This is a genomic window from Paraburkholderia solitsugae (assembly GCF_013177695.1).
GTDB lineage: Bacteria > Pseudomonadota > Gammaproteobacteria > Burkholderiales > Burkholderiaceae > Paraburkholderia > Paraburkholderia solitsugae.
Genome location: NZ_WOEY01000067.1, coordinates 1 through 55,414, shown reverse-complemented (window position 1 = coordinate 55,414; position 55,414 = coordinate 1). Strand labels below are relative to the sequence as shown.

Here is a 55,414-nt window from a genome sequence, read left to right as displayed (position 1 = left end):
TTTAGATAGCGGCAGGCTCATGGGGCGGACCTCTGTAATGCGGTAACCAACCCGCGGATATCAGTGCGATCCACCGTCGAGACTTACTGCTACGCCGCCCTCAGGAAATTCTCGCGCCTATGGAACGAAAGCGACGAAAACCGATTCCGATTGACACGGAAAGTCATATCAGTCCTTCGACCATCTCCAACCGTTCGCGTGCACGCCAAGGAAGACCCTCAAACTTCGAATTCAGTCCTGACAGCGAACGTTCGGCTACCGATCTCAGGCGTCGCGCCATTGATCGAAGTGGACGTTCGTACTTCTCTGAGCATAACCTGCCACGAATGGCCCATTCCAAGCTCTGTCGTTAACAAAACCTGTCATCCGATATCGAACGTATCCCGTCGCCTTCGGGTGACAGGTTTTGGGCGGAAGGGGAGCGCGGCGTCGAAAGGCTGCTCCGGCCGATAAATTGTCAACCGACTCGAAGGTATGAATGGCCGTTGCACTGTGGAAACGGTCGTAGAGGCGATGCAACTCCGAACGGCGCAAGTGGGTCGTTTTGCGACGATCGCCTGTCACTAACGTGCTTTACTTTCCGTTTTCTGAAGCGCCCCCTATCACCGTCGGCGGTCGTCGAAAGGGGCCTGTCGGCCGCAGACCGCGATGCCGAGCGTCGCGATACCGCGTTCGGTGCCGTGCTGACCCGGTTGCTGACCGCAGCCGTGCTGGTCACGATGGCGGAGCGAAGAACGCCGGGCATGTGCCGCTGCATGACGTCGGACAGATCGCCGACGCGCTTTATGCGCTGCTGGGCGGGGCGGTCTTTGTATGGGCGCGCTCGGCGCCACGATGGTGGCGGCGCTCGTGTCGTCCCTCGCCCTCGCGTGGGGCTTCGGTGAAATCGCGGGCTAGCGCCGATCATTGGCGTGAGCATCGCGTGCGGCATCGGCATCGTCGGGGCGCTCGGCGTGTTGCTGTGAGGCCAATCAGACATGCCGGGCGATCATCGGCCGGCATGTCAACAGTCGGCCACGATAAAGCGGCGCAATTGACGCACGAACTCCGCGCGGGCGGCGGCAGGCAGTTGCCGTCCGACGGGAATACGTTGCCAGCCGTCGCAAAGGTAGACGGCGCCATCGCTGTCGTCGAGAGACACGGCCAAGCGGGCCGCATTCATCCGATGCATCGTGCGGCGTCCGCGCTCGTGTACTTCGACGAACACGAATGGGGGCGCGAACGTCAGCACCTCGCCGTCCGTCGCGTGCCTGGAGTAGGCGATAAAGGCGATGCCGACGGCCACGGTGCAAAGCATCGAGAAGGGCAGCGTGAGCCACGCGCCGAATGCGAATGCCGCTGCCACGCCGATCGCGAGGTCGAGCGCCATGAGGAACCCGGTCGCGGCGAGCGACTGCCGCGGCGTGAGGGAGCAGTTGCGCTTGATGCGCCACTCGCGGCTCGGCACATCTCCCTCGTCGTCGAAAGGGCCAGGCCCGTACGACCGCCTGAAGTATGCGTACATGATCGAAAGTCCCGCGTCGTGGAGCCAGTCGTGACGCGCAATGGGCGCGCCGCGCTGCCCGCTCTGCCTTCGTAAGTATCACACGTTCGAGACGCCGCCCCTCGTCGAATGACGGGATGTATCGGCATTCCCAGCTTGTCAGCGCGCGACGACCGACGCGGCGATCCGGTCGGCCAACGCCCCGACAATGCGGCTCAGCGCAGCGACTTGCGCCGCCGCGCCGCGGTTCTCCAGCGCCGCCTTGAGCGTCGCCTGTTGCGTCAAGGTAGCGCGGGCGGGCTGCCCCGATTGCAGCGTCCACGCCACTTGCAATGTCACCGTTCCGCTCGCATCGGTCTCGGCATCGAGCACCGTGACGACGAGCATCCGAGTGTCGGGCGGCGCCGGCGCGTCCGGGAAGATGAACACGCCTGGAGGCAGCCGGCTCGTCAGGTCCTGCGCAAACGTGCGCCGCATCAGTTGAGCCAGTGGCGCGCCCCACCGGTCGCTTTCGTCGGTCGAAAGCCGGTTCGGCAAAATCTGCGTGACGACTTCAGGCCGGTCGAGCGTTTGGACGGCTGGCATTCAAGCTGATCGAGGAACCCAAGAAAACCTGGCGCCGCATCGACGGCCCCGAAAAGATCAAGCTGTTGCTCGCAGGCATTGCCTTCAGAGACGGCGAGCCGATTCAGGACGATCAACCGGTTCAGCAGAAACTCGCACCGATACGGCGGGCTCCGTTCGGGCGCTGGCCGATCTTCCGGCTTGGCTTTTCTTTCGTCTCGTCTGGCCGACCATGACTATCTCGACGAGGTGCTCATGTTGTTGCGCGGCGAGCCTTTTCTGCTCTGGAGACCGGTCAATCAACACGGCACCGGACTACGATGGGCCGCCCGCGTCCGCCTTGACCCCGCGGGATGTGTTGCGCTCCAGTCTCATGTACATGTTCGCCGCCACGATACCGAAGACGATGTGAGCGAACAGGCTGGCCCCGTTGCGTGCTTCTGCGAACCACGGAAATAACCGTGTCATGCCGTAGAAATTAATCAGGTAAACGGCTGCAGCGAAAGCGCCACCCGCCAGTGAAGCCATCCCCATGCTCGAGTCAAGGTTGAATGACGTCATGATCAGACCGAGGATAAGCGCGAATACGATGGCAAGGGCAAAATGCACCACAAAGGCCGCGAGCACGATGCCAATTGAGAATGCTTGCGGCGATTGCAATGCGCCTCGTCCCAGCATGATCGCGGCGACCATGCGTGGGGGCTCCAGCAGACTTGCGCCCGTCATCAGTGCCATCAGGATAACCCCTAACGCCAGGAACACAACGCCCGCGATAACGCCTGCCAGCACGGCTGCCCGCCAGTCAGGCTGGCCGTGTGTGAAATGATGGGAATCCATGTGAAGTTCCACAATTTCTCTCCCGATTGATTCGGATAATTCATTCTAGTCCTCCAGCTCGCGAGACTGATAGCGCCGCATGGCTATCGCCACCCCGACGGATGATCCTCGTTCTGGCGACGACGTGGCGTGATGAACTGTACGTGCAAGAGACCCTTGCGGCACGTCAGTTGTTGGTCGCGGCAGACCTGTCAGCGGATCGATAATTAATCTTTTAGTTCGCAGTGGAGGATCAAATGCCTGCGAAACCACGGATCGATCGCTACGCCGCGATGGACACGGCCCAACGCAGGACGTTCCGGGACCGGCTGGGGCTTCCGTCCGGCGACGCTTTGACGAACAGTACAAGCCGCCTCCGTTAGAAGGCGACTGCTCGATCGAGCTCGACGTCGACGACATGCTTCTGGAAGTACAGGACACTGGAAGCTCGTTCCCCTGAGGCAATGCTCAGGACCAGCACCGCGCCGACGATGAGAAACCAGAGTGTTTCTTCGACGGTCATCTGCAGGCAACCGGCCGTGACGCGCGCGGCCGCAAGCAATACCGCTACGGCGCTGGTGCGAGACACGCGACGCCAACAAATACGAGCGCATGGCCGCGTTCGGCCGCGCATTGCCGAAGGTCCGCAGGCGCGTCGCACGCGACCTGAAGTTACCGGGCATGTCGTGCGACAAGCGCAATCGTGCAGTTGCTCGACACGAGGCTACGCGCTCGGGCTGCCGGGCATCGACCTGCTGCGCCTCGATATCGCCGCCGACGCGCACCTTCTGCGCACCATGCTAGCGACGATTCCGCTACTGCCTCTCTTCGGCGTCTACGTGTTGGATCTCCGCTGGGGCCCGTCTTTGCTGCTCGCGGCGATCCTCGCACCCACCGATCCGGTGCTGGCCCACGACGTCCAAGTGCACAATCACCGAAATCGCGCTGCTGGTGTCGCTGTTTGCGATCGGCCTGCGCTTGCGGCTGGGCGTGCTCGAGAAACTCTGGACCGTACCGCTGCGACTCGGCAAGTGGGCGTCGGGGCAGATCCACACGTCCTGGTACGCCGGTGGAATTGCTAATGCATCGATGCGGGCAATTTCGCTTGCGTCGTCGATGCGCTTGCCGCTCACGTCGAAGTAGGCGAAGCCGCCTTCTTCCCGCCTGCGCGTGTAGCCGGGCCTGGTGTCGTCCGAATGCCGCAGACCGGGCGGCATCGCGGCAGGGGCAGCTTGCCGGGCGATGTCGCCAGTGCGGCGCTGGGTCGGGTCGATCGTGGCAGCCATCGTTGCAGGTGGAAGTTTCAGGCGGGATGCGGCCGACGGCGTCGACGACGCCGACATTGAACCAGATCGAATCGACGACCCATTGGCCGCCGACGATGACGGCCTCGACGAGGACCCGACGGGTCACTAAAGACCCTGCCCGCGCGGCAAACGGCGCGTCGCTTTCCGCGCGCTTCTGTGTGGGCATATTTTTTGCGGACTAAGTAGGGAGACGAAGGAAACATGCGGTGTCAGGCGCCCGCTCCCCGCATCGACGTTGAAGGAGAAAACGCATGGCTAACAGGCTGAACGGCTATGAGGTGGCGGTGCTCGCCGTCGACGGCTTCGACGCAGACGTTTTGCCAGGCGGCGAGGTGAACGCCGACACGATCCGGTTGCTGCCGCAGGCCCAGGCTTTCGTCAAGGCCGACGATGCGCAATTGAAGGCCGCAGGCACGCACGCGCTGCCGACCATCAAACGTCACCTCGCGATGGCGCAGCAACTCGCTGGCGCAATGAAGGGTTCGCCATGAGTGCAATTCCGCTGCGGCCAGCCTATCAGGATTCCCTTATGCACATCACTTTTCCCGACGACCAGCCGGTCTTCGACGGCGCGAATCTGACAGTGCGCTTTACGGCGCGCGTCGACGGCGAGCCGGTTGAGTGCGGCAATTACCGCCGAGGCGCTGGAAGATCATTTCGGCGCCCATTCCGCCCTGGAATCCGCCTTAATGGCTGCTTTCGACAACGGCCGCAATCCTATCCGTTCGGTTTGCGCGGAAGCGATCGACCAGAACGGCGGCAAAGGAGTAGTGTTACATAGCGGACTGTTCAGAGTGGACGGCACGGAACCCGATCGCGGCACCACGGCATAGTCCCGGCGCGTGCCACCGCATGCACCTCTGTCTCGGCGCGGGTAAGGTGGGGCGGCATAGTCTGCAACCGCTAGTCAACGATGGAAGGAGGACACATGTCACTCATCGTCGCAGCACGCTTTACGACATTCCCCGCCGCTGAAGACGCGGCGCAACGGCTCTTCAATGCCGGTTTTGTCGAGGAGGACGTCACACTGTTTTTCGTCAATCCGATCGGCCAGCACGCACGTTTTCGGCCCGGCGGCGATATCAGCGCCGACGCAAACGCGAGGGAGGCGCCGAAGGGTGCCGAGATAGGCATCACGATTGGCGCAGCGGTTGGCGCCGTGGTCGGCGTCGGGATCTTCGCGGCGTTTTCGGCGCCGCTTATCATGTCGCTGATCGCGGCCGGGGTGAGTGCGTATGTCGGTTCATTGGTCGGCGCGATGATGCGCACGCGTGAAGCCAGCAACGAAGAAACCCGTGAATGCGGCGTGCTGGTGGCCGTACACGTGTCGCAGGACAGCCAGTTGGACGCCGCACGGGTGCTGCGCGATGCGGGAGGCGCGGCGATCGAACGCGCGACCGGCCGCTGGCAACAAGGGCGGTGGGCCGACTTCGATCCGCTCAGGCAGCCTGTGCCGCTCAACGAATTCAGTGAGAAGCACGCCTGATTTGAAGGTGTTTTTCGCTGAGATTTTCAGCGAGCCAGGAAACAAAAACGGCCCGGCATTTGTCGGGTCGTTTTGTATTCGGAGCGGTGCGTTCCAGGCGCGCCCCATGCGGATAGATCCATGAACCCCGCTGCTGCGTGAAAGTATGCGGCGGCGGATTCCATGATTGACGAAACCGCTGCATTGCCGATTCGCTGGTGCGCGTCTCGGTCGGCATTGAAGACGAAGCTGACCTGCTGACTGATTTCACCCAGGCGCTGGACGCAACGGCCGTCGCCTGAGAAACGGTCGGCGAAGGGGTCAGTGGAAGAAGAGTTCCCGCATGCCGAAGGTGTGATCCGCTTCGGCAGCCATCAGCACCATCAGCACCAGCAGGCACAGGGGCGGTATCAGGATGGCGTACACCAGCGCCAGCCGCTCCCACATCATGTGCATGAAAATCGACACGATCAGCCCGGCCTTGGCGATCATCAACACGACGATCAGCGTCCAACGCAGCAGGCCCTGCACGTGGAAGTAATCCACCATGTACGACATCGTGCTCAGTACGAACAGCAGGGCCCAGATCTTCAGGTAGATGCCGATCGGATGCTGCTGGCCGTGCGCGGCGTCGGGTCGATGGGCGGGATCGGTGTGGTCCATGGTCTGCCTCACCACAAATAGAACAGCGCAAAGATGAACACCCACACCAGGTCGACGAAGTGCCAGTACAAGCCGGCAATCTCGACGATCTGGAAGTTGCCGTGCTCGGTGAACCCCGGCTGCAGGATCTTGCGTGCGATCAGCAGCAGGTAGATCACGCCGCAGGTCACGTGAAAGCCGTGGAACCCGGTGATCATGAAGAAGCACGCGCCAAACTGCGCCGCGCCCATCGGGTTGCCCCAGGGGCGGATACCTTCATGGACGATCAGCTTGGTCCATTCGAAGGCCTGCATCGACACGAAGGTCGCGCCCAGCAGCGCGGTCGCCAGCAACAGTGCGGCGGCGCGTTTTGCGTTGCGCCGGTAGCCAAAGTTGACAGCCATCGCCATGGTGCCGCTGCTGGTGATCAGGGTGAACGTCATGATGGCGATCAGCAGCAAGGGCACATCCACGCCGCCCACAGTGAGCCCGAACACCTTGGAAGGGTCAGGCCACGGCACCGTGGTCGACATGCGCACCGTCATGTAGCCGATCAGGAAGCTGCTGAAGATGAAGGTGTCCGACAGCAGGAAGATCCACATCATCGCCTTGCCCCACGGCACCTTGAAGGCTTCGCGGTCGGCCGACCAGTCCGTGACGATGCCGCGCCAGCCGTCAGGCCCGGCGTCGGTGGGCGTGGTGGCAGTGGATTCGGTCGGGAGCGTGGGCGTGGTCATGGCGCGGCTCCATACAGCGGCCCGCAGCTGGCGGCGACGAACCCAGGGGTGATCCACCACATCGCCGCCAGCAGCACGAGCCAGACAGCCAGCAGGAAATGCCAGTAGATGGCGCACAGCGCGATGGCGCGCTGGGCTCGGAAGGGGTCCCCGCGCTGGAGACGCGCGATCGTCACCGCCCAGGCCACCAGCCCGCCCAGCACATGCAACCCGTGCAGGCCGGTGAGCAGGTAGAGGAAGCTATTGGAAGGATTGACGGTGACGGTCTGCCCGGCCGCCGACAGCATGCGCCAGGCGGTCAGTTGTCCGATCACGAACACGGCCGCCAGCACACCGCTGGACACCAGCCACGCCGCGCGGTGTAAGGTCAACTGCCGGGCACGCTGCATGGCAATGCTTGCCAGCACCAGCGCGCCGGTGTTCCACCACAGCAGCGCCGGATGCGGGATCGGCTGCCAGTCGGGCTCGCGCATGCGCATTGCATAGGCGAACAGCAGCAGTGAAAACAATGTCGTTGCCACCGCCATGAAGACGATCAGGCCGATGCGGCTCGCATTCGGCAAGACAGGTGGCGTGTCAGGAACGAAGGAGCGGGGCAGTGTGGTCATTCGCGTGCCTCGCCGGGTTGAAGCGTCGGGTGGGCCGGTTCAGGCGCCGTCGCAGGCGCAGGCGGCTGGTTTTGCGGGACGAAGTCTTCCTCGTGCCCCGGCGGGCTGTATTCGTACGCCCAGCGGTAGACGACGGGCGGTGCGGCGCCCCAGTTGCCGTGCACTGGGGGCGTTTGCGGCGTCTGCCATTCCAGCGTGGTGGCCCGCCAGGGGTTGCTGTCGGCACGCTTGCCGCGCACCAGGCTCCACGCCAGGTTGTACAAGAACAGCAACTGCGCCGCCGCAACGATCAGCGCAACGACGGTGATGAAGGTGTTGAGCTTCTGCGCCGAAGGTGGAATGAAGCTGTAGCCCTCATACGCGTAATACCGCCGCGGCATGCCCAGGATGCCGAGATAGTGCATCGGGAAGTAGATCGCATAGGTGCCGAGGAAGGTAACCCAGAAGTGCACGCGCCCGAGCGTGTCGTTGAGCATGCGGCCCGTCACCTTCGGATACCAGTGGTACATGCCGCCAAACACCACAAGGATCGGCGACACGGCCATCACCATATGGAAATGCGCCACCACGAAGTACGTGTTCGACAGCGGAATGTCCACGCTCACGTTGCCGAGGTAGAGCCCGGTCAGCCCACCCAGGACGAAGGTGCTGATGAAGCCGATGGCAAACAGCATGGGCACGGTCAGATGGATATCGCCGCGCCACAGCGTCAGCACCCAGTTGTAGACCTTGAGGGCGGTCGGGATGGCGATGATGAGCGTGGTGGTGGCAAAGAAGAAGCCGAAGTACGGATTCATGCCGGCGATGAACATGTGGTGCGCCCAGACCACGAAGCTCAACGCACCGATGATGATGATGGCCCACACCATCATCTTGTAGCCGAATATGCTCTTGCGCGCGTGCGTGCTGATGAGGTCCGACACGATGCCAAAGGCCGGCAGCGCGACGATGTAGACCTCCGGATGCCCGAAGAACCAGAACAGGTGCTGGAACAGCAGCGGGCTGCCGCCGGCATGCTTGAGCGTCTGCCCCATCGACACCACGGCCGGTATGAAGAAGCTGGTGCCGAGTGTCTTGTCGAGCAGCATCATCACTGCCGACACGAACAGCGCCGGAAACGCCAGCAGCGCCATGATGGTCGCCACGAAGATGCCCCACACCGTGAGCGGCATGCGCATGAGCGTCATGCCGCGCGTGCGCGCCTGCAGCGTGGTGGTGACGTAATTCAAGCCGCCCATCGTTGTCGCGACGATGAAGATCGCCAGCGACACCAGCATCAACACGATGCCCCATTCCACGCCCGGTGTGCCCGGCAGGATGGCCTGGGGTGGATACAGCGTCCAGCCCGCGCCGGTCGGCCCGCCTGGCACGAAGAAGCTCGCCATCAGCACCAGCACGGCCAGCAGGTAGACCCAGTAGCTCAGCATGTTGAGAAACGGGAACACCATGTCGCGGGCGCCCAGCATCAGCGGGATCAGGTAGTTGCCGAAGCCGCCCAGAAACAGCGCCGTCAGCAGGTAGATCACCATGATCATCCCGTGCATGGTGACGAACTGGTAGTAGTGGTTGGCGTCGATGAAACTGAACTTACCCGGAAAACCGAGCTGCAACCGCATCAGGTCCGACAACACAAGGCCGACCAGGCCGACGGCGATGGCCGTCAGCGAATACTGCACGGCGATGACCTTGTGGTCTTGGCTCCAGACATAGCGGGTCCAGAAGCTTTGCTGGGCGTGGTTGGTGTGCGCGTAGGGCATTGCGTCTGCTCCGCTAGGGTTTGGCTGCGCTGATGGCGGCCGGGCCGCCTTGCGATTCGATGTAGGCCACCAGCGCGGTCAGCTCCTGCTCGCTCAGGTCGAAGGTCGGCATGATGGGTGCGAAGCCCTTCACGACGCGGGCCTTCGGGTTGCGGATAAAGGCGCGCAGATAGGCTTCGTCCACCTTCGCGGTACTGCCGTCCGCCATCGTTTCGGTCTTGTCGTACAGGCCCTTCCAGGTGGGGCCCACGCGCGGACTGCCGTCCACGGTATGGCAGGCGAAGCAGCCCTTGGCCTCTGCGAGCGTCTTGCCCTGGTCAGCAAGCGCCTGGGCGCTGCCGCCTGCAGCGGCGGGTGCGGCCTGCACCCTGGCCTGCTGCCGCTGCGCGAACGTGCTCTGCTTCGCCAGCCAGCGCGAGAACGATGCTTCGTCTTCCACCACCACCACGCCGCGCATGTTGGAGTGCCCGATACCGCAAAGCTGCGCGCACAGGATGTCGTAACGCCCTGCCTTGGTCGGCGTGAACCAGAAGGTCGTCACCATGCCGGGCACCATGTTCATGCGCGCACGGAACGGCGGTACGTAGAAGTCGTGCAGCACGTCGAGCGACCGTGTCAAGACCTGGATCGGCCGGTTGAGCGGCAGGTGTACCTCGGGCGTCTCGATCAGGTAGTTGTCACGGCCGTTGGGGTCGCCGGGGTTCAGGCCGAAGGGGTTGCCGTTGCTGATGTAGCGCACGTCCGTCGTGCCCAGCTTGCCTCCGGGGCCGGCAAAGCGGAAGCGCCATTGCCATTGCTGGCCGAGCACTTCCATCTGCAGCACGTTGGGCGGCGGCCGTACGAAGTCTGCGTAGACGAAGAGCCCCGGTGCCAGCAACGCTGCCACGCCGACAGTGGTCAGGCCGATCAGCCACCATTCCAGCCGCTTGTTGTGCGGCTCGTAAGCAGCGCGATGACCCCTGCGGTGGCGGTAGCGCACCAGTGCGATCACGATGAACAGGTTGATCGCGATGAAGAGCGCGCCGGTAATGACGAGCGTGATCGTCAGCATGTCGTCCATGCGCACCCAGTTCGAGGCGATCGGCGTTATCCACCAGGGACTGGCAAAGTGAAACCCTACCGCCAATACGATGATCAGGCTCAGGGCAATCGCAAGCGCCATAGTCCACCTCGCTGCGCGTCACTCGCTGGAGCCGCTAACAAAAAAGCTCCTGGCGTCGTTGTGCCGCCTTGCCGTACTTCGTACTGCCTGCGCCGGCACTTCTGCCAGGACCGCTTCGCTGAGCATTGTAAGCGGCCCTAAAGCAAAGGTAGTCCTCTCCTCTGCATCGTGCAAGACAGCGCCAGGGGGAAACGCGCCCCATATACGGATCGCGCGAATGGAGGAGTCACTTGCCGCGATGCAATGCAAAACGGCCGCCTCCAGCATTGGTTGCCGAGGCAGCCATCTCCCAAGGGCGCCGGGTGTTTAGGGTCTGTTCACGTGTTCGACGTGCGTACGACGACTTGCTGCCGGCGCGGATCACATCGCGACATATCCATGTCCTCGCGAATCACAGTGTCGCACTCGAACAGTTACCCGAGGCATCCTTGCTGCAAAGCAGCGACGTCGTGCACTCGCTCGAACGCGGCGTGGCGCTCGGCGGTGCGACCGGCGCGCTTCTCGGCCTCGTGGCACTGGTATACCCTCCCGCGGAGCTCGCCATTGCGGGCGGCGCCGTCGTCGCATTGACGTTGGTAGGTGCGGGCTTCGGGGCCTGGACGGCCACGATGATCGGCGTCGACGAACCGAATGCACGACTCGAGCGCTTTCGTGGCGCCATACGTGACGGCCAACTCTTGATCATGGCCGACGTGCCTGGATCGCGCGAACATGAGATCGAGCAGATGGTCGCGCAGCATTTTCCGAAGGCCGATCTCGAAGGCGCGGAGCCCACGACACCGATCTTCCCCTGAGAAGCAGTCTAGACGAGGCCATCGGCGCCCCTACAGGGTCGACAAGGGAAGTTCGCGCTGAGGTTGGGTAAGCGACTATCGGGAGTCGCGAAACTTCCGGGTTCGTTTAAGACAGTCAACTGGTTGCGGGTTTCACTCGAGCGCAAGCGGGATGTGGAGAAGCGATGCAGCGTGGGCACGCGAGAGCGGTTCGATGGTTGTGAAAAGATCGATCGTTATGCTATTTTTAGCGATGGTTTGTCAGGATTGCAGATGACGTTGACGTGACGCTTCATGGCGCGGGGCGCCATCGCCATGGTGCTCGCACCGGCGCTGATCGTCAGCAGTAGTGCCGCAGGTTGATCATCGTGTAAGCGAGGGTCTTGAATGCATAGTGGACCGCGCTCAGACGCTCGAAGCGAAGCAGCAGTCGCCGGAACTTGTCCTCCCAGGCGAAGACCCGCTCGATGGTCCTGACGCGCTCCTCGAAAATGACTGGATCGAAGCGCAGTTTGCGGCCCCGCTTCGGCGCTTTACGTCCACGCGGATTTTCGGGAATGTTGGGAATCATGTCCCGGTTGAAAATCGCCTTGCGGTTGGCCCGGCAGTCGTAGACGCCATCCAGGCTGACCGTTGAGCCTTGCAGGTCCATGCCAATGGCGCGGGCCATGTGGTTCAGTCTGGGCAGCGCGTCACGCAGCAGCGGCGATTCGTTGCGGTTGCCCGGGGCAGAAACGAATGGCGCGATCACGTTGCAGTGGCGATCGCAGAAGGCGACCACCTTGTCGCCTTTCAGGTGCTTGTGTCCGCTGTACCCCAGGTTGTCGCCGCCCTTCTTCGCGGCAGTGGTCGTGCCGTCGCCGTGAATGACTGTGAGGTCGAGGAACTGGTCCTGATGAAGCTGGTGCACCGAGCCGGCAAAAATCCTGTCGATGCAGCCATCGGCCTGCCACCGCCGCAACGCCCGATAGATGCGCGTGTAGTGGATTTCAGGACGACCTTCGTCATTCCTTTCGATCGGCAGTGCCTTCCACTGGCAGCCCATGTACAGCAGTTGAAGAACGTAGTTGAAGATCTTGTGCAACCCCAGTGTCGGTGCCGGTCCGCGCCGGCCCCGGCTCAGATGCGGCAAGACAAACTGCTCGAACTGCTCAACGCTCAATTTCGTTGGAATCGCTTGCCCGCATTGACTTCCAGCCATCCGTAACATCCACAAATCCGGACTTTAACCGATCTGGCAGCGCAGATCACCAGATCCAGTCCTGATGCGGCTCGCAGACAAATTTAGCCACCTCAGGAAACCCGCAACCAGTTGGCAAAATCGGCGGAAATTTTTGCAGTAAATTCGCGCAAATCGGGAATGCGTGTAATTACCCCGCCGGCCTATCATGGAGCGTCGAAACGACGGCGGGCCGAATCGGTGCGTGGTCTCGCGGATGATCATCGCGTCGCCGTCCGGCGTGGTCACGCCCCGCTGCAATAAACGCCCCCGTGATCGTTGGCGCGATTGTGGCGATATTTTCGTCACCCGTAAATCCTTTTCAACGAGAACACCTGCAGTCAACAGGAGCAGACCTCTACCGTAGCTACGCTGCACGAGGCCTTCCTCCGTCGACGTTTCCGCTCAAGGTCTGACCGAGGTCATGCGCGAGCGCACCTGACCGATCTTGTCGAGTCCCGCTTCACGGCCTTCCTGTTCGGCGAGCGGTGCACGGTGCCGCCCTGGTTTAGCGCCGCTCGCCGGAACTCCGCGCGGCTGTGGGCTGCTCGCGATGCAATCGAAAACGCGGATCTCTCGAAAAATGCATGGCTGGGACTATACCGGCCGATTGTTCGGCATGTATGGCGCCGGGTCTGGCACCAATCTACCCGGCGCGTTCGGACGGCCATGTGGGCCGCTGTCACGACGCGCGCCGTGGACCTGGGGTGACGCCCCGGGGGCCCGCTGCCTGCCTGAACTCACCTTGACCGATCAAGGACGCGATGCCCAGGAGCTAACTCGACACCGTCTATGCCGACTGTGCAGCACCCATAGCTGAAGGCGGTGAAGCCGAGGCATTGGTGTTCCTGGCCAGTTTCGCGCTGCTTGCGATCATGCACACGGACGCGGCCGGTGCCGCATTGCAAATGATTGACGACGCGCGAGGGGGTGGCGGGCCCTCCCGCTTCAGATGATGTCAATTCACGTGCCCGCGAGCCGCTGGATGGCCCGGTGGGGCCTTTCCCTGACTGCCACGTGACATCGATCCAAGCCCCGCGCGTGCCCGGTTTTTTTGCGAATCGTCTGCACGATGCCAGTAGGTGAAAACGATGACGTCATTGGGCGACGTTATTCTTGCGCGCATGAAAATTATGCTAGAAAATCAATAAAAAATCCCACAAGTGGTTTTGTGGCATACAAATACAGCATGACGACATTCACGATCCCCATTGGAGGCAACAAATGAAGGAACTGACAGTTGGGAACGTCAGAGCCGGAACGGGCACCAGCTGGTATCGCAGCTGGTTCCTGCTAGTTCTGGTGCTCATCTATGCATCCAGCTTCGTTGACCGCATCATCATCGCGGTGGTCGGGCAGGCGGTGAAGGTTGAGATGAACCTGAGCGACCTGCAGCTCGGTCTGCTTGGCGGGCTCGCGTTTTCGATTTTCTATTCCCTGCTTGGGATTCCGATCGCGCGGCTCGCCGACCGCTTCAACCGTGTCGCGCTGATCGCGGTGTCGATTGCGGCGTGGTCGGTGATGACCGCGCTGTGTGGCACAGCCGGCGCGTACTGGCAGCTGCTTGTCTATCGTCTCGGCGTTGGCATTGGCGAGGCGGGCAGCACGCCGACCGCGCACTCGCTGATTGCTGACCAGTTCGGCCCGCGCCGCCGCGCGAGTGCGCTCGCGATCTACGCGCTCGGGCCTCCTCTCGGCGTGCTTGCCGGCGCGCTCGGCGGCGGCTGGATGGTACAGCACATGGGCTGGCGGCCCGTGTTCTACGTGGTCGGCCTGCCGGGGCTGGTCTTCGGCCTGCTCGCCTGGGTCACGCTGCGGGAGCCGGAGCGCGGCGCGGCCGAAGAAGGCGGCGCCCTTCAGGCCGCGCTGGTGCCCTCACTGCGTGAAGTGCTCACGGTTCTGATGAAAAGCCGGGCATTCGTGCAGATGCTGCTCGGCACCGCGATCGGCGCGTTCGCGCAGTTCGGCATCAACCTGTTCATCCCGGTCTACCTGACGCGCGTCTACGGCATGGGCTATGCCCAGGCCGGTCTTGTCTTTGGCCTCGTGATTGGTGTCGGGGGCATCGTCGGCAATATGCTCGGCGGCCTGTCAGCCGACTGGGCGAGCGTCAAAGACCGCCGCTGGTATGCGTGGATACCCGCGCTCGGCACGGCGATCGGCTTCCCGCTAATCGTGAGCGCATTCATGGTGAACCAGTGGCCGGTTGCCGTGGGGCTGCTCTTCGCCGCCACGATCGCGCTCAACACGTGGAACGGTCCCACCTTTGCGGTCGTGCACGGCATCGTCGAGCCGCGGATGCGCGCCACGGCCACGGCTTTCGTGTTTCTGCTCATGAATCTCGTCGGCCAGGGGCTCGGCCCGACGGCGGTCGGCTTCCTGAGCGATCGCTTCACCGACCACCTGTTCACGCTGGGCAGGTTCCATCTGGTTTGCGCGGCGCCCGGTGCGCATGGTCCGACAGTGGCCCCGCCGGGCCAGTTCACGGCTGCCTGCCATGACGCGTCGGCCTATGGCATCCGCTACGCAATGCTCGCCGTGAGCGTGGTGCTGATCTGGTCGTCGGTGCACTACTTCCTCGCGTCGCGTCACATGCATCGCGGCAATTGACGCAAACAGGTTTGAGCAAACGGGAACGAAGCGGGTGGGAATACCTGCAATACATCAAGGAGATGGTAGTGAAAAAGAAGCTGATTATCGGAGCGGTGGCCGCGGCATTAGCGGGCACGGCGCAGGCGCAAAGCAGTGTGACCCTGTACGGGATCATCGACGACGGCATCACGTACGTGAGCAACGCGGGCGGACATTCGCTCTGGAAGCTCGATGACGGCATCAACCAGGCATCGCGCTGGGGTTTGCGCGGGGCCGAGGACCTTGGCGGCGGACTGAGGGCGGTCTTCACGCTCGAAAACGGCTTCTCACTCAACACCGGCACGGCAAGCCACGGCGGCGCGCTGTTCGGGCGGCGCGCGTACGTCGGCCTGTCGAGCACGACCTTCGGTACACTGCTCGCCGGCTACGACTACGACTTCATCTACGACTACGTCTCGTACTACACGAATGTCGCGCAGTTTGCGCCTTCGTACGCGTTCCACGGCGCCTATGACATTGATCGTCTCGCGGGCGAGCCGGTCAGCAACATGGTGCGCTATGAAACGCCGAACTGGCACGGCTTCGGCGCGGGCGTGATGTACGGCTTCAGCAACGTCCCGAACGGTTTCGCAGGCACGCCCACGGGTAATCCCCGCGTAATCAGCGCTGGCGTCAAATATAGCCCGACAGGCACGTCCGACGCGCCGTACTCGATGGCAGCCGTGATCACCAAAACCGACGGCGGGAACGCGGCGCGCGGTGTCGGCACAATGGCCCAGGTCGCACTGAACGCGAAGTCGATCTATACGGTCGCGGTTGGCGGTCAGGCGAAGGTGACCGACGCGATCTCGCTGAATGGCGTGTACACCTACACGAATGCGTCGCAGAGCCCGCGCGGTGTGGTCACCGTGGGCGCCTACGAGCTCGGTGCAAGTTACAGGTTCTCGCCGTTCCTGACCTTGGGCGGAGGCTTCACCTACGTCGATCAACACAGGCTCGGCAAGTACGACCTCTACAGCCTGGGCCTCGATTACCATTTGTCCAAGCGTACCGATGTGTATCTGTTCGGGACCATGCAGCATGCATTCGCGGGCCAGAAGTATGCGGACAACTTTCTCGTCTCCACGCCGTACTCAGTGCCGGGCGCGGGCGGTTCGCTGTATGGCAACCTCGCCTCCACCAGCTCGAACCAGCTAGCCGTGCAGGCCGGTATTCGCCACCTCTTTTAAAAGATGTCCTCGGCGGCGCACAGCCGGAGGCCTCTGCAGTGACGCCGGCTTTCAGCGGCGTCGTGCGTCGGGGCGGCACCGGTATTCTCTATTGCGGTGGACCTGACTAGGCGTGTGGTATACCTGCGGGGTATCATATCGGGTAGCCACGCGATGCTGCCGTTCTCCGGCGCGCATCGCGGCCCTCGATAACCCACTGCATCCCATCCAATGAGTCAGCCCCCAAAACTGAGCCGCTCGACCGAAGTCAAGGCGATCCTGGAAGCGGAAATCGAGCGAGGCGAGCTCGTACCCGGCGCAGCGCTCGACGAGCGCGCGCTTGCCGCTCGCTTTAACGTGTCTCGTACTCCGATCCGCGAGGCACTGCAGCAGCTCGCTGCCCAGCAGTACGTGCAGATCGTGCCGCGCCAAGGCGTGTTCGTCACCAAGATGACGGTGCCTCAATTGCGCGACATGCTTGAACTGCTGAGCGAGCTTGAGGTCGTTTCGGCGCGGCTCGCTGCGCGTCGTATGAACGATGCTCAGCGCGCCGAACTGCAACGCACCATCGACGAAGGCGTCGAGGCGCTGAATCAGGGCGACGCGCGCCGTTTCGCGCGCATCAACGTAGATTTTCATGAAGTGGTTTGCGCGGCCTGTCATAACGACTATCTTGCTGACCAGATCCGCTCGATTCGCCGTCTGATTTCGCGTTACCGGCCCAAACCGTTCCTTGCGCCGAGTCGGCGCGAGAAGGTGATCGCCGATCACACGGCGCTCGCGCAGGCGCTGCTTTCGGGCGACGAGAGAGCCGCCGGCGATATCATGGCACAGCATTCGCCAGGTGGCGAGGCAGGTTTCTCCGAGTTTCTTGCGACTTTGCCGGCCGAGTTTTTCAACGATACGCCGGTCGTGCTGTCGCGCGACGCGTCCGCTGCCGAGCTGGCGGATAACACGCAGGGCACCGATTAACCGGACGGATTGCGGGCAATCAATCGGGAATGGGCCGCGGCATTGCCGTGGCCCATCTGCGTTTTGGGCCTGCAATGTCGGTTGCAGGCGCCTGGTCGAGCCTAGAGATCAGCGAAACGGCCGTTCGTGGCGGCGAGCTTTTCTAGCAGCGGTGCCGGCTTCCACCAGTATCCGTACTCCTCGTAAAAGCGCTGCACGTCGCGGTAGACGTTTGCGACACCGATCTGGTCCGCGTAGTACATCGGGCCGCCGCGATGCGCCGGGAAGCCATAGCCTGTCACGTAGACGACGTCAATGTCGCTCGCGCGCAGGGCAATTTCCTCTTCGAGCAGCTTCGCGCCTTCGTTGATCATGCCATACACGCAACGCTTGATAATTTCTTCGGCCGCAATGGGGCGACGGCTGAGGCCCAGGCGCCCCGATTCCTCGACAATGAACTGCTCCAGTTCGGGGTCGCGCTGCGGATCGCGGCTGCCTGGCTCGTAGCGGTACCAGCCCTTGCCGCTCTTCTGCCCGAGACGTCCCATCTCGACGAGCTTCATGATGAGGTCGTTCCAGCGGCGGTCGGTGGGACGCGTCGCCATCTGCGCCTTGCGCGTCTGGTAGCCGACGTCGTTGCCCGCCATGTCGTGCACCGCGAAGATGCCCATCGCGTAGCCAAAGTCCCTGAGCGCCGAGTCCACCTCATGCGGCAGCGCGCCGTCTTCCACGAGGAAGTGCGCCTCGCGGTTGTAGCTACGGAATAGCGCGTTGCCGATGAAGCCCGGATAGATACGTGCGAGGACGGACACCTTCCCCATGCGGCGGCCCAGATCCATCAGCGTGACGATGACATCGTCAGCGGTCTGCGCTGAGCGTACCACTTCGAGCAGGCGCATCACGTGCGCTGGGCTGAAGAAGTGCGCGCCGACTACGTCGGCGGGGCGCTTCGTGACCGCTGCGATCTCGTCGATGTCGAGGCCCGAGGTGTTGGTGGCGAGGACAGCGCCCGGCTTCGCATACTGGTCGAGTTCACGGAAAATTCCCTGCTTGAGCGCGAGGTCCTCGAACACCGCCTCGATCACGATATCGGCGTTCTTCACGTCGGCAATCGAGAGCGAGCCCGTGATGCGCGCGAGCCGCTCGTCACGCACGGCGGGGCCGAGCCTGCCGCGCCTGACGCTGTTTTCATAGTTGTCGCGGATGCGGGCGAGACCCCGCGTCAGGCCGCCTTCATCCGCATCGATCAGGGTGACGGGGATGCCGGCAGCGGCGAGCGCCATTGCGATGCCGCCGCCCATCGTGCCGGCGCCGATCACGGCCGACTGCCCGATCGGGCGCGGCTGGGCGTCGCCGACGGGAACCTGGGCGGCGGTTTTTTCCGCTGCCTTCACGTGTGCGAGCGCCTGCTCGCGCGCGGCCGCTTCCTGCGGATTCAGTTCGGTTGCTGCATTCATGGTTCGTTGCACCTCAAGCTGGGGTCTTAGGCTGGTCGGGACGCTCGAGTGGCTTCGCCGTGCCATCCACGAATTCCTGCAGGCGCTTCGCGGTCTCAGGCGAGCGCGCCATGTTCGAGCTCATGTACTCGAGAAAGAGACCATCCTCGTGCGAGAGATCGTTCACGCGCGGCAGCAGGTTGGTGATGCGCCAGTTCGTATCGGGCGCGTTCTGCGCGATTTTCGCCGCGAGCTCTTTCGCCTTGGCGAGCGCCTCGCCAGCCGGAGTCAGATAGGTAATCACGTGCTCACGCAAACCTTCCTCGGCTGAGAGCAGGCGGCCCGTCAGCATGAGATCGGCCATCACGCTGTAGCCGATCACGCGCTGGATTCGTACGGTGCCGCCACCGCCCACGAAAATACCGCGCTGGCCTTCGGGCAGGCCGAAAAACGCCGTCGCGTCGCCGACGCGTACGTGCGCGGCGGTCGCGAGTTCCAGTCCGCCGCCGACCACCGCGCCGTGCAGTGCCGCGACAAACGGGATCGGACCGCGTGCGATGATATCGAACACTTCATGCCAGGAGTGGCGGCGACGCTTGCGCGGCGGCGCGCTCTGGGCGGTGGCGCGCGAAAGCGCCTCGCGCAGGTCGAGACCCGCGCTGAAATTGCCTCCGTGCCCGAATAGCACACCGACATCGGCTTCGTCGCCAGCGCGCATGACAGCGTCGCGCAGTTGCACGATCACGTCCTCGTTGATTGCGTTGCGCTTGTCGGCCCGGTTCAGCCCGATCAGCGCGACCGCGCCGTCGAGTTCGTAAGTAACGAGGGTTTGGCTCATTGTGGGTTCCGTTTGTTGAATGTGTAGGTCGCCGCGGCAGCGCGTTACAGGTCGAGCACGAGGCGGCCGCTCGTGCAGCGCGACACACAGACCTGCATGACCTTGCCGCTGGTCTTGTCCGCATCGGACAGGTAAGTGTCGCGGTGATTGATCTCGCCATCGCAGACGCGGGTCGAGCACAATCCGCAGTAGCCGGCGCGGCAGTCATACATGACGTCGACGCCGTTTTCGATAAGGGTGTCGAGCAACGACCGGTCGGCTGGTACGGTGAGCCGTGTGCCCGACTGTTTGAGTTCGACCTCGAAGGCGACGTCGCCTTCCTGAGATGCGGTCTCGGTGAACAGCTCGTGGTGCAGGTCGCACTCGTGCCAGCCGCGCTTGCGCGCGACGGCGAGCACCGCGTTGACCATGCCCGCCGGGCCGCACACATAGATCGGCTGGTTCACCTGCGCGTTTTCAAGCAGCGCGTCGACCGACAGGCGCGCGTTTGGGTCGTCGTCGCTCCACAGCACAAGGCGTTTGCCTGCAAGCGCCCGCAGTTCGTCGACGAACGGCAGTGAGTCACGCGTGCGTCCGCTGAAATGCAATTCGAAGTCGCGTTGCTGCGCGGCAAGCTCGGCGGCCATCGAGGCGATCGGCGTAATGCCGATGCCGCCTGCAATGAGCAGCACGGGCGCTGGTGCGGCGAGCGGGAAGTGGTTGGCCGGGGCGCGCACGTTGAGTGTCTGCCCGACTTCGAGTGCGTGCATGTGACGCGAGCCGCCGCGGCCCTCGTCCTCCCGCCGGATGCCGAGCCGGTACGCCGGTACGCCGGCGCGCGGATCGACAGACGGGTCCAGGTTGATCAGCGAATAGGAGCGCCATTGCGGCGCGCCAACTCCCGAAAACGGAATTTCGACCTGGATGTGTGCGCCCGGCTCGTAACCGGGCAGCAGCACAGCGTCCGCCGCGTCTAGCGTGAACGACCTGATCAGCGGGGTGAGCGTGTCGACCGCGGCGACGCGCAGTGTAAGCAGCGAGGGGGCAAGCATCGAAGTCATTCCGTATTACGTGGTTTCGGTGAGAACTCGCCAATCGGCGCCGGTCGGCAACACACCGCCGACTGAAATGGCGCGCGAGTAATCGAGCTCAGGATTGTCAGCGAGCGTCGGTGTCTTGCCTGCCATGAACTCGCGCGCCGATTTGAGCAGCAGCGTGCGAACGCGCAGCACCGCGCCGTCGGCTGAGCAGAGCTGCTCGTTGGTGCGGTCCGCGATCGGTCCCTGACCGAGGAACATCGCGAAGTCTTCGGTGCCGAGATGCTGGTGGAAGCCGGTCGCGTGACCACGCTTCATGAGATCGCGGTTCTGACCGAAACCGTCGTTGCGCGTGCCCGGCGGCAACGGCGGGAAATTCCACACGTCTGGCGTGGCCGACATGACGGTCATGCCGAGCTTGCGGGTCGGATTGAAGTGCACGAACCACGCACGGTGGGTGACGTCGTCGACGGGCGTCGAAAAGAACACCGTGCTCGGGCCAGTTGCGTCTGGCGCGCAGATGATGCCGTACCACGGCATCACGAAGTTGTTCACGCGCGCATAGACCTTCTCGTCGGGCAGGTCGCGCAGCGCGGCGTAGCGGTAGCCATAGGGACGCTCCTCGAATTCGAGACGCGGGGCGAGCGCTCTATTCATGTGCAAACGCTCATTGCCGCCGCCCGCCGTGATCTGCGTGGTCGATTCGTGCAGCACGCCGACGTGCGAAGAATCCATCGAGGCTTCCACACCTTGAACCCAATTGGTCGGCACTTCGGCGCTCGTGACCGAGCGCTGGTCGGCGGCCAGATTCGTGAACGGCAGGTCGGGGAACCGGGGTGGCGTGTCGCCCTTGCCGAGCCAGACCCAGACGATGCCGCCGCGTTCCTCGACGCGGTACTGGCCGGTCTTCACCCGCTTGCAGAACTGAGCCTGATCGCCGACCTGGTTTGGGGCTTCGACGACTTTGCCCTGGACGTCCGTCTTCCAGCCATGGAAGATGCAGCGCAGGCCGTTGTCCTCATTACGCGCCATCATCATGGACGTCCTGCGGTGCGGGCAGAGCTCGTCGATCAGGCCGGCCCGTCCGTCGGTGGTGCGAAACGCCACGTAGTTCGTGCCAAGCAGGCGCACCAGCACCGGGGCGCCGTCAGCCACGAGCGTGGCCGAGGGCACGGCGGGCATCCAGTAGTGCTGGCGGATCATTTCACCCATCGGCGCGCCGTTTTCAACGCGTGTGAGCAGTTCATTTTCTTCGGCGGTCATGGCCATGATCAGGCTTCCTTGTAGTTTCGGAAGGCGCGCGGGTAGACGCGCGCGCAATTGCACTCGAACACGTTCTTGCGCTGCTCATCGGTAAGCCATTCGATGCTTTCGATCACCGGCTTCATGTCGTCGTAGTCGCGTCCGGAGATAGGGTCGCGCGCGCTTCCCGTGCCGGGTTTTTCCGTGCCGAACAACACGTTGTCGGTCCCCGCCACCTTGAGCAGCAGTTCGATCGATTCCTTCGAGTAATTGCAGGTGTCGAAATAGAGCTTCCTGAGCTGCTCGTCGAAGGTTTCCAGATGGTTGCGGCGCACCGCCCACGAGCGGAAACGTCCCATCTGGTAGGGAATGGCGCCGCCGCCGTGACCAACCACGATCTTCAGGGTCGGATACTTCTTGAACACATCCGAGTCGAGCAGGGAGATGACCGCGATGTTCTCTTCGTTGATGAACTTCAGTGTGTACGACTCGCGCGGGCTGCAGCTGCCGGCTGAGTGGATCAGTGCGGGCACGTCAAGCGCGGTCATCGCTTCATAGAGCGGATGCCAGAACGGATCGCCGAGCCCCAGCGGCGGCGGACCTTCCGATTCGGTCGGGTCCGGGTTCAGCAGACAGCCCACGAAACCCAGTTCGTTCACGCAGCGCTCGAGCTCCGCCACGACGCGTACCGCCGGCGACTCGTTCATGAACTGCGGCAGGCCCGCCACGCCGCGGAAGCGGTCCGGGAACATCGCGACGTAGCGCGCGATCAGGTCATTGCAGTGGCGCGACCAGAGTTCGGTCACGCGCGCGGGCTTGACCGAATGCATCTGAAGATAGGGGCGCGGCGAGATGAACTGCACGTCTGTGCCGACCGAGTCCATGCTACGCACAAGTTCTTCAGCGACCTTGCGCAACGAAGCGTCCGGCACGTTGGGTTTGGTCGACGGGTTGGCGCGTCCGCCGATCAGTTCCGCCATGTAGCGGAAGCTTTCGGGCGGCATGACGACGTGGGCGTGGGAATCGATAATCACGTTGGGGCCTTTGTGAATGAGGGGAAGGGTTGCTTTGAAGGGATCCGCCGGACGCTCAGGAGGCCACGGCGAGGGTTTCTAGCTGAAGCGCCATGCCGTGCTGCAGGTCGTGCACGACGATATGGCGTGCTGGCCGCTGTGCCGGGTCAGGCCAGCACGCGAGCCAGTGCGCGTTGATGTGCTCGCGGATCGAATCGTCTTTCACGTACACCGTGAGTTTCACGACGTCCGCGAGTGTTGCGCCGCCTGCGTCGAGAAAACGCCGGAGGTTGTCGAACGCGAGCCGGGCCTGATCGGCGGGGGCGGCGGCGAGGCGGCCGGTCGCCGGATCCTTGCCGGCGATCGCCGACGAGCAAAGCACGTTGGCGACGCGCGCGCCGACCGGGATTGGTGCGTTGTGCGCGAGACCGGGGACGTCGATGGAACGGGGCATGATTTCTCCGTAGGGCTGGTTGAGGACGGCTCGGTTCAGTCCGTGCCGAATTCGAAAAAGTGGCGTGGTACCGCCGCGAGGAACTCGGAGAAGCCAGTCGTGCCTGCCGGTACGTGACGCCGCATGACCTCGGCAGCTTTCGCTTCGTCACCGGCCTGGATCGCGCGGGCGATCTCGAAGTGCTCCTGCAGCGAGCGGCTGATCTGGGTGCGGTGGCGCAGGTCGGCCACTCGATAGCGAGCCGACTGGCGGCGCGCGGCGCGAATCTGCTCGGCGAGGCACTCATTGCGGCTGCCGTTATAGATCGTGTCGTGGAATAGCGCATTGGCGTGCGCGTACCCAACTGCGTCGCCCTCGACGGCCGGCTGCTGGCAGGCCAGCAGCGCGCGGTCGAGCGCTTCGTGTAGCGCGTCGCCCGCACGCCGCGCGCAAAAGCGCGCGCACAGCGCCTCCAGCTCGCCGATGTACTCGAGCATCGAGCGCACTTTGGCGATCGACAGCCGCGCCACCGTAATGCCTTGGCGCGGCGAGATCACAACCAGATCGCGCGCTGCGAGGTGCTGAAGCGCCTCGCGGACGGGGGTGCGCGAGACGTTAAAGCGCGCGGCGAGCGCGCGCTCGTCGATGGTTGCGCCCGGGGCTAGATCGCCCGCCTCGATCTCGGTCTGCAGTGTCGCGCGAATGTCATTTGCAAGGCTGGCCCGCAGGCGCGGCGTCACTTCCGGCATGCGGGGCATTCCGCCTTCGTGCTCAACGGACAGGTCGACGACAGTTTTCATGGCAGAGGCTTTCTGTTGAGGTGCATTAAATATACCAATAGTTTGCTGTGGTATTCAAGACTAGGTTATTTTTATGCCTCGCTGCCTAGCGGCGGGCGTGCCGAGGGTTTTGCAAAATATGATTTAAAATCAATATGTTGGCGGCATGTTATTCCTTTGTCTGATCTTCAGTAGGGGAAAATACCAAGACAACAAAACTGTCTGTGGTGTATTGAATGACGGCTTGTGGTATGCCAGAATGCACGCATCCGACATGATCCCGGTGCACAAGCTGGGGTCCCAATCAAGAAGAGGCATGACCTGATGAGTAAGTCACTCTCCGACGCCGCCGGCGTGCTGTCCGTCGAGCGCGTGCTCAAGCCGAGATCGATCGTGATCGTCGGCGCTTCCGCCGACCCGCGAGCGTTTGGCAATTTCGTGCTGCAAAACCTTGAACGGTTCGGTTATGCGGGCGAGATCCATCTCGTTTCGCGTAGTAGCCAGGAAATCAACGGCCGCCGGTGCGTCAATAGCGTCGACGCGCTGCCCGAGGGCATCGATCTCGCGGTGCTCGCGATACCGGAATCAGGCGTGCTCGATGCGGTACGTACGCTCGGTGCTCGCAAGACCGGCGCGACGGTGATCTTCGCTTCGGGCTATGCCGAAGCGGGCGAGGAAGGCCGTGCCAGGCAGGAGGTTTTGACCGAAGCGGCGAACGCGACGGGCATGGCGCTGATCGGCCCGAACTGCATGGGCTTCACCAACTTTGAGGCAGGCGTGCCGATCACCTTTGAGGCGATCGCGCCGTATCCATGCGCGGGCCGCAAGGGCGTCGGCGTGGTCGCGCAAAGCGGCGCGATGGCCGCGAACCTGCGTGATGCGTTCATGGGGCGCGGGCAGCCGATCACTGCGGCTGTGTCGACGGGCAATGAAGCCGTCCTCGGTATCGAGGACTACCTGGCCTGGTTCATTGGCGACGTGCAAACGAGCGCGATCGCGGTGTACGCCGAACAGATCCGCCGTCCGCAAACCTTTATCAAGCTGGCGCGTAAGGCGCGCGCGGCCGGCAAGCCGATCGTGATGCTCATGCCGGGCAAGAGCGCCCGGGCACGCGAAGCAGCACAGTCGCACACCGGCGCGCTGGCCGGTGATCACGCGACCACGAGTGTGCTGCTCTCGCGGGAAGGCGTGGTGATGGTGGACACGCTCGACGAGCTGTTCGACACCACGACGATCCTCGCGCGTTTCCCGGTACCGCCCGCAGCGGGTACGGCCGTGATGACCGCGTCAGGCGCCGTGAAGAATATCGTGCTGGACTTCGCTGAGGACATCGGCCTCACCTTGCCGGCCTTGACCGGGCCGACAATTGAAAAACTGACAGCGTTGCTGCCGGACTTTGCGGTGGCCGACAATCCGCTCGACTACACGACGATCGGTGTGCGTAACCCCGGCCTGATTGGAGAGCTTATCGACACGGTGCTTGCCGATCCGAACGTCGGCAGCCTCGTGCTCGCGATCATGGGCGGCCCGCCGATCGCGCAGCGAGACAAGGCGGATCACGTGGTGCCGGCGCTCGCGCGCGCCACCAAGCCGGCTGTGCTGGCGGTGTTGGGCGACAACAACGTGCTCGAGCCATTTTTTGTCGAAGCGATCGCCGCGAGCGGCGTGCCGTTCTTCCGCTCACCGGACCGAGCGCTGCGTGCCTGTGCGCGCGTGGCTACCTACGGCGAATCGCTACAGCGTGCGCAGCGCGCACAAACGGCAGATCCGGTCGCGATCCCGCTGCCGGGTCCCGTGCCGGCAAATGGCATCTTTGCGGAGTATCAGGGCAAACAATGGCTCGCGGCGGCCGGCTTGCCGGTGCCTGCAGGGCGTCTTGCGAAGTCGCTCGACGACGCGTTGAGGATTGCCGACGAAATCGGCTACCCGGTAGTACTCAAGGCTCAGGCGAGCGAGCTGCCGCACAAGAGCGACGTGGGAGGCGTGGTGGTTGGCCTTGCGGATGAAAACGCGTTGCGCGCGGGCTGGGACAAGCTGCATACGAGCGTGTCCTCGCATCGGCCCGAGCTGGTGCTCGACGGCGCGCTCGTTGAGGCGATGGGACCGCGCGGCCTCGAACTCGTGGTTGGCGCCAAGCGCGACGCGGAGTGGGGGCCGGTCGTGCTGATCGGTCTCGGCGGGATCTGGATCGAGGTGCTCAAGGATGTGCGCCTGATTCCGGCCGACATGACCGAGGCCGACATCGTGGTCGAACTACGCCGCCTCAAGGCCGCCGCGCTGCTCGACGGCGTGCGCGGTGCGGAAGGCGTGGACGTGGGTGCAATCGCGAATGCCGTGGCCGCGATCGGCGCACAGATGCGTGCGAACCCGCAGATCACGGAGATCGACGTCAACCCGCTCGTGGCGTATCCGAACCGCGTCCTGGCGCTCGACGCACTGGTCGTGTGCGGCGCACGCGACAGCGCGCACTAATCATAAGGATAATGAATCAATGAGACTGGAATTCTCCGCAGAGGACGACGCATTTCGCGCCGAGGTGCGCGAGTTCGTCAGACAGAACCTGTCGCCCGAACTCAAGCGCAGGGCCGAACTCGGCCTGCGTCTCGAGCGCGCCGACTATGTCGAATGGTTCACGCGGCTCTACGAGCGTGGCTGGATCACACCATCGTGGCCGAAGGAGGCCGGCGGCCCGGGATGGACCCCGCTGCAACGCTACATCTTCGACGAGGAAACGCTGGTTGGCGGCGCGCCGCGCATTATCGCAAGCGGCATTAACATGCTCGGTCCGGTGCTCAACGCATTCGGTACGCCCGAGCAGAAGGAACACTATCTGCCCGCGATCCGCCGCAGTGAGACGTGGTGGGCACAGGGTTTTTCGGAACCCGGCGCGGGTTCGGACCTCGCGAGTGTGCGCACGACGGCGGTGCTGACCAGGGACAATGACGGCGATCATTTTGTCGTCAACGGGCACAAAGTTTGGACCTCGTATGCGCACTGGTGCGAGATGATGTTCGCGCTCGTGCGCACCGATCCTGATGCGAAGCCGCAGGAAGGCATTTCGTTCCTCCTCATCGACATGAAGTCGCCGGGCGTCGAGTTGCGCCCGATCCGGATGCTCGAAGGCGGCACCGACCTCAACGAGGTCTATCTCGACAACGTGCGTGTGCCGGTCGAGAACCTCGTCGGCGAGCTCAACAAGGGCTGGTCCTACGGCAAGTATCTGCTCGGTCACGAGCGCACCGGCATCGCTGGGATCGGCTCGTGCAAGCAGCAACTCGCACGTGTCAAGACTCTCGGCAAGCAGCAGGGCCTCGCGGGTGATCCGCTGTTCGAGGCGCGCGTGAGCCGCTTTGAGATCGAATTGATGGCGCTCGAACTCACTGGCCTGCGCATGCTGAGCGCGAACCAGCAGAGCCGCGTGCCGGCAGTCGAGGCATCGATGCTCAAAGTGCGCGGCACTGAACTGCGCCAGTCGATCTACGCGTTGCTCACAGAGGTCGCAGGACCGCACGCCGTGCCATTCGACGAAGCGGCGCTCCTCGACCAGGCCGGCCATGAGCCGCCAGGCCCCGACGACCTCATTGCCGTAGCGGCCAATTACTTCGACGCACGCAAGCTGTCGATCTACGGTGGCACCAACGAAGTGCAGCGCAATCTGATTAGCCGCGCGTTCTTCAATGCCTGAACCTGGAAACGATAAAACATGGACTTTTCTCTCACTGAAGATCACGTCGCGCTCCAGGATGCGGTACGCCGCTTCTGCGACGGCGAATATCCCGCGCATCAGCGCGGCAATGCCGAGGACGCGGCGCTTGCCGCCCGCCGTCGCCGCGGTCTCGCCGAGCTCGGCGTGACCGGGCTCACCATCGATGCGGAGCACGGCGGCAGCGGCTATGGCGCAGTTGAAACGATGCTCGTCGCCCAGCAGCTGGGCCGCGCGCTCGGCGGCGCGGGTTGGCTTGCGAGCGGTCTGCCGGCCGCGGCGTTGATCGGCGCGGCCGGCAGCGTCGAGCAGTGCGTCCCTTGGCTCGAAGCGGCGGCCACCGGCGAGAAGGTGCTCGCGTTTGCGGTCGGCGAAGCCGATGCGCGCTATGACATCGCGCGGCTCGCGGTGCCTGCGAAGGAAACCGGTAACGGCTGGCGCATCGACGGCACCAAGACGCTGGTATTCGACGGTGCAATCGCGGACGCATTCGTGGTCGCTGTGCGCACCTCGGGCGAGCGCGGCGATACGCATGGCCTCTCCCTGTTCCTCATCGACGCGAAGACAGCAGGCATCGCGCTGCGGAGCTTTGCGACGATCGATGCACGCGAAGCAGCACACGTCACGTTCTCGAACGTGGTCGCGAACAAGGACGATCTGATCGGCGAAGCCGGCGAAGGCTACGGACTGATCGAAGCGGCGCTCGACCGCGCGAACGCTGCGTTGTGCGCGGAATCGGTCGGTGCACTGGAAGCACTGCTCGAGTTGACCGCCGAACATCTCAGGACACGCACGCAGTTCGGCGCGCCGCTCGCAAAGTTCCAGGCGCTGCAACACCGCGTCGCAGACATGCTGATCGCGCTCGAACAGGCGAAGTCGATGGCGTGCGCGGCCGCAGTGGCGGTCGACGAGAACGACCCGCAGCGCCGCGGCAGTTTCGTGTCGGCTGCAAAGGCCTTCATTGGCGACGCGTGCCGTACCGCCGGGGAATGGGCGATCCAGCTGCACGGCGCGATGGGCATGACCGAGGAATGCCGCGCGGGCCATTACGCGAAGCGCATGTTTACGATCAACATGACCTACGGCGACGCCAGCTGGAACCTGAATCGTTTCACGGCCCAGCGCCTCGGCAAGGAGGCCGCATGAGCCTGAATGGACAAGCGTACATCGTGGGTGCCTATGAGCACCCGACACGAAAGGCCGACGACCTTTCCGTGGCGCGTCTGCATGCCGACGTCGCAAAGGGCGCGCTTGAGGACGCAGGCCTGACGAAGGACGACATCGACGGCTACTTCTGCGCGGGCGACGCGCCGGGCCTCGGCACGACCACCATCGCCGAATACCTCGGCCTGAAGCTGCGCCACGTCGATTCGACCGAGTGCGGCGGATCCGCGCCGATCCTGCACGTCGCGCACGCGGCCGAGGCGATCGCAGCCGGCCGCTGCAATGTCGCCCTGATCACGCTGGCCGGCCGCCCGCGTGCGGCAGGTGCGGCGCTCTCGCTCAGGGCGCCGGACCCGGATGCACCGGACGTCCAGTTCGAGTTGCCGTTCGGCCCAGCCACGCAGAATCTGTACGGGATGGTCGCCAGGCGGCACATGTACGAATACGGAACCACGAGCGAGCAGCTCGCGTGGATCAAGGTCGCGGCGTCGCACCATGCACAGCACAACCCGAACGCGATGCTGCGCAACGTCGTGACCGTCGAGGACGTGGTCAATTCGCCATTGGTCGCCGATCCGCTGCATCGTCTCGATTGCTGCGTGATGAGCGACGGCGGTGGTGCGCTCATCGTCGCGCGTCCTGAAATTGCGCGGCAACTCAAGCGCCCGCCCGTCAAGGTGCGCGGCGCGGGCGAGGCCCCGAAGCATGCTGCGGGCGGCAAGATCGACCTGACCTGGTCGGCGGCGAAGTGGTCGGGCGCGGCAGCGTTCGCGGAAGCGGGCGTGACACCGGCCGACATCAGGTACGCGTCGCTCTACGACAGCTTCACCATCACCGTGCTCATGCAGCTGGAGGATCTCGGCTTCTGCAGGAAGGGCGAGGGCGGCAAGTTCGTGCAGGACGGCGGTCTGATCTCCGGCGTCGGCAAATTGCCGTTCAACACCGACGGCGGCGGGTTGTGCAATAACCATCCGGCGAACCGCGGTGGGGTCACGAAAGTGATCGAGGCGGTACGCCAGCTGCGTGGCGAGGCGCATCCCGCCGTGCAGGTGCAGAACTGCCACCTCGCGCTCGCGAGCGGCATCGGTGGTGCACTCGCGTCACGTCATACGGCCGCTACGCTCATTCTGGAACGGGTATAACGATGACGACTATTCAGAATCCGGCGGCCGACAAGGCCGCGAACAAGCCCCCGAAGCCCACCGGTCCGCGTCGCATTGCCGCACCACGCGCGCTGCCGGAGGCACTGCCGTTCTGGGACGCGGCCAGCGAAGGCCGCCTGCTCGTGAAACGCTGCACGGACTGCGGCGAAACACACTACTACCCACGTGACATCTGTCCGCACTGCCTGAGCGCGAACACCGAATGGATCGAATCGACTGGCAAGGGCACGATTTATTCGTTCAGCACAATGGGCAAGGACGAAGCGCGCTACACGCTCGCCTACGTGACGCTCGACGAGGGCGTGACGATGCTTACCGATCTCGTCGACTGCGATCCTGCCGCGCTTGAAATCGGCCATCGCGTTCAGGTGATCTTCAAACCGAGCGACGGCGGCTATCCGGTTCCGATGTTCACTCCGGCCTGAGGCATAGCACATGACTAACGAATCCAACGGCGCCGGGACGGCGGGCGCCCCGCGTAAAGGCGCCCTGTCGCGCTTCACGATCATCGACGCAACGCGTGTACGCGCGGGCCCGACCGCCATGCGTCTGTTCGCCGACATGGGCGCGCGCGTGATCAAGGTTGAGATTCCGCCGGGCGCGCCGGGCGGCGACGACATGATCGGCGGACGCGATCACAATCGCGCCGATTACGAAAATCTGCATCGCAACAAGGAAAGCCTCACGCTGAACATGAAGGACCCTGCCGGCCGCGAGATTCTTCACGAGCTGATCCGGCGTGCCGACGTGTTCATCGAGAATTACCGTCCCGATGTGAAGCACCGCCTCGGCATCGGTCCCGACGCGCTGCGCGCAATCAATCCGCGGCTCGTGTACGCGAGTATCTCGGGCTTCGGCCAGGACGGTCCGTATGCGAACTGGCCCGGCTTCGACTCCATCGCGCAGGGCATGGGCGGCCTCATGAGCGTGACGGGCAAGCCAGGCGAAGGTCCGATGCGCGTCGGCATTCCGATTGCGGACCTGTGCGCAGGCCACTTCTGCGCGATGGCGATTCTGACCGCATTGCTCGAGCGGGAAGCATCGGGCGAGGGGCAATGGGTACAGACATCGCTACTCGAAGCGCAGCTCGCCATGCTCGACTTCCAGGCGGCGCAATGGCTCGTGGACAGGAAAGTGCCGGAGCAGGTGGGCAATGAGCATCCGCTTACGGTGCCGACCGGCGTATTTGCGACTCAGGACGGCTACCTCAACCTCGCCGCGATCGGCCAGACGATGTGGACGCGTTTGTGCGACGCGCTCGGTCTCGAGGATCTTGCACGGGCACCGGGCTACGACTCGGACCCGGCCCGCGTCGCGAACCGTGACGCCGTGAACCAAGCGGTCAGCGAGGTGTTCAAGACGCGCACGACGAAGGAATGGACCGAAATCCTGCTTAAGGCCGGTGTGCCGTGCGGCCCAATCTATGGGATCGATGAAGTGTTCGACGACCCGCAGGTCAGGCATCTCGGCATTACCTGGCCCGTCGATCTGCCGGGTAAAACCGGAGCCGCGTTGCTCGGGCAGCCGTTCCGGCTGTCGCGCTACCCGCGCGAAGCGGCGCCACGCCTTGCGCCCGAACAGGGCGAGGACACCCAGGCAATTCTGCAGGAGCTCGGCTACTCAGACGAGCAGATCGAACAATGGCGCAAAGCGTTCGTAGTCTGAACGTCGCGCAACTCACGAGAGAACGGAAGGACAAGATATGGCACGTTTGGTAGCCGCATTCGGTTCATCGCACAGCATCATGCTGGTGTCGCAGCGCGAAGATTGGCAGCATGGCTTCCGCGCAGTTGACCCGAAGAACCCGCATTACTTCGACAGGGCGGGCGATCACGTCACTTATAACGATTTGCTCGAACGCGCGCCGGCTGACGCCGAGACGATGGTCACGCCTGAAAAGATGGGTGAGCGCTACGATCAGGCTGAAGCAGCGATGGACGAGTTGCGCGAGCGCATTCGTGCCGCCCGGCTCGATGTGCTGATCGTCGTCGGCGACGACCAGACCGAGTTGTTCCGGACAACGAATAACCCGGCGTTCGCGATCTACTACGGCGAGACGATCCGCAACGCAAAGCGTGTGACTGGCGAGAACGACAGCTGGTACGCACGGGCGCGGACCATGCGGCAGGAGCCCGATGCCGACGTCGACTATCCCGTCAGATCGGACATGGCACGCTGGATGATTCGCGAACTCTGTGAATGCGACTTCGACATGGCGGCAATGGACGGTCTCGAGCGCGGCCAGTACGAAGGCCACGCTTTCTCGTTCATTCATCGCCGCTATCTGCAGGGCCTCGACCTGCCGGTCATTCCGGTGATCGTGAATACCTTTGATCCGCCCAATCAGCCCACGCCGCGTCGCTGTATCCAGCTCGGCGCTGCGTTGCGGGAGCTGATCGAGGCGTACCCGGAAGACCTGCGCGTGGGTGTGCTCGCCTCGGGCGGCCTCTCGCACTTCGTGGTCGACGAGGAACTCGACAACGGCATCATCGACGCAATCCGCCGCAAGGACAGTGCCTGGCTCGCCGCGCTCGATCCGAAGCAGCTGCAGGCGGGCAGCTCGGAGATCCGCAACTGGATCATCGCAGTCGAAGCAGTCAAATCGCTCGACCTCGAATGGGTCTCGTACACGGCGGGCTATCGCAGCCCCGCACTGACCGGCACCGGACTGTGTTTCGCCGCATGGCGCACGCTGGCCTGACCTGGCTTCCTGCCGCAGTGAAATCTACGGAAGACAACCAACATGACTGACCTGAATGTACAGCGCCTGCGCCGCCTCGATTGCTGCGCCGTGTCGGACGCACTCGACAAACTCAAGCTGCCCGGCGTCGTGAGCGGACTGCCGCAGCGCGCGGGCGCGGGAAGGATCGCCGGCCGCGCAATCACCGTCAAGCTTGGCACCGGCGAAGCGCCGCCCGGACCGCCCGTCCACCTCGGCTGCACGGCAATCGAACAGGCCAATGACGAGAACGTGATCGTGGTCGAACAGCGCAGCGGCGTCGAAGCGGGCTGCTGGGGCGGTCTCCTCTCGCTCGCGGCGAAAGTGCGCGAGGTCGCGGGCGTGGTGGCCGACGGCCCGGTGCGCGATATCGACGAAGCCATCGCCTATGAACTGCCGGTGTTCAGCCGCGCAACCACGGCGCGCACGGCGCGCGGCCGCGTGGTCGAGAAGGGCACCAACGTGCCTGTGCAGATCGGCGAAGTGCCGGTGGAGGCAGGCGACTATGTCGTGGCCGACAACAGCGCCGTGATCTTCATCCGCGCCGGCGACATCGGCATCGTGCTCGACACTGCCGAGACGATTGTCGCGAAGGAAGCCGCGATGGCCAAGGCGATCCTGTCTGGCTCGCCGGTCGGGAAAGTGATGGGTGGCAACTACGAACACATGCTCAAGTGAGCACATTCACAATCCACCAGGATAGATACATGACGAATGAAAACCGCAACGTTGAACGCGCCGGCAAACTCGATACGGCCACCCTCTCGGATGCGCTCGACAAACTCAGCATCGCTGGGCAGTGCTACAGGATCAAGGCCCGCAGTACGGACTTCCGGCTCGCGGGGCGCGCCTGGACACTCAAGTACGGTCCTGCCTCGAACCCGCCTGGGACGGTCGGCGACTACATCGACGGCGTGCCGCCCGGCGCGATCGTCGTGCTTGACAACGGTGGGCGCGAAGACGCGACCGTCTGGGGCGACATCCTGACCGAGATCGCACACCGCCGCGGCCTGGGCGGCACGGTGATCAACGGCGTGTGCCGCGACGTCGCCCTGTGCCTGAAGCTCGGCTATCCCGTGTTCAGCCGTGATCACTGGATGCGTACAGGCAAGGATCGGGTGCAGGTCGAAGCGACCAACATTCCGGTCAACATCGGCGAGGCACGCGTTCAGCCTGGTGACATCCTGCGCGGCGATGCCGACGGTGTGATCGTGATCCCGCGCGAGCATGAGGACGCTGTGCTCGACGCGGCCGAGACGATCCAGCATGCAGAGGACGCAATCCGCGAAGCCTGTCGCGGCGGCATGCGTCTGGACGAGGCGCGCAAGCAGTTCAAGTACCACCAGTTGCAGGCTCGGGGGAAATAAACATGAAAGAACACGATTCGGCAACGACGGTGCGCACCGCCATTGAACGCGTCGAAGCGAGCGTGGTCGAGACCGCGCGCACGTTGCCTGCGGCGACGCTGCACGAAGCAGGCGGCAAGGTCGGTGCGCTGCCGCCGGCGATCAGGCCGGTGGCGCCGGGCTTCAGAATCTGCGGCGCGGCAATTACCGTGCATTCGCCCGGCGGCGACAACCTATGGCTACATCGCGCGCTTGTGCTCGCGCAACCGGGCGATGTGCTGGTGGTCTACACCAGCGGCATCTACGAGCATGGCTACTGGGGTGAAGTCATGACAACCGCGGCAAAGGTGCGCGGTCTCGCCGGTCTCGTGATCGACGCTGCTGTGCGCGACGCGGACCTGCTCGAGCAGATCGGCTTCCCGGTGTTTTCGCGCGGCCTGTCGATTCGTGGGACGGGCAAGGATTATGGTGCGATTGGCTGGATCAACGAACCGGTGTTGATCGGTAACGTAACGGTCAACGCGGGCGACCTGATTGTCGGCGACCGGGACGGCGTCGTTGCCATCCCGCGTGCGCGTGCGGCGGACGTAGTCGAGATGGCCGCGAAGCGCGAGGCCGATGAGGCCACGATCTGCAAGCGCATTGAGTCGGGCGAGACGACCATGCAGATCTACAACTTCCATTGATCTCTAGATGACCCCGAAGCCCGTCACCCATTCGTCCGGCTTTGCGCCGGAACTCACCGTCGCCGGTCCGATAGCGACGATCACGCTGCGTCGCCCCGAGATGGCGAACCGTCTCGAACCGGAAGACCTCGCGACGCTGCGCAGCTTCATCCGCGACGTAGACGCGCGGCGCGACGTGCTCGTACTGCGGCTATGCGCCGAAGGCCGGCACTTTTGCGCTGGCTTCAACATTGGCAGCATTGGCGACGGCGACGGCGACGCGGGCGCGAGCTTCGAGGCGCTCGCCAACGAGCTGGAGCGCGCGCGGCCGGTGACGATCGCAGCGATCAACGGTGGCGTGTACGGCGGCGCAACCGATCTCGCGCTCGCCTGCGACTTTCGGATCGGCATTGAAACGAGCCAGATGTTCGTGCCGGCTGCGCGGCTTGGCCTGCTGTTCTATCGCGACGGCTTGCAGCGCTATGTTTCGAGGCTCGGACTGAATACGGCAAAGAAGCTGCTGCTTGCGGCCGCGACGTTCGATGCCGCGCAGATGCAGGCCTGCGGGTTTCTCGATGCGGTGGTGGCGCCAGCCGCGCTGCGCGACGAAGTCGAACGCCTAAGCGGCGACCTGGCCGGGATGGCGCCGCTGGCGCTGCTCGGCATGAAGAAGCACCTGAACCGGATTGCATGCGGCACGCTAGACGAAGACGAGTTCTGGCGCGACGTCACGCAGGCGGACGCATCGCAGGACCTGCGTGAAGGCGCGCTGGCGTGGCAGGAGAAGCGCAAACCGGTGTTTCGCGGCGAATAGGCTTCGAAGCAATGCGAAAAGCGCTTGGGCTTCGAACCCCAAGCTGCCTCGAAAATAGGAGACCATCAATGGAAATCGATGAGAAACAGACTCTCGCGCGCCTGTACGGCACGAACGGCTCGCTGCCGGCGGTGACGACAACGCTTGGCGGGAGATTCCTGTCACTTGTAGACGGCACGCTTGAGGCGCAGTACGTGGGCGCGCCGGCGTTCCTCAACCCGGCAGGTCAGGTGCAGGGCGGCATGCTGTGCGCCATGCTCGACGACGTGACGGCGACGCTCGTGACGTCGACACTGGCTGAAGGCGAACAGTGCGCCACGCTTAGCCTGAACACCTCGTTCCTGCGGCCCGCGAAGCCCGGCAGCCTGGTTGGCCGGGCGACGCTGGTGCGCAGGGGGCGCGGTGTGTGCAACGTGAACGGAGAGCTGTGGCAGGACGATAAGCTCGTTGCAACGGCGTCGGCCGTATGCATGATCGTCGCGCGTTGAGCCCGGCGCGCGCGTCGGGCCGAACTGTATCGCCTTCCTCATCTATGAAAATGACGTGGAACCGCAAGCTTCTTTCGATGGTCGCCTTGCTGTGGATCGGCCTCGTGCTGATCGGCGCGTTTGGCGCGTGGCAGGCGCGCTGGTCCATGCTCGCCGATCGCTGCGAGCAGTTGCGGGCGCTCGTGCAGCAGGCCCAGAGCCTCGCCGGCCACTACTATCGGCTCGCGCAGAAGGGTGCGCTGAGCGCCGTGGACGCGCGCAGGCAGGCGTTGGCGGCGTTGGCCGACCTGCGCTATGGCGAGGACGGCTATGTGGCGATCATCGATTCGCATCTCGTGATCGGTTGAGGTGGGCGCTGAGCAGGTATCAAATGCAGGCGCGACGATGGCCGACATCGTGAAGGCGGTCACGCGCGTCCACGCAATCCTCGACGAAATCAGCTGCGCGTCGCTGGAACAGAGCGCGGGCATCGAGCAGGTGAACCGTGCGATCGGAGAGATGGACGAGGTGACGCAGCAGAACGCAGCGCTGGTCGAACAGGCTGCGGCTGCCGCGCACTCGTTGCGCGATCAGGTCGCCAGCCTGCGCGATGCAATTGGCCGTTTCACATTACCAGGCTAGCAACGGGGAATGAAGTGTGATCCGCCATGCCAATTGAACGGTTGGAAGTTCGATAAGCGAGTCCGCGGAAGACAGCTAATGGTCGTATCCCCGGTGAGCGGTGCAGGTATTGCAGCTCCAGCTTTACAGGGCGGGATAGTCTCGCTTTTATCGTCTCACCGTCAGGTAGCATTCGCATCGCCAGGTTTCGCAGGCGCATAGAGGGATCGAAGTAGTCGGAGGAACAAATGGGCACCCGGGAAAAGTCATTGCGCGCGCTGGTTGAGAATTGGTTGGGACCGGACGCTGCGAAGCATGCTCGCGTGACACGCTTCGGTCACTCGCGCCGTAAGCAGTGGCGCTATGTATGTGTGGAGGCCGATCGCCCGTCAGGTAGGCTGGCGTTCGTGTTCTTTCGTCACGACGAGGGTTCGTGGTGTGTATTCCCGCCGGAATACAAGCGACCAGCGATGAATATCGCACGATCCATCTCTTCGCCGGCGGCGAGCGCAGACCACATACCGCAATTTCTAGGCGACGAAGTCCCGGGCTGATCGCTTCACTACGCCTGCGCGGCTAGGAGTCTGCGCGGCAGAAGCCGCGCGGTAATCCGATTGCCTGTTGTAAACGTTGTAGGCAGATGACGACGAGCTATCTTCCCTACGATCCACAACAGCAGTTCCTGCTGCCCCATGCGCTGCAAGATTGGCTGCCTGAAGGCCACCTTGCTTACTTCATCAGCGATACGGTCGACTCGCTCGACCTGTCCGCCTTCCATGCCCGGTATGCCGGCGGCGGTGCGCGCAACCAGCCCTTTCATCCGGCCATGATGGTCAAGGTGCTCGTTTATGGCTACGCGACCGGTGTGTTTTCCTCGCGCAAGCTGGCCAGGAAGCTGCATGAGGATGTCGCGTTCCGGGTCCTGGCGGCGGGCAACTATCCGGCGCACCGGACGCTGTGCGACTTCCGCGCCTTTCACCTCAAAGAACTGTCGGACTTGTTCGTGCAAGTGGTGAAACTGGCCAGGGAGTGCGGCCTGGTTAAGCTCGGCACGGTCGCGGTCGACGGCACCAAGATCAAGGCCAACGCATCGCGCCATAAGGCGATGAGCTACGAGCGGATGAAAAAGGTCGAGCTTGAGCTGAAAGAGCAGATCGATGCTCTGCTGGCAAAAGCGAAGGCGGCCGACGCCGCCGAGAAAAATGAGCCGGAGCTGGATATCCCGGCCGAGATCACGCGGCGCGAGGACCGCCTGGCGGTGATTCGCGCTGCACGCGCACGCCTGGAAGAGCGCCAGCGTCAGACTGATATCGCGCGCGGTCGCAGTGACGACGATGCGCCGCCGGACGCCGACGGAGAGCCGAAAAAGAAGTCGCGCTTCAAGTACAAGTTCGGCGAGCCGAAGCCCGACGCACAGGAAAATTTCACCGATCCGGAAAGCCGGATCATGAAGCATGCCGGCGGCGGCTTTGACTATTCCTACAACGCGCAAGCTGCGGTCGACGAGGCTGCCCACATCATCGTCGCGGCCGAGCTGGGCAACAGTGCCGCTGACAGCGGGCAATTGCCAACCGTTCTTGCTGCCGTGCTGCGCGACGCCGGTGCCGATCCCAGGCAAATCCTTGCCGACGCTGGCTACCGGTCGGAAGCGACGTTCGAGCAATTGCGCGAGCATCCGGCCGAGCTGATCGTGGCGCTCGGACGCGAGGGCAAAAAGGACGTGAAGATCGATGCCAGCAAGCGGCCGCTCTGCGCCGCGATGGCTGAAAAATTCACGTCTGCCGAAACACAGGCCGCGTATCGCAAACGCAAATGGCTATCTGAGCCGCCAAACGCCTGGGTAAAAAGCGTGCTCGGGTTCCGCCAATTCAGCATGCGCGGACTGGCCAAGGCCCAGGCCGAGTGGAAGCTCGTCTGCACGGCGTTGAACCTGCGCCGAATGGCCAAAATGATGTACGCGTAAGCCCGGAAAGGGGGCCATCTCACGCAATTTCGTCGTCGACCAAGCCATTCTTTGGTAGGTCGGCGCGCCAAACCGAAAGCGGTCGCGATGCCGAACGCTGTGGCGTCCCCGCTGTCAGCTCAAAACTCGTCTGCCGCGCAGACTCCTAGCGCAAGTCAACGAACGGGCTTGAGCGTCAGTCTTTGGCCTGGCAGCGGGTTACGGATGCCGGCAGCCGCATGAGCCGAATCGGGTTTGCAGGGAGCGGGACTGTCACCTGTCTGCGGTGCAGATAGGCGCCGGGAGCTGTCCGACGTTTTCCCGGATGAAAAGGTCGCGTGGCTCGCATGAGACGCGATTTATAAAGTATCTGTAAGCATGGAGATCTGGTTCAGTGTGTATCTCGACAGTCCTCGAAGATGACTTCGCCCCTAGGCGCGAGTCGATGGAATACGACGTCGTGATCGTCGGTGGCGGCCCGGCTGGCCTGTCCGCGGCGATCCGCCTGAAGCAGCTGGCGGCTGAAAAAGGCGTCGAGATTGGCGTGTGCGTACTGGAAAAAGGCTCGGAGATCGGGGCGCATATCCTGTCGGGCGCGGTGATGGATCCGCGCGCGATCACCGAACTGATCCCCGACTGGAAGGAAAAAGGCGCGCCGCTGACGGTCGACGTGACCGAAGATAAATTCCTCTTCCTGACCGAAACCGGTTCGAAGAGCGTGCCGACCTGGGCGCTGCCGGACAACTTCAAGAACCACGGCAACTATGTGATCAGCCTCGCGAATGTCACGCGCTGGCTGGGTCAGCAGGCTGAGGCGCTCGGGGTGGAAATCTTCCCGGGGTTTCCTGCTGCGGAGATTCTGTATAACGACGATGGCTCGGTCAAAGGCGTCGCGACCGGCAATCTCGGCATCGGCAAGGACGGTGAGCCGACCGAGAACTTCCAGCTCGGCATGGAACTGCACGCGAAGTACACGCTCTTCTGCGAAGGCGCGCGCGGGCATCTGGGCCGTCAACTGAACGACAAATTCAAGCTGCGCGAAGGGGTCGATCCGCAGGTCTACGGTATCGGCATCAAGGAAACGTGGGAAATCGATCCGTCGAAACACAAGCCGGGTCTGGTGATGCACACGGCCGGCTGGCCGCTGGAGAACGACACCTACGGTGGCTCGTTCCTCTATCACATGGACAACAACCAGGTGGTGGTGGGCTTCGTGGTCGGCCTCGGTTACACGAACCCGTACCTGTCGCCGTTCGAGGAATTCCAGCGCTACAAGACGCATCCGGCGATCCGCGCGATTCTGGAAGGTGGCAAGCGGGTGTCGTACGGCGCGCGGGCGATCACCGCGGGTGGCCTGCTGTCGCTGCCGAAGCTGGTATTCCCGGGCGGCGCGCTGGTCGGTGACGATGCGGGCTTCCTGAACGCATCGCGGATCAAGGGCTCGCATGCTGCGATCAAGACCGGCATGCTGGCTGCTGACGCTGCGTTTGAAGCCGTGCAGGCCGGACGCACCAGCGATGAACTCACCGCGTACCCGGAGTCGTTCAAGACTTCGTGGCTGCATACCGAGCTGCACCGTGCGCGCAACTTCAAGCAGTGGATGAGCAAGGGCCTGTACCTCGGTACCTTGATGGTCGGCATCGAGCAGAAGCTGTTAGGCGGCAACGTGCCGTGGACGCTGCATCACCAGCATTCCGATCACGAGATGCTCAAGCCTGCTTCGCAGTGCAAGCCGATTGTTTATCCGAAGCCGGATGGCAAGCTGACATTCGACCGGCTCTCTTCAGTGTTCATCTCGAACACCAACCATGAAGAGAATCAGCCGGCTCACCTGACGCTGAAAGATCCCTCAGTGCCGGTGAATGTGAACTGGCAGACCTATGCCGGTCCGGAATCACGTTACTGCCCGGCTGCGGTGTATGAGTTCGTGAAGAACGACGATGGCAGCGAGCGCTTGGTGATCAACGCGCAGAACTGCGTGCACTGCAAGACCTGCGATATCAAGGACCCGACGCAGAATATCGTCTGGGTGACGCCTGAAGGCGGCGGCGGTCCGAACTATCCGAACATGTGATGGGCAGACTGTGAGATGTGCAGAATCAGGAGTCTGATTCGACAAGACTCGGTGACTACGCGGCTGTAGGCGGCATTAAAATGTGCCGCCGACCGCACCTCGAAATGTCGGGCCAACGCGAGGTTGCAGCGCAATTTCCATTGCAATCCGAACGAAATAAAGGAAGCCCGAACCGGCAAGGGGCGGGAGCAAGTGAAGCATTCAGACTATAGGGCAACGGGCGTTGCCGGCGTGTTCGAGCGGGGCCGCTATCGTGTTTGCGACGATCCGTGTCAGCCACACGGATCGGCCCAGTTTATTTGGATCGGCATCCCACGCCGGCTGTTCGCGAGACAGAAGTCCACGCTCAACAACAATCTCAGCGACGCCGCGGCCAGAGACCAGCGCTTCTTGCGCCACCATCGTAGCGTTTGAATAGCCGATATACGGATTTAGAGCCGTCACGACGCCGATAGAATTTTCCACCACCGCGGAAAACAAACTCTCGGTGAAGGTGTCGGTGTCGCGCATGATCTCCAATGGGCAAGTGAGCGTTCCGTATCAGCGCATCAGGGGCCTTCCGGGATGAACTCTGCCGCCGGTTAGTTCAGCACCCTGCTAGGTGGTAAACCTAGTCTCAAAATTCATTAACAATTGTTAATGAATGAGGCATACTCTAGCCGATGCTTCAGTGAAATACCCACGTAGAGAGGAGTTGAGATATGTCAAAGAGTTCGATCGAAGGTCAAGGAGTGCCTGGCATCACTGGACATCTTCAAGGGCTCGAAATCAATCAATTTGCGCCGGCTCCGAATGTAGTTGGTTTCCGGTTGCTTAAACTTACGAATCTGTTGAGTCAGCCGTTCTTTAAGCGAATTCATAAGCAGCATGCTATTTCGTTGAACGAATGGCGTGCGATGGTTGTCTTGGCCAATAAACCGGGTAGCGCTGCGCAGGATATAGCTGAAGCAACCGGTCTTATTGCGATGAATGTGAGTCGCGCAGTGGCCGAATTGCGTAAAGCTGGTCGGATTTCGACTTCGCGCGATCCAAAAAATCATCGTCGCACTCTGCTATGGCTGACGCCAGAGGGCGAGAGATTGTTCGCGGAAATAGCTCCGTATTCGGCCATGAAGGCGCAAGAGTTTTATGGGTCACTCGGCTCGGAGGAACTAGAGGCTTTTAGCCGACAACTTGAGAGACTGATAAAGAAGGCGGAAGAAATGCTTGATTCTGATGCGGATTGATTAAATCGCCAGTATCGCTCACCTTGAGTTTTTGGGTTCATCACTAACAGTGGTACATAGCCGACAGATGCGTATAAACGAACTAGTCGGCAAAAAAGGAGACGAGTAGATGGCTCAAGGCGAGTTGGGATTGCAGATGGATTCTGCATCCAAAACTGCACATAGTGGTGCGCGTTTGGACAGACTGCCGATCGGTCGATTTCATTACCGAACGCTGTTTTTGCTTGGCGGCGGACTATTTGTCGATGCTTTCGACGTATACCTGATGGCCGGTGTTATGGGCGCGCTCGTTAAATCCGGGTTCGCAAGCATGGCGCAGGTTGGGCATGTGGTGTCCGCAACCTACGGTGGTTTGGTGGTCGGTGCGCTTGCCTCGGGTTATTTCAGCGACAAATTCGGCCGTAAGCTGTGCTACCAGGTAAACCTGGCAATCGTAGCGATCGCTACTCTGGTTACTGCCTTGGTCAATACCCCTGACGCTATGGCGATCTGGCGGTTTGCTTCGGGCATCGGCTTGGGCGCAGAAGCTGTCGTTAGCTACGCGACCCTAAGTGAGTTTGTGCCGCCGTCCAAGCGCGGACGCTGGCTTGGCCTGACAGCATTCATCGCCAATACCGCTATCTTCGCGTCGGCTCTGGGCGGCTACTTTTTGTTGCCGAGACATGAGGGATGGCGCTGGATGTTTGGCTTGGCATCAGCAGCGGCGTTCATCATCTGGGTCATTCGTTGGAGTTTGAAAGAATCGCCCCGCTGGCTCGAGTCGAAAGGCCGAATCGAAGAGGCTGATACGATTCTCCGCGAAATCGAGTCTGAATATCCTGAGACCACGGTGCTTCCGGACTATGACGAAACTGCCACGGTGAAATCGGCTAAAAAAGAATTGTCTGCTACGGCTTTGGTCAAGAAGGGACTCCGGGTACCGACGATCATCGGCGTCATGTTGGCCATCGTTCAGTTCTCGGCGATCTATGGTCTTCTGGTCTGGCTGCCGTCGTTCTTTGTGAAGCAGGGGCTGTCGCTTTCGACGTCGTTGCAGTATTCGCTGTTTATGTCGGCGGGTGGACCGATTGGCACAGTGGTCGCGGCATTGCTGGCCGATAAAATCGGGCGACGCAAAGGCGTTGCAGTTTTCTCGGTAGTGGTGGCAGTTGTGGCGGTCCTGTATGCAATGCAGAGCACGCCAGTAGCGGTCGTCAGCGTTGGTTTCTGCTTGTTCATCGCGGTATATGTGACAGCTACGTTTGCATTGGCCGGATATACCTCGGAACTGTTCCCGACTGCGATTCGGTCACGTGGTATCGCACTTTGTAACGGCATTGGGCGTATTTGGTCTGTTTATCTGCCGTTCCTGGTCGTCGGACTGTTCGCATTCGGAGGTCTGAAGGCGATCGTCGCGGTCGTTGCGTGTCTTCTGATATTGCAAGCTGTCGTCGTTACCGTATTTGGTCAGGAGACGAATCAAGCTTCGCTGGAAAAACTGGATTCAATTGCAGACAAGCAAGCTTCGGCGTAGCACTCGTCGGATGATTAAGGCCCCATAAACGGTGGCGCACTTTCCTAACAGAAGTGCGCCATTAAAATGACGTATCAGTAACAAATGTGATCAAGAGAGAAGTGGGCAGTAAAACCGATTATCTGCATAGAGGTTTCACAATGGATTCGATTTCATATCTCTCGCCGACAGGTGTTCTCGGCGTCGGTTTTTCCGAAAATCATTTTCTCGCGGCTATCGCGTCGCGGGATCTGGCGTTCATCGGCTGTGACGCGGGTTCGACCGATGGCGGTCCTGCCAATCTCGGCGGTAATAAGCCGTTCTTTTCGCGTGCGGCGATCAAGCGCGACCTTCGCATTCTCGTCACTGGAGCGCGGTCGATTAACGTCCCGCTGTTCATCGGTTCCTGCGGGGGATCGGGTGGCAACTGGAACCTGAACTGGGTGTGGGAAATCGTTCAGGAGATCGCCCGGGAAGAGAGTCTCCACTTCAAGACGGCGATTATCGAATCGGAAGTTCCGCGTGAAACTCTGATCCAGAAGTATCGCGACGGAAAGATCAAGGCGCTGGACCCGGCCCCGGAAATCGACGAATCGGTTTTCAAGGACGCGGACCATATCGTTGCGATGATGGGTGCAGAGGCTTACGTTGCGGCGCTGGAAGGCGGTGCGGACGTCGTGCTGGCCGGCCGCTCGACGGATGCTGCAATCTTCGCGGCCGTTCCCGTTGCGAAGGGCTTCCCAGCTGGTCTTTGCTGGCACGCAGCAAAGATCATGGAATGTGGTGGCGCAGCTGTCGTCACCATGGAAAAGCCGGAAGGCATGATCTGCACCGTCACGCAGAAAGACTTCACGCTCGAACCGGTCAGCCCGCAGCAACAGTGCTCGCCGTTGAGTGTTGCTGCCCACGCTTTGTATGAGACGGCTGATCCGTATCGCATGCTCGAACCGGGCGGCGAGATGGATCTGACGAACGCTCAATACGAAGCCGTTGACGAGCGACGTGTTCGCGTTACGGGTTCGCAGTTCAATCCGAAGCCCTACACGGTCAAACTGGAGGGGGCGAAGAAGATCGGCTACCGCGCCATGGTCCTCGGCGGCGTGCGCGACCCGGTTATCCTGGAGCAATTCGATAGCTGGTTCGGCGGTCTCCAAGACCATATTTCCGAAAACATCGAGGCCGTCTATGGTGAATCGATTCGCGGCCAGTATCAGATCGACTACAAGATCTACGGGCGCAGCGGCGTCCTCGGCGCACGCGAACCGAATCCGACGATCGGGAATGAAGTCGGACTCCTGATGGTTACGCTCGCACAGACGCAAGAAATCGCCTACGCGATCGCTGGCCAAGCCGCTCACATGGTGCTTCACCACTCAGTTCCGCAATGGGAAGGCCTGTTGTCGAATCTCGCCTTCCCCATCGCCCCGCATTTTTGGTCGTTGGGTGAGGCGTATCAATTCGTCCTGAATCACGTGGTCGAACTCGACCACCCGCTTGAACTGCATCCGATCCGTTACGAGGATATTTGATATGGCACGCCTTCGCGATTTGGCAAAACTGATCCGCACCAAGAATGCGGGTCCCTTCCTCCTGACGCTGGACATTATGTTTCCGGATCGTCGCACCTACGATCGCGTAGTTGCGAGCGGTGTGATTAAGAAGGAATCGATGGCGCGGTTTTTCAGCGTCGATGAAAGCAAGGTCCGGCTATTCAACTACGAGCCGGCGAACGCGATCAAGGTGACAGTGCCGCGTCTGGTGACGAGTGGTGACCCGGCCGATACGGATCTGTTCGGAGGTCAGCAGTTCGGGCCTTTGGTCAACGTCGAAGTCCCGGATCTTCCGGCTGCTTGACGACTTCCCGTCGAGGTGTGAATTAATTCACGCCTCGCTTAAATATTGAGATGCACTATGACGAAACCCATTCTTCGTGAACTGATTACCGACGCCTACGCTTGGAAGGCAGCAGATCTGCAAAACGATCCTTCGTGGATTTACAAATTCACCGAGTCGGATATCGTGGCTGTCGATACCGCACTCCGCAAGGTCCAAGATCAGGGCCTGTCGTGGGGTTCGTTCGGCAAAGAGCAGTTCGATCTGGGCTCGCTGGGCGCCACATTCGCGGAAATCGACAATCAGATTCGCAATGGGCGGGGCTTCGCTCTCCTGCGTGGTTTCCCGGTTGAGCGTTACTCGCTCGACGAACTCAAGACCATCTACTGGGGCGTGGGTGTCCACATTGGTCAAGTGATCTCGCACAACGTTGCCGGCGACTTCGTTGCAGCGGTGACGGATTTGGCACTCAAGGACGACGACCCGAATCGCCGTAACAACACGACGAACCGCATGCTCGACCCGCACACGGACCTCGCCGACGTCGTTACTCTCCTCTGCGTGGAAAAGGCGAGGGAAGGCGGCATGAGTGGCCTGTGCAGCACGGCGGCGATTCACAACCACATCGTTCAAAACCACCCGGAATATCTGGAAGCTTTGTACGAAGGGTTTTACCACGACTACCGTGGCTATGGCCCGAGCCACGACGCGAATGAAGTCACGGCGTCGCTGATTCCGGTGTTCGAGTACAACAACGGTCGTGTCAACTGCGCATTCGCGAAGAAGATCATCGAGACCGGCGCGAAGAAGCGTGGGGTGCCGCTGACTGCAATCCAGCAGGAAGCGATCAACTACGTGCACGATCTCGGCACGCGCGAGGACTTCCGTATCGACATGATGCTGGAGCCGGGCGATATCCAGGTCATCAACAACTTTGCGACCCTCCACTCGCGCTCGGAATACTTCGATCACGAAGACGGCCGCAAGCGATATCTTCTGCGCATGTGGGTCAACCTCGAAAACAGCGTACAACTGTCGCCGGACTTCGCTGAATTCGTTCGTCGCGGTATCCCGGCAGCGCCGAAGAAAGACGCGTAATAACGTTTAATAGAAAAGGAGTCGTCCATGTATCCCGTGACCGAAAAACTGGCGCAATTCAGTTCGGCACTTCGTTTCGAGGACCTGCCCGCCGAAGTCAGTGAACGCGCAAGTCTGCTGTTTATGGACTTGCTGGGTATCATAATCCGTTCGCAAACCCTGGATTCCACTCTCGCACTCGAACAGGGTCTGAGGGACCTGGGCCTTTCAGGTGGTATTTGCCGGGTGCCAGGCAATACCGATACGTGGACCCCTTTCGGTGCAGCGCTTCTCGGCGCCGCCGCGGCACACAGCCTGGATTTCGACGACACGCACGCGAAATCACTGCTCCATCCCGGCGCACCCGTGATTCCGGCTGCTTTGGCGGCGGCCCAGATGGTAGGCGCTACGACCCGCGAACTCTTGGCGGGCATCGTCGCCGGTTATGAGGTGATGATTCGCGTCGCCTATGGTGTGAACCCCACCAAGCATTCGGAGCGCGGCTTCCACCTCACGGCAACTACCGGCGTATTCGGCGCGGTGGCCGCCGCGGGCAATATCCTGAGACTCACACCGGAGCAAATGGGCCACGCGTTCGGAACGGCTCTCAGCGAGTCGGCGGGCACGGGCCAGTTCTCGGTGAACGGCGCATGGACGAAACGTTTCCACGTGGGCCATGCTTCGGCTGGCGGTCTCATGGCCGCAGTTCTCGCCCGCAACAACTACACCGGAGCGACACAGGCATTCGAAGGCCGTGAAGGTTTCTTCAACGCATACTCGCCCGAACCGAATCCGGCAGCGGCGTTGGCCGGTCTCGGCGAAGTGTGGGAAATCATGTCGTCGGGTGTCAAACCCTATCCGTGCTGCCGTGGCATCCACGCGCCTTTGGATGCAGTATTCAAGCTCCTCAGCAAGCATCAGATCGATGTGCGCAATATCGAAACCGTCCGCGTGGGCATGGCTGATCGTAGCGTTGCGGTTGTCGGAAATCCGCAGAAACGCAAGCGTAATCCGCGGAACGTGGTCGATTGTCAGTTCTCGACGCACTTCGGCGTCGCCGCTGCGCTCGTGACCGGCACTTTCGGCTGGGACAGTTACGAGTCGGGCCTGAAAAACGAAACGATTCGCGCACTGATGCAGCGTGTGGACGTGTTCGAAGACGAGGAATGCAATCGGAACTTCCCTGGTGCTTTCTCGGCGGTCGTCGAGATTAACGACAAGAATGGTGACGTCCTGCGCGAGTTCGTATACGAGCCGAAGGGCGAGCCCACGACCATGTTCTCGAACGAGGAATTGCGCGCGAAATTCACGTTGCTCGTCACTGAACGGTTGGGCGCAGATAACGAAACCGCGTTGTTTGAAGCCATTCACAACATGGCTCAGGATAAAAAAGTCGCGGCGCTTCTCGACGCCAGTAAACCCGTGATCAGCCACTAAGGGGAATGCACATGACGGACCAGGTGATCAATGAACAGACGTTGCGGACCGGACTCGCAGGCTGCTATCGCATTTTCGCGATGCTTGGATGGACAGAGCTGATATACAACCACATTACGCTGCGCATCCCTGGTCCGGAATCGCATTTCCTGATCAATCCATCCGGCCTCCACTATAGCGAGGTCACGGCATCGAATCTGGTGAAGATCGATCTCGATGGCCAGATCATCGGCGAATCGAAGTACCGGGCTAACCCAGCCGGATTCGTTCTGCACTCCGCAATCCATCGCGGAATCCCTGACGCACACTGTGTAATGCACACGCATACGACGGCAGGATCGGCCGTTTCCTGCTCGCGGCAAGGTCTCGTGATAAATAACTTCTATGCGGCCCAACTTCACAATCGGGTGGCGTATCACGATTTCGAAGGCATCACGGTTCATGCCGAAGAAGGCCCGCGCGTCGTGCAGTCCATCGGCGCCGCGAAAGCGGTCATCCTTCGCAATCACGGATTGCTGAGCATTGGGAACACGATCCCCTTGGCCTTCAGCTATCTGTGGACCCTACAGCGCGCTTGCGAAGTTCAATGGGCCACTGCAGCGCTGGGCGAATCCATTCCCGTTCCTGAGTCGATTTGTCGTCAAGCAAGTCAAGACGCATTACAGTTCGATCCGCGCTATGGCGGCGGTCGCGATGTGTTTGACGCATTGATTCGACAGGTTGACAAGATTGATGCGTCGTGGCGCGAATGAGGGCCAACGGATGAAGATCACTATTCACGGGCTGGGTGCCGTCGGCGGTCTTATGGCTGCAAAACTGGCCGGTGTCGGGTATGAGGTGAGCGCTATCGCTCGAAATGAAACCTACGACACGGTGAAGCGTCAGGGTTTGACTCTGATCGAAACCGTCGATGGGGAAGAGCGTCGCACGTCGCACAATGTCAATGTGGTGCGTACGCCTGCGGAGCTCGGTCCTCAGGACCTCGTGATCGTCGCATTGAAGACTACCGGCCTTGGAGCCGTTGCGCCGCAAATCGCAGCAACGGTCGGTCCGGAGACGACGGTCCTGTCTGCCATGAACGGCATACCCTGGTGGTTCGCTCACGGACTACCCGAGCCTGCTGCATCGCTCAACCTGTTGTCGCTTGATCCATCAGGTGTCGTGCGAGCGTCTATTTCGGCATCCTCTGTGATTGGTTCGGTCGTGCATCTCTCATCGACCATCCCCAATCCGGGAACCGTACGTCGTATCGCGGGCAACAGAATTGTTATCGGTGAACCAGGAGGCGGCGAAACTTCGCAGCGTGTAAAAAAATAGCGACGTGTTTACGCGACGCTAGTTTCGATGTTGAAGAAACTGCTTTGATTCAACGGGAGATATGGTTCAAGCTATGGGGCAATATGACTGTGAACCCGATCTCAGCCATTACGGGCGCAACCGGTGACAAAATTCTTGCTGATCAGTACGTGCGAGAGTTCATGTCAAGTTGTATGGCCGAAATGGCCAACATTGGCAGTTGCATCGGAATACCAATTGGAGCAAACCCTGAAGAGCGACATGCAGTCACCGCTGCGCTAGGAGCATTTAGGACCTCTATGCTTCAAGATTCAGTCGCGGGAAAACCGCTGGAACTTGACGCCTTGGTTTCTGTACTGGTTGAAATCGCTTCTCAGGTTGGCGTGGAAGTCAAGAATATCAAAGCATTGCTGGGTATTTCCCGACTCTATGCTAGATCGAAAGGCTTGTATCCAGAATAACTCGGACGCAATAGAACGGCGGTTTCAGGGGTGAAGCGCAACAACGGGTTTAATGTTTAGAGCCTTGAGATTGACTTATTGAGACGAGGGTCGCGGCGAAGACCTCAAATGGTGAATGGAAGTTGTGAGTTGCACGAGGGAGATTGTTCAGATTGTCGGCGACGGCGTCGAGTTCGTCCTGATTTTAGACCGAAAGGTCCGTGACTTTGGGCAGATAACCCAGCGGTAAAACTACTAAATGGAGACACAGCAGTATGAAGAAAACGCTTCTCGCAATTGCATTGTTGCAAGTGCCGGTTTTTGCATTCGCACAAAGCTCACTGACGCTTTACGGTATCCTCGATGCGGGTATCACCTACGTGAACAATCAGCAGGGCAAGTCGGTCGTGATGAGCGACTCGGGGATTCTCCAGGGTAACCGTTGGGGCTTGCTCGGCAAAGAAGATCTCGGCGGCGGCCTGAAGGCCGTGTTCAACCTCGAAAGCGGCTTCAACCTCAGCAACGGGGCGATGGGGCAAGGCGGTCTTCTGTTCGGTCGTACGGCATACGTGGGTCTGGACTCCGATAAAGCCGGCGTCCTCACTTTCGGCCGTCAATATGACTTCATGACGGACTTCATGGTCGAGAACTCGGCAGCGGCCAACGGTACGACGGCGGTTGCGTTCCACCTGTTCGACGCGGACCGTCTTGCAGGTGAGCAGCTGAACAACACGGTCAAGTACGTCAGCCCGACGTGGGGCGGCGTCTCGTTCGGTGCCCTGTACGGCTTCAGCAACGTCGCTGGTGGCTTCGCCGGAACGGATGCGGCTCCTCGTGCCTCCAGCTTCGGCCTCAAGTTTGCTCAAGGACCGCTCGTTGTTTCTGCGGCGTATACCGCCGTCACCGGAATGACTGGTTCGCTTGCGACGATTACACTCCGCGGACACAGCCAACGCGTCTGGGCAGTTGGCGGGCGCTATCGGTTCGACAAGCTCAAGGTGTTCGGCAACGCGACATCGACGCTGGTTCGGGCAACCGCCGCAGGCCATAACGCGACGATCAACAACTATGAGGTGGGCGCGACCTACTTCGTGACACCGGCCGCCACGCTGACGGGCGGCTATACGTATTCGACCTACGCGAGCCACGGCTACAACCAGCTCAATACGACTGCGCATTACTTCCTGTCCAAGGAAACGGACGTCTATCTGGCCGTCAACTATCAGCACACGAACAACCAAGCCATGGGCGCTGGTATGTTCCTGGACACGACGCCGGGTACCCTCATCGGCTACTCTTCGACCGAAAACCAAGTCGGCGTGCGCATCGGTCTTCGTAAGAAATTCTAGATCATCTCGCCGGGTTACCAGGTTTGATCGTAAGTGCATAACATGCTCTAGGCGACTGACGCCAGTTCGTTTCTCACGATAAGATTTTGTTAACGAGTGAGCGACGCGACGACAGTAAGCACCTCGCGAGGGCCGTTCCCAATGATACGCGCGCATGGGGCATGATCGCGATGGAGATCGGGAGGCTAACAGGTAGATCGGGGAAGATCCTGTCCATGATCGCGATCCTGGACAGGATCTATCTGGATCTCCCTGGCAATCAGGCGATGGACGCTGCCGGACCTGCCTGCTTCGGCAATTTGCTGGCCACATTCCAGGGCAACAGTTCGTCGATACGGTTGATTGGGTGGTCAGCTATATGGGTCAGGACGTATTCCGGATAGGCGCGCAGGTTGATGCCATTCAGCTTGCAGCTCCCAATCAAGCCGTACAAACCGCCCTGGCTTATGGCATGACAGCGGGGTATGTTCTGTTCGTTGCTCGGTGCCGGCCTGGCGATGTTACTGCGGTGCATTCGCCGTGTCGCCGGGTGTTGAATGCCGCCACCCGACGATCAGCCCGCATGTCGATCACATGCGGGATCGTCTTGCGCAGGACGGCGTAGCGAGTAGCGCCCCCGGTTGGCAGCGAGAAGGCGGTCGGCCAACCAGACGCGATGTGTTACTTGAGACGATGGAGCAGATCGTGCCTTGGAGGCAGTTGTGCGAGGTTGTCGAGCTGCACTATCTCAAGGGTCAAGGCGGACGGCCGCCAGTTGGTCTTGAACGTATGCTGCGCATGAACTTTGTGCAGCGCTGGTTCAACCTGGCGGATGAAGCCTGCGAGGATGCGCTGCTGAACAGCACGGCATTGCGGCGATTCGTTGGGATGGACCTGGGGCGAGAGCGCGTGCCTGATGGCACGACGCTGTTGAAGTTGCGCCGGCTGCTGGAGCGCAACAAGCTGGGCGAGCGGTTGTTTGCCAAGGTCGGCGAGGTACTGCAGAGGCGTGGGCTGAAGGTTGGCACCGGCACGATCGTGGATGCCACCATCATCGGTGCGCCCAGTTCCACGAAGAACGCAGAGAAGGCGCGAGACCCCGAAATGCAGGTTTTGTCGCGGTAAGGGGAAGATGGCGAACGAACGGCAGTATAAGTAGGATTGCTTATGCTGCCAGTGAGTAGAGCTGCTCGGCTCGAGTGTATCCGACGCCATTGTCTTCCATTTGGCCCTTGGCGATCATGTGCATGAGTTCGATGCCGCCCAACAGAATGCGTGCACAACGAAAATTCTTGAAGCCGAGCATGGGCCGTGTGCGCCGCTTGATCGCCCGGTGATCCTGCTCTATTACGTTGTTCAGATACTTGTTCTGGCGAATCTTGATCGGCGTTTCCCGCTCTGCGTTGAGAGCATCCAGCGCGGCCAGGTTCGCACCGCTCTTATCGATCGTCACCGTCTCGGGCTCGCCGTTCTGGTCAATTGACTTTTCGAAGTAGCGCCGCGCCGCGGCCTTGTCACGATGGGCACGCAGCAGAAAATCCACCGTGTTGCCCTCCTTGTCGACTGCGCGATACAAATACTTCCACTGGCCTCGGACCTTGATATATGTTTCGTCCATTCGCCAGCTCCGACCGACGGCTCGCTTTTGGCAACGAAACGCCTTCTCCAGAACCGGCAACACCTTGATGGCCCAGCGATGCACGATTGAATGGCCGACCGAGATTCCGCGCTCCGCCATCATCTCTTCCAGATGTCGAAGGCTCAGCGGATACGCCACATACCAGCGCACACACGTCAGGATCACATCGAGCGGATAGTGCAAACGCTTGAGCACCCGTGCCAGGGCTGGATTCAGCGTCGTCATCAAGCGTCCGGTCGTTCGTATTGCGAGGGCACATGATACCCGACGCCTAATGCGACAAAGCCTCAGCGGGTACTCGACCCACGCGGCGCTGTGCCGACTTGCGAACGAGCAATCCGCTCCCGCGCGATCTCAGCCAGTTGCCACGAAGCAAGCGCCATGCATCCAAACACGACCTCGCGCATTCTCTTAACAAATGCCAACGAAAGCGCTGTGTCGCGATCGACCCCAAAGATCTGCGCGAGCAACACAACCGCTGCATCCTGCACCCCAAGCCCCGTGGGAATGAAAAAAGCCGCATGCCGGACCGCCTGGGTAATCGCCTCTATCGCGAGCGCGCCGCTCAACGAAATAGGATGCCCAAGCATGGCAAGCGCCCAGTATGTCTCGAGCGCCCCCAGCGCGTAGCCGGCAAACTGCCACAGGAAACTGCGCAGCAACAACCCGCCGCGCGACATCAACGCGTCGATCTCCAGGTCGAGCTGCTTTCCGTCGATGCTCCGCAACAGCGGATGCGCATGGCCCAGCAAACCCGCTGCCCAGCGCTCAATCGCCTGAAAAATGCCGCCGCGGCGCGCGACCACGATCGCCATGACCGGCAGGGGAATGGATAGCAGAAACGCCACGCCGATGCTCCGTAATGCATCGACCTGCTGTGCCGATACGACGATCAGCACAATCCCCAGCGCTGAAAACGCATACTGGACGGCCATCGTCACCAGTACCTCGACGATCACCGATGCGCTGACGCTGCAGGTGTCGGGCACGCGCCATCGCGCCAGCCGGATGCCCACAATTTCACCGCCAATGCTCGCAACCGGCATCAAACGGCTCACCGCCTCACGCACGGTGGCGACCCACCATAGAAACCAGAGCGGCGCCCGCTTGTCGAGCAGAAGCCGCCACGCGTGAGCGTCGAGCAATAACGGCAACGCATGCAGCGGCACGAGCCATAGCAGGACAAACCCGGCCCTTCCAATCGTATGCATCACGTCGCCGACGCCACTTTGCAAAGCGAGGACCAGCAGCAGCCCAATGCCGATCGGCAACCCAGCCCATTTGAGCCACTTCATGCCGTTTGCGAACGTCCGGTGGACAGGTCGGCGAAACCGCCGCGCACGGCGCCCGTGGCGTCGAGTGCCGCGGCGACACGCGTGGACAGCAGCGCGGTGAGTTCGTCCGCATGCCGGTACGCCTGCATTCCCGCCGTGAGCGCGCCGTCTCCCGGCGAGGCAGGGTGGCAGTAGATTTCGCCGACGCCGGCAGGCAGGCGAGCTATCGCGTCAAGCAGCGTGTTCTCATCCATCTGTCCCGTGCGGGCAATCCCAACCACGTAGTCGTTATGCGCAATGTTGGCGCGATCGAGGCGTGCGCGCATCTGTGCAACCCAAGGTTTGAGCCACACAGGCGTGTCGGCCTCGCAAGGCAGGCGCATCGCCTGCATGCCGTACTCTTTGCCGATCTTCAGGATCAGCGAGAGCACCGTCGGGTGCATGTGAAAGTGCTTGTGCGTATTGACGTGATCGAGCGGCAAACCGGTTCGCGCGAAAGCATCGAATTGAGCGCGGATTTCCATCGCGAGTTGCGCGCGTACGTGCGGCAAAAAGAAGAAGCGGAATCCGTCACGCACCATGTTGTCGCCGAAGCGTCCCTGGGCGTCGACCAGCGCCGGAATCGCGGCGCGCGGCAGTATTGCCGCGCCGTCCACCAACACCAGATGCAGGCCGACCCGCAGGCCGGGAAGATTCCTCGCCCGCTGAACGGCATCCTGTACGGCGGGCGCGCCGACCATCAGGCTTGCCGCGGTCAGCACACCGTGCCTGCACGCAAGCTCGACGGCTTCGTTGACACGCCGATGCAGACCGAAGTCGTCAGCCGTGATGATGAGCCGGCGCTGCGGTTGCCAATGCTGCTGCGCGCGGTCACCGGATACGCTCTCCATCACGCTTGGTGCGCGCGCAGGAAGCGGAAGAATTCGACGCCTTCACGCAGGCGCCGTTTCATCATGTCCCAGCTCGTAAGCATCTCACGCAGAATTTCCCAGATCTTCGACGGACGGAAATAGAAGCGCTTATAGAAGTTTTCGAGCTGGTGATAAATCTCGTCACGCGACAGATGCGGATAGCCGATCGCCGCGAGCTGCACCCCTGATTTGCTGACGAGGTTGATGACCTTGTTCTCTTCCAGCCAACCGTTCTCGACCGCCTGGTTGTAGAGCGTCGTGCCGGGATACGGCGCGGCGAGCGACACCTGGATCGTATGCGGATTGATTTCCTTCGCATACTCGATGGTCTTCTGGATCGTGTCCTGCGTCTCGCCGGGCAGCCCCAGAATGAAGGTGCCGTGGATCTTGATGCCGAGCTTGCGGCAATCTTCACTAAAGCGGCGCGCGATGTCGGTGCGCAGACCCTTCTTGATGTTCAGCAGAATCTGGTCGTCGCCAGACTCGTAGCCAACCAGCAGCAGGCGCAGGCCGTTTTCCTTCATGATCTTCAGCGTCGCGTACGGCACGTTCGCTTTCGCGTTGCAGGACCACGTCACGCCCAGTTTGCCGAGGCCGCGAGCGATCTCTTCGACACGCGGCTTGAAGTCGGTGAAGGTGTCGTCGTCGAACATGATCTCCTTGACTTCAGGCATGTTGTCGCGAATCCACTTCACTTCTTCGAGCACGTTCTCGGTCGAACGCGTGCGGTAGCGATGCCCGC

The 55,414-nt window shown here is 61.8% G+C and carries 52 protein-coding genes and 12 pseudogenes; 39 read left to right on the top strand and 25 right to left on the bottom strand.

Annotated features, from left to right (window positions below; genetic code table 11):
* Positions 1 to 1,003: 1,003 nt before the first annotated feature.
* Positions 1,004 to 1,504 (bottom strand): DUF2244 domain-containing protein, encoded by a 501-nt coding sequence (locus GNZ12_RS17965; RefSeq protein WP_172312110.1) that lies wholly within the window; start codon positions 1,502 to 1,504, stop codon positions 1,004 to 1,006.
* A gap of 138 nt (positions 1,505 to 1,642) precedes the next feature.
* The gene (locus tag GNZ12_RS17960; RefSeq protein ID WP_172312108.1) at positions 1,643 to 2,068 is read right to left on the bottom strand and encodes a PqiC family protein; all 426 of its coding nucleotides are present in this window, start codon (positions 2,066 to 2,068) and stop codon (positions 1,643 to 1,645) included.
* Here GNZ12_RS17960 and GNZ12_RS17955 point away from each other — a divergent pair.
* Positions 2,062 to 2,205, top strand: a pseudogene (locus tag GNZ12_RS17955) (IS256 family transposase); the annotation flags it as partial. The gene GNZ12_RS17960 and the pseudogene GNZ12_RS17955 sit on opposite strands and share 7 nt — an antisense overlap.
* A 157-nt stretch (positions 2,206 to 2,362) precedes the next feature.
* Here the strand turns inward: GNZ12_RS17955 and GNZ12_RS17950 are convergent.
* A complete protein-coding gene (locus GNZ12_RS17950; protein ID WP_216673254.1) occupies positions 2,363 to 2,884 on the bottom strand; it encodes a hypothetical protein in 522 nt (173 codons plus the stop codon).
* Positions 2,885 to 3,242: 358 nt separating this feature from the next.
* Positions 3,243 to 3,386, bottom strand: a complete 144-nt coding sequence (locus tag GNZ12_RS17945) for a hypothetical protein (RefSeq protein WP_235993795.1) — start codon at positions 3,384 to 3,386, stop codon at positions 3,243 to 3,245.
* Between GNZ12_RS17945 and GNZ12_RS44455 the strand changes: the two are divergent.
* Positions 3,381 to 3,580: pseudogene (locus tag GNZ12_RS44455) on the top strand (DNA topoisomerase IB); the annotation flags it as partial. The gene GNZ12_RS17945 and the pseudogene GNZ12_RS44455 sit on opposite strands and share 6 nt — an antisense overlap.
* A 5-nt stretch (positions 3,581 to 3,585) precedes the next feature.
* A pseudogene (locus GNZ12_RS44450) lies at positions 3,586 to 3,795 on the top strand (cation:proton antiporter); the annotation flags it as partial.
* Between the two features lie 105 nt (positions 3,796 to 3,900).
* Here GNZ12_RS44450 and GNZ12_RS17940 read toward each other — a convergent pair.
* Positions 3,901 to 4,149 (bottom strand): annotated as a pseudogene (locus tag GNZ12_RS17940) (DNA topoisomerase IB); the annotation flags it as partial.
* Between GNZ12_RS17940 and GNZ12_RS17935 the strand changes: the two are divergent.
* The 5 genes and pseudogenes from GNZ12_RS17935 to GNZ12_RS17915 all read left to right on the top strand — a co-directional run.
* Entirely contained in the window at positions 4,139 to 4,279 is a 141-nt protein-coding gene (locus GNZ12_RS17935; protein WP_216673253.1) for a hypothetical protein, read from the top strand. The pseudogene GNZ12_RS17940 and the gene GNZ12_RS17935 sit on opposite strands and share 11 nt — an antisense overlap.
* A 187-nt stretch (positions 4,280 to 4,466) precedes the next feature.
* Positions 4,467 to 4,661: pseudogene (locus GNZ12_RS45555) on the top strand (hypothetical protein); the annotation flags it as partial.
* Positions 4,658 to 5,003: pseudogene (locus tag GNZ12_RS17925) on the top strand (DUF1488 domain-containing protein). The pseudogenes GNZ12_RS45555 and GNZ12_RS17925, both read left to right, overlap by 4 nt.
* Positions 5,004 to 5,098: 95 nt before the next feature.
* A complete protein-coding gene (locus GNZ12_RS17920) occupies positions 5,099 to 5,656 on the top strand; it encodes a hypothetical protein (RefSeq protein ID WP_172312102.1) in 558 nt (185 codons plus the stop codon).
* 182 nt (positions 5,657 to 5,838) lie between these two features.
* A pseudogene (locus GNZ12_RS17915) lies at positions 5,839 to 5,937 on the top strand (PLP-dependent transferase); the annotation flags it as partial.
* Between the two features lie 19 nt (positions 5,938 to 5,956).
* Here the strand turns inward: GNZ12_RS17915 and GNZ12_RS17910 are convergent.
* From GNZ12_RS17910 to GNZ12_RS17890, 5 genes are read right to left on the bottom strand one after another with little or no spacing between them, the layout of a single operon-like run.
* Positions 5,957 to 6,298 carry a cytochrome C oxidase subunit IV family protein gene (locus GNZ12_RS17910; protein WP_172312100.1) on the bottom strand — a complete coding sequence of 114 codons (342 nt, stop codon included), beginning with the start codon at positions 6,296 to 6,298 and terminating at the stop codon, positions 5,957 to 5,959.
* 8 nt (positions 6,299 to 6,306) lie between these two features.
* Entirely contained in the window at positions 6,307 to 7,014 is a 708-nt protein-coding gene (locus GNZ12_RS17905; protein ID WP_172312098.1) for a heme-copper oxidase subunit III family protein, read from the bottom strand.
* Positions 7,011 to 7,622, bottom strand: a complete 612-nt coding sequence (locus GNZ12_RS17900) for a cytochrome c oxidase subunit 3 (protein ID WP_172312096.1) — start codon at positions 7,620 to 7,622, stop codon at positions 7,011 to 7,013. The genes GNZ12_RS17905 and GNZ12_RS17900 overlap by 4 nt, the downstream gene beginning before the upstream one ends.
* Entirely contained in the window at positions 7,619 to 9,379 is a 1,761-nt protein-coding gene (ctaD, locus tag GNZ12_RS17895; RefSeq protein WP_172312094.1) for a cytochrome c oxidase subunit I, read from the bottom strand. The genes GNZ12_RS17900 and ctaD overlap by 4 nt, the downstream gene beginning before the upstream one ends.
* 13 nt (positions 9,380 to 9,392) lie before the next feature.
* Entirely contained in the window at positions 9,393 to 10,541 is a 1,149-nt protein-coding gene (locus tag GNZ12_RS17890; protein WP_172312092.1) for a c-type cytochrome, read from the bottom strand.
* 284 nt (positions 10,542 to 10,825) lie between these two features.
* On the opposite strand from GNZ12_RS17890, the gene GNZ12_RS17885 reads away from it, so the two are divergent.
* Positions 10,826 to 11,335, top strand: coding sequence for a DUF1269 domain-containing protein (locus GNZ12_RS17885; protein ID WP_172312112.1), 510 nt, complete (start codon positions 10,826 to 10,828; stop codon positions 11,333 to 11,335).
* 319 nt (positions 11,336 to 11,654) lie between these two features.
* Here the strand turns inward: GNZ12_RS17885 and GNZ12_RS17880 are convergent, their stop codons facing one another.
* Entirely contained in the window at positions 11,655 to 12,515 is an 861-nt protein-coding gene (locus GNZ12_RS17880; protein ID WP_172312090.1) for an IS5 family transposase, read from the bottom strand.
* A gap of 1,242 nt (positions 12,516 to 13,757) precedes the next feature.
* Here GNZ12_RS17880 and GNZ12_RS17875 point away from each other — a divergent pair.
* The 3 genes from GNZ12_RS17875 to GNZ12_RS17865 all read left to right on the top strand — a co-directional run bounded on the left by GNZ12_RS17875 (position 13,758) and on the right by GNZ12_RS17865 (position 17,305).
* Positions 13,758 to 15,143, top strand: a complete 1,386-nt coding sequence (locus GNZ12_RS17875; protein ID WP_172312088.1) for a spinster family MFS transporter — start codon at positions 13,758 to 13,760, stop codon at positions 15,141 to 15,143.
* Positions 15,144 to 15,211: 68 nt separating this feature from the next.
* Positions 15,212 to 16,354: a porin gene (locus tag GNZ12_RS17870; protein ID WP_172312086.1), complete on the top strand. Its 1,143-nt coding sequence runs from the start codon at positions 15,212 to 15,214 to the stop codon at positions 16,352 to 16,354.
* 210 nt (positions 16,355 to 16,564) lie between these two features.
* Entirely contained in the window at positions 16,565 to 17,305 is a 741-nt protein-coding gene (locus tag GNZ12_RS17865; RefSeq protein ID WP_172312084.1) for a GntR family transcriptional regulator, read from the top strand.
* A gap of 101 nt (positions 17,306 to 17,406) precedes the next feature.
* On the opposite strand, the gene GNZ12_RS17860 is transcribed toward GNZ12_RS17865, so the two are convergent.
* From GNZ12_RS17860 to GNZ12_RS17830, 7 genes are read right to left on the bottom strand one after another with little or no spacing between them, the layout of a single operon-like run.
* Complete coding sequence (locus GNZ12_RS17860; protein ID WP_172312082.1) at positions 17,407 to 18,741, bottom strand: 3-hydroxyacyl-CoA dehydrogenase; 1,335 nt, start codon at positions 18,739 to 18,741, stop codon at positions 17,407 to 17,409.
* A gap of 13 nt (positions 18,742 to 18,754) precedes the next feature.
* A complete protein-coding gene (locus GNZ12_RS17855) occupies positions 18,755 to 19,558 on the bottom strand; it encodes a crotonase/enoyl-CoA hydratase family protein (protein WP_172312080.1) in 804 nt (267 codons plus the stop codon).
* 44 nt (positions 19,559 to 19,602) lie between these two features.
* On the bottom strand, positions 19,603 to 20,589 hold the full coding sequence (locus tag GNZ12_RS17850) for a PDR/VanB family oxidoreductase (protein WP_172312078.1): 987 nt from the start codon (positions 20,587 to 20,589) through the stop codon (positions 19,603 to 19,605).
* Positions 20,590 to 20,604: 15 nt separating this feature from the next.
* The gene (locus tag GNZ12_RS17845) at positions 20,605 to 21,843 is read right to left on the bottom strand and encodes an aromatic ring-hydroxylating dioxygenase subunit alpha (protein ID WP_172312076.1); all 1,239 of its coding nucleotides are present in this window, start codon (positions 21,841 to 21,843) and stop codon (positions 20,605 to 20,607) included.
* A 2-nt stretch (positions 21,844 to 21,845) separates the two neighbouring features.
* Entirely contained in the window at positions 21,846 to 22,850 is a 1,005-nt protein-coding gene (locus GNZ12_RS17840; protein WP_172312074.1) for an amidohydrolase family protein, read from the bottom strand.
* A 55-nt stretch (positions 22,851 to 22,905) separates the two neighbouring features.
* Positions 22,906 to 23,283, bottom strand: coding sequence for a RidA family protein (locus GNZ12_RS17835; RefSeq protein WP_172312072.1), 378 nt, complete (start codon positions 23,281 to 23,283; stop codon positions 22,906 to 22,908).
* Positions 23,284 to 23,318: 35 nt separating this feature from the next.
* Positions 23,319 to 24,011 (bottom strand): GntR family transcriptional regulator, encoded by a 693-nt coding sequence (locus GNZ12_RS17830; protein ID WP_172312070.1) that lies wholly within the window; start codon positions 24,009 to 24,011, stop codon positions 23,319 to 23,321.
* A 354-nt stretch (positions 24,012 to 24,365) separates the two neighbouring features.
* On the opposite strand from GNZ12_RS17830, the gene GNZ12_RS17825 reads away from it, so the two are divergent.
* From GNZ12_RS17825 to GNZ12_RS17750, 16 genes and pseudogenes are all read left to right on the top strand, one after another.
* Positions 24,366 to 26,513, top strand: coding sequence for an acetate--CoA ligase family protein (locus tag GNZ12_RS17825; protein WP_172312068.1), 2,148 nt, complete (start codon positions 24,366 to 24,368; stop codon positions 26,511 to 26,513).
* Positions 26,514 to 26,532: 19 nt separating this feature from the next.
* The gene (locus GNZ12_RS17820) at positions 26,533 to 27,726 is read left to right on the top strand and encodes an acyl-CoA dehydrogenase family protein (protein WP_172312066.1); all 1,194 of its coding nucleotides are present in this window, start codon (positions 26,533 to 26,535) and stop codon (positions 27,724 to 27,726) included.
* Positions 27,727 to 27,744: 18 nt separating this feature from the next.
* A complete protein-coding gene (locus GNZ12_RS17815; RefSeq protein WP_172312064.1) occupies positions 27,745 to 28,890 on the top strand; it encodes an acyl-CoA dehydrogenase family protein in 1,146 nt (381 codons plus the stop codon).
* On the top strand, positions 28,887 to 30,050 hold the full coding sequence (locus GNZ12_RS17810; RefSeq protein ID WP_172312062.1) for a thiolase domain-containing protein: 1,164 nt from the start codon (positions 28,887 to 28,889) through the stop codon (positions 30,048 to 30,050). The genes GNZ12_RS17815 and GNZ12_RS17810 overlap by 4 nt, the downstream gene beginning before the upstream one ends.
* Before the next feature lie 2 nt (positions 30,051 to 30,052).
* Entirely contained in the window at positions 30,053 to 30,496 is a 444-nt protein-coding gene (locus GNZ12_RS17805) for a Zn-ribbon domain-containing OB-fold protein (RefSeq protein WP_172312060.1), read from the top strand.
* 10 nt (positions 30,497 to 30,506) lie between these two features.
* The gene (locus tag GNZ12_RS17800; protein WP_172312058.1) at positions 30,507 to 31,736 is read left to right on the top strand and encodes a CaiB/BaiF CoA transferase family protein; all 1,230 of its coding nucleotides are present in this window, start codon (positions 30,507 to 30,509) and stop codon (positions 31,734 to 31,736) included.
* A 37-nt stretch (positions 31,737 to 31,773) separates the two neighbouring features.
* Positions 31,774 to 32,772, top strand: coding sequence for a DODA-type extradiol aromatic ring-opening family dioxygenase (locus tag GNZ12_RS17795; protein ID WP_172312056.1), 999 nt, complete (start codon positions 31,774 to 31,776; stop codon positions 32,770 to 32,772).
* 42 nt (positions 32,773 to 32,814) lie between these two features.
* Positions 32,815 to 33,468 (top strand): RraA family protein, encoded by a 654-nt coding sequence (locus GNZ12_RS17790; RefSeq protein ID WP_172312054.1) that lies wholly within the window; start codon positions 32,815 to 32,817, stop codon positions 33,466 to 33,468.
* Positions 33,469 to 33,497: 29 nt separating this feature from the next.
* Positions 33,498 to 34,157 carry an RraA family protein gene (locus tag GNZ12_RS17785; protein ID WP_172312052.1) on the top strand — a complete coding sequence of 220 codons (660 nt, stop codon included), beginning with the start codon at positions 33,498 to 33,500 and terminating at the stop codon, positions 34,155 to 34,157.
* Between the two features lie 2 nt (positions 34,158 to 34,159).
* Positions 34,160 to 34,822: a 4-carboxy-4-hydroxy-2-oxoadipate aldolase/oxaloacetate decarboxylase gene (locus GNZ12_RS17780; RefSeq protein WP_172312050.1), complete on the top strand. Its 663-nt coding sequence runs from the start codon at positions 34,160 to 34,162 to the stop codon at positions 34,820 to 34,822.
* A gap of 7 nt (positions 34,823 to 34,829) precedes the next feature.
* A complete protein-coding gene (locus GNZ12_RS17775; protein WP_172312048.1) occupies positions 34,830 to 35,615 on the top strand; it encodes an enoyl-CoA hydratase/isomerase family protein in 786 nt (261 codons plus the stop codon).
* 68 nt (positions 35,616 to 35,683) lie between these two features.
* The gene (locus GNZ12_RS17770) at positions 35,684 to 36,103 is read left to right on the top strand and encodes a PaaI family thioesterase (protein ID WP_172312046.1); all 420 of its coding nucleotides are present in this window, start codon (positions 35,684 to 35,686) and stop codon (positions 36,101 to 36,103) included.
* On the top strand, positions 36,082 to 36,450 hold the full coding sequence (locus GNZ12_RS45300; RefSeq protein WP_407947707.1) for a cache domain-containing protein: 369 nt from the start codon (positions 36,082 to 36,084) through the stop codon (positions 36,448 to 36,450). Before GNZ12_RS17770 ends, GNZ12_RS45300 begins: the two co-directional genes overlap by 22 nt.
* Positions 36,443 to 36,724: pseudogene (locus GNZ12_RS17760) on the top strand (methyl-accepting chemotaxis protein); the annotation flags it as partial. The gene GNZ12_RS45300 and the pseudogene GNZ12_RS17760, both read left to right, overlap by 8 nt.
* Positions 36,725 to 37,343: 619 nt before the next feature.
* Positions 37,344 to 38,666, top strand: coding sequence for an IS1182 family transposase (locus GNZ12_RS17755; protein WP_172312040.1), 1,323 nt, complete (start codon positions 37,344 to 37,346; stop codon positions 38,664 to 38,666).
* A gap of 424 nt (positions 38,667 to 39,090) precedes the next feature.
* On the top strand, positions 39,091 to 40,719 hold the full coding sequence (locus tag GNZ12_RS17750) for an electron transfer flavoprotein-ubiquinone oxidoreductase (RefSeq protein WP_172312038.1): 1,629 nt from the start codon (positions 39,091 to 39,093) through the stop codon (positions 40,717 to 40,719).
* A gap of 201 nt (positions 40,720 to 40,920) precedes the next feature.
* Here the strand turns inward: GNZ12_RS17750 and GNZ12_RS17745 are convergent.
* Positions 40,921 to 41,190, bottom strand: a pseudogene (locus tag GNZ12_RS17745) (hypothetical protein); the annotation flags it as partial.
* 230 nt (positions 41,191 to 41,420) lie between these two features.
* Between GNZ12_RS17745 and GNZ12_RS17740 the strand changes: the two are divergent.
* The 9 genes from GNZ12_RS17740 (at position 41,421) to GNZ12_RS44425 (ending at position 49,541) form a co-directional block, all read left to right on the top strand.
* Positions 41,421 to 41,945 (top strand): MarR family winged helix-turn-helix transcriptional regulator, encoded by a 525-nt coding sequence (locus GNZ12_RS17740; protein WP_172312036.1) that lies wholly within the window; start codon positions 41,421 to 41,423, stop codon positions 41,943 to 41,945.
* Positions 41,946 to 42,054: 109 nt separating this feature from the next.
* On the top strand, positions 42,055 to 43,458 hold the full coding sequence (locus tag GNZ12_RS17735) for an MFS transporter (RefSeq protein WP_172312034.1): 1,404 nt from the start codon (positions 42,055 to 42,057) through the stop codon (positions 43,456 to 43,458).
* A gap of 140 nt (positions 43,459 to 43,598) precedes the next feature.
* A complete protein-coding gene (locus tag GNZ12_RS17730) occupies positions 43,599 to 44,966 on the top strand; it encodes an acyclic terpene utilization AtuA family protein (protein WP_172312032.1) in 1,368 nt (455 codons plus the stop codon).
* A 1-nt stretch (position 44,967) separates the two neighbouring features.
* Positions 44,968 to 45,291, top strand: a complete 324-nt coding sequence (locus GNZ12_RS17725) for a DUF4387 domain-containing protein (RefSeq protein ID WP_172312030.1) — start codon at positions 44,968 to 44,970, stop codon at positions 45,289 to 45,291.
* 57 nt (positions 45,292 to 45,348) lie between these two features.
* Complete coding sequence (locus GNZ12_RS17720; RefSeq protein WP_172312028.1) at positions 45,349 to 46,368, top strand: TauD/TfdA family dioxygenase; 1,020 nt, start codon at positions 45,349 to 45,351, stop codon at positions 46,366 to 46,368.
* Between the two features lie 27 nt (positions 46,369 to 46,395).
* Positions 46,396 to 47,784, top strand: coding sequence for an MmgE/PrpD family protein (locus GNZ12_RS17715; RefSeq protein WP_172312026.1), 1,389 nt, complete (start codon positions 46,396 to 46,398; stop codon positions 47,782 to 47,784).
* 11 nt (positions 47,785 to 47,795) lie between these two features.
* Positions 47,796 to 48,536: a class II aldolase/adducin family protein gene (locus tag GNZ12_RS17710; protein ID WP_235993793.1), complete on the top strand. Its 741-nt coding sequence runs from the start codon at positions 47,796 to 47,798 to the stop codon at positions 48,534 to 48,536.
* A 10-nt stretch (positions 48,537 to 48,546) separates the two neighbouring features.
* The gene (locus tag GNZ12_RS44430) at positions 48,547 to 49,101 is read left to right on the top strand and encodes a ketopantoate reductase family protein (protein WP_235993792.1); all 555 of its coding nucleotides are present in this window, start codon (positions 48,547 to 48,549) and stop codon (positions 49,099 to 49,101) included.
* A gap of 44 nt (positions 49,102 to 49,145) precedes the next feature.
* Complete coding sequence (locus GNZ12_RS44425; RefSeq protein WP_235993791.1) at positions 49,146 to 49,541, top strand: ketopantoate reductase C-terminal domain-containing protein; 396 nt, start codon at positions 49,146 to 49,148, stop codon at positions 49,539 to 49,541.
* A 49-nt stretch (positions 49,542 to 49,590) separates the two neighbouring features.
* Here the strand turns inward: GNZ12_RS44425 and GNZ12_RS45780 are convergent.
* Positions 49,591 to 49,758 (bottom strand): annotated as a pseudogene (locus GNZ12_RS45780) (IS30 family transposase); the annotation flags it as partial.
* A gap of 37 nt (positions 49,759 to 49,795) precedes the next feature.
* On the opposite strand from GNZ12_RS45780, the gene GNZ12_RS17700 reads away from it, so the two are divergent.
* Complete coding sequence (locus GNZ12_RS17700) at positions 49,796 to 50,869, top strand: porin (RefSeq protein ID WP_172312022.1); 1,074 nt, start codon at positions 49,796 to 49,798, stop codon at positions 50,867 to 50,869.
* Between the two features lie 259 nt (positions 50,870 to 51,128).
* On the opposite strand, the pseudogene GNZ12_RS17695 reads toward GNZ12_RS17700, so the two are convergent.
* Positions 51,129 to 51,302: pseudogene (locus tag GNZ12_RS17695) on the bottom strand (transposase domain-containing protein); the annotation flags it as partial.
* 140 nt (positions 51,303 to 51,442) lie between these two features.
* Here GNZ12_RS17695 and GNZ12_RS17690 point away from each other — a divergent pair.
* Positions 51,443 to 51,955, top strand: a pseudogene (locus GNZ12_RS17690) (IS5 family transposase); the annotation flags it as partial.
* A gap of 58 nt (positions 51,956 to 52,013) precedes the next feature.
* On the opposite strand, the gene GNZ12_RS17685 reads toward GNZ12_RS17690, so the two are convergent.
* The 4 genes from GNZ12_RS17685 to GNZ12_RS17670 all read right to left on the bottom strand — a co-directional run.
* A complete protein-coding gene (locus GNZ12_RS17685) occupies positions 52,014 to 52,712 on the bottom strand; it encodes an IS6 family transposase (protein WP_172312020.1) in 699 nt (232 codons plus the stop codon).
* A gap of 62 nt (positions 52,713 to 52,774) precedes the next feature.
* A complete protein-coding gene (locus GNZ12_RS17680; RefSeq protein ID WP_172312018.1) occupies positions 52,775 to 53,782 on the bottom strand; it encodes a lysylphosphatidylglycerol synthase domain-containing protein in 1,008 nt (335 codons plus the stop codon).
* On the bottom strand, positions 53,779 to 54,651 hold the full coding sequence (hpnK, locus tag GNZ12_RS17675; RefSeq protein WP_172312016.1) for a hopanoid biosynthesis-associated protein HpnK: 873 nt from the start codon (positions 54,649 to 54,651) through the stop codon (positions 53,779 to 53,781). Before hpnK ends, GNZ12_RS17680 begins: the two co-directional genes overlap by 4 nt.
* Positions 54,651 to 55,414, bottom strand: a 764-nt coding sequence (locus GNZ12_RS17670) for a radical SAM protein (protein WP_172312013.1), incomplete at its 5' end; no start/stop codon positions are given. The genes hpnK and GNZ12_RS17670, both read right to left, overlap by 1 nt.

What these genes read in the sequence shown, in the direction of transcription:
- GNZ12_RS17965 (WP_172312110.1), bottom strand. Translation starts at nt 1,504, where the DNA reads ATGTACGCATACTTCAGGCGGTCGTACGGGCCTGGCCCTTTCGACGAC.
- GNZ12_RS17960 (WP_172312108.1), bottom strand. Translation starts at nt 2,068, where the DNA reads ATGCCAGCCGTCCAAACGCTCGACCGGCCTGAAGTCGTCACGCAGATT.
- GNZ12_RS17950 (WP_216673254.1), bottom strand. Translation starts at nt 2,884, where the DNA reads ATGGATTCCCATCATTTCACACACGGCCAGCCTGACTGGCGGGCAGCC.
- GNZ12_RS17945 (WP_235993795.1), bottom strand. Translation starts at nt 3,386, where the DNA reads ATGACCGTCGAAGAAACACTCTGGTTTCTCATCGTCGGCGCGGTGCTG.
- GNZ12_RS17920 (WP_172312102.1), top strand. Translation starts at nt 5,099, where the DNA reads ATGTCACTCATCGTCGCAGCACGCTTTACGACATTCCCCGCCGCTGAA.
- GNZ12_RS17910 (WP_172312100.1), bottom strand. Translation starts at nt 6,298, where the DNA reads ATGGACCACACCGATCCCGCCCATCGACCCGACGCCGCGCACGGCCAG.
- GNZ12_RS17905 (WP_172312098.1), bottom strand. Translation starts at nt 7,014, where the DNA reads ATGACCACGCCCACGCTCCCGACCGAATCCACTGCCACCACGCCCACC.
- GNZ12_RS17900 (WP_172312096.1), bottom strand. Translation starts at nt 7,622, where the DNA reads ATGACCACACTGCCCCGCTCCTTCGTTCCTGACACGCCACCTGTCTTG.
- ctaD (WP_172312094.1), bottom strand. Translation starts at nt 9,379, where the DNA reads ATGCCCTACGCGCACACCAACCACGCCCAGCAAAGCTTCTGGACCCGC.
- GNZ12_RS17890 (WP_172312092.1), bottom strand. Translation starts at nt 10,541, where the DNA reads ATGGCGCTTGCGATTGCCCTGAGCCTGATCATCGTATTGGCGGTAGGG.
- GNZ12_RS17880 (WP_172312090.1), bottom strand. Translation starts at nt 12,515, where the DNA reads ATGGCTGGAAGTCAATGCGGGCAAGCGATTCCAACGAAATTGAGCGTT.
- GNZ12_RS17875 (WP_172312088.1), top strand. Translation starts at nt 13,758, where the DNA reads ATGAAGGAACTGACAGTTGGGAACGTCAGAGCCGGAACGGGCACCAGC.
- GNZ12_RS17865 (WP_172312084.1), top strand. Translation starts at nt 16,565, where the DNA reads ATGAGTCAGCCCCCAAAACTGAGCCGCTCGACCGAAGTCAAGGCGATC.
- GNZ12_RS17860 (WP_172312082.1), bottom strand. Translation starts at nt 18,741, where the DNA reads ATGAATGCAGCAACCGAACTGAATCCGCAGGAAGCGGCCGCGCGCGAG.
- GNZ12_RS17855 (WP_172312080.1), bottom strand. Translation starts at nt 19,558, where the DNA reads ATGAGCCAAACCCTCGTTACTTACGAACTCGACGGCGCGGTCGCGCTG.
- GNZ12_RS17850 (WP_172312078.1), bottom strand. Translation starts at nt 20,589, where the DNA reads ATGCTTGCCCCCTCGCTGCTTACACTGCGCGTCGCCGCGGTCGACACG.
- GNZ12_RS17845 (WP_172312076.1), bottom strand. Translation starts at nt 21,843, where the DNA reads ATGGCCATGACCGCCGAAGAAAATGAACTGCTCACACGCGTTGAAAAC.
- GNZ12_RS17835 (WP_172312072.1), bottom strand. Translation starts at nt 23,283, where the DNA reads ATGCCCCGTTCCATCGACGTCCCCGGTCTCGCGCACAACGCACCAATC.
- GNZ12_RS17830 (WP_172312070.1), bottom strand. Translation starts at nt 24,011, where the DNA reads ATGCCGGAAGTGACGCCGCGCCTGCGGGCCAGCCTTGCAAATGACATT.
- GNZ12_RS17825 (WP_172312068.1), top strand. Translation starts at nt 24,366, where the DNA reads ATGAGTAAGTCACTCTCCGACGCCGCCGGCGTGCTGTCCGTCGAGCGC.
- GNZ12_RS17820 (WP_172312066.1), top strand. Translation starts at nt 26,533, where the DNA reads ATGAGACTGGAATTCTCCGCAGAGGACGACGCATTTCGCGCCGAGGTG.
- GNZ12_RS17815 (WP_172312064.1), top strand. Translation starts at nt 27,745, where the DNA reads ATGGACTTTTCTCTCACTGAAGATCACGTCGCGCTCCAGGATGCGGTA.
- GNZ12_RS17810 (WP_172312062.1), top strand. Translation starts at nt 28,887, where the DNA reads ATGAGCCTGAATGGACAAGCGTACATCGTGGGTGCCTATGAGCACCCG.
- GNZ12_RS17805 (WP_172312060.1), top strand. Translation starts at nt 30,053, where the DNA reads ATGACGACTATTCAGAATCCGGCGGCCGACAAGGCCGCGAACAAGCCC.
- GNZ12_RS17800 (WP_172312058.1), top strand. Translation starts at nt 30,507, where the DNA reads ATGACTAACGAATCCAACGGCGCCGGGACGGCGGGCGCCCCGCGTAAA.
- GNZ12_RS17795 (WP_172312056.1), top strand. Translation starts at nt 31,774, where the DNA reads ATGGCACGTTTGGTAGCCGCATTCGGTTCATCGCACAGCATCATGCTG.
- GNZ12_RS17790 (WP_172312054.1), top strand. Translation starts at nt 32,815, where the DNA reads ATGACTGACCTGAATGTACAGCGCCTGCGCCGCCTCGATTGCTGCGCC.
- GNZ12_RS17785 (WP_172312052.1), top strand. Translation starts at nt 33,498, where the DNA reads ATGACGAATGAAAACCGCAACGTTGAACGCGCCGGCAAACTCGATACG.
- GNZ12_RS17780 (WP_172312050.1), top strand. Translation starts at nt 34,160, where the DNA reads ATGAAAGAACACGATTCGGCAACGACGGTGCGCACCGCCATTGAACGC.
- GNZ12_RS17775 (WP_172312048.1), top strand. Translation starts at nt 34,830, where the DNA reads ATGACCCCGAAGCCCGTCACCCATTCGTCCGGCTTTGCGCCGGAACTC.
- GNZ12_RS17770 (WP_172312046.1), top strand. Translation starts at nt 35,684, where the DNA reads ATGGAAATCGATGAGAAACAGACTCTCGCGCGCCTGTACGGCACGAAC.
- GNZ12_RS45300 (WP_407947707.1), top strand. Translation starts at nt 36,082, where the DNA reads ATGCATGATCGTCGCGCGTTGAGCCCGGCGCGCGCGTCGGGCCGAACT.
- GNZ12_RS17755 (WP_172312040.1), top strand. Translation starts at nt 37,344, where the DNA reads ATGACGACGAGCTATCTTCCCTACGATCCACAACAGCAGTTCCTGCTG.
- GNZ12_RS17750 (WP_172312038.1), top strand. Translation starts at nt 39,091, where the DNA reads ATGGAATACGACGTCGTGATCGTCGGTGGCGGCCCGGCTGGCCTGTCC.
- GNZ12_RS17740 (WP_172312036.1), top strand. Translation starts at nt 41,421, where the DNA reads ATGTCAAAGAGTTCGATCGAAGGTCAAGGAGTGCCTGGCATCACTGGA.
- GNZ12_RS17735 (WP_172312034.1), top strand. Translation starts at nt 42,055, where the DNA reads ATGGCTCAAGGCGAGTTGGGATTGCAGATGGATTCTGCATCCAAAACT.
- GNZ12_RS17730 (WP_172312032.1), top strand. Translation starts at nt 43,599, where the DNA reads ATGGATTCGATTTCATATCTCTCGCCGACAGGTGTTCTCGGCGTCGGT.
- GNZ12_RS17725 (WP_172312030.1), top strand. Translation starts at nt 44,968, where the DNA reads ATGGCACGCCTTCGCGATTTGGCAAAACTGATCCGCACCAAGAATGCG.
- GNZ12_RS17720 (WP_172312028.1), top strand. Translation starts at nt 45,349, where the DNA reads ATGACGAAACCCATTCTTCGTGAACTGATTACCGACGCCTACGCTTGG.
- GNZ12_RS17715 (WP_172312026.1), top strand. Translation starts at nt 46,396, where the DNA reads ATGTATCCCGTGACCGAAAAACTGGCGCAATTCAGTTCGGCACTTCGT.
- GNZ12_RS17710 (WP_235993793.1), top strand. Translation starts at nt 47,796, where the DNA reads ATGACGGACCAGGTGATCAATGAACAGACGTTGCGGACCGGACTCGCA.
- GNZ12_RS44430 (WP_235993792.1), top strand. Translation starts at nt 48,547, where the DNA reads ATGAAGATCACTATTCACGGGCTGGGTGCCGTCGGCGGTCTTATGGCT.
- GNZ12_RS17700 (WP_172312022.1), top strand. Translation starts at nt 49,796, where the DNA reads ATGAAGAAAACGCTTCTCGCAATTGCATTGTTGCAAGTGCCGGTTTTT.
- GNZ12_RS17685 (WP_172312020.1), bottom strand. Translation starts at nt 52,712, where the DNA reads ATGACGACGCTGAATCCAGCCCTGGCACGGGTGCTCAAGCGTTTGCAC.
- GNZ12_RS17680 (WP_172312018.1), bottom strand. Translation starts at nt 53,782, where the DNA reads ATGAAGTGGCTCAAATGGGCTGGGTTGCCGATCGGCATTGGGCTGCTG.
- hpnK (WP_172312016.1), bottom strand. Translation starts at nt 54,651, where the DNA reads ATGGAGAGCGTATCCGGTGACCGCGCGCAGCAGCATTGGCAACCGCAG.